Below are 57,671 nucleotides of genomic sequence, written 5' to 3' on the forward strand. Positions count from 1 at the left end.
CTTCCTTACTGATGGAACCGAAGGACATCGCACCTGTTTTGAAGCGGCGCATAATACTTTCAACGGATTCCACTTCCTCCAGCGGAACTGCTGGCCCTGCCGGTTTCAGTTTCAGCATGGAACGAATCGTCAGCAACTGATCATTCTCACCCTGTACCAGTTTGGCATACTTTTTGTACAGGTTGTAATCGCCAGTGCGAACGGCATGCTGTAACGTATGAATCGTTTGCGGGTTGAACAGATGTTCTTCCCCGTCATTACGCCACTGATATTCACCGCCAGAATCCAGCACTTTGTCATTGCCGTCTTTGTCCGTAAAGGCACGATTATGATGAGTCAGCACCTCTGCTGCCACTTCTTCCAGACCAATACCACCGATCCGGGATGGTGTCCAAGTAAAGTAACGATCAACGAAATCAGACTTCAGACCAACCGCTTCAAAAATTTGAGCGCCGCGATAGGACTGAATTGTCGAGATTCCCATTTTGGACAATATTTTAATAACGCCTTTGGTTGCGGCTTTAATGTAGTTTTTGACAGCTTTCTCATGCGAGATGCCGCGCAGCAGCCCTTGCTGAATCATGTCATCCAGTGTTTCGAATGCCAGATAAGGGTTCACGGCACTTACGCCGTAGCCCAGCAGCAATGCGTAGTGATGAATATCACGAGGCTCTGCCGATTCCAGCAAGATGCTGACCTTGGTTCTTGTACCCTGACGGATCAGGTGGTGATGCAAACCTGCGACTGCAAGCAGTGCAGGAATGGCTGCATTCTCCGCATCCACGCCGCGGTCAGACAAGATCAAGATGTTATGACCTTTGTCGATGACACGGTCCGCTGCTTCGAAGAGCAGATCCATCGCTTTGCGCAGTCCTTCCGCGCCTTCTTTGGCCGTGAAGAAAATCGGGATGGTCATCGAACGGAAGCCTGGACGGCGCACGTGACGAATTTTCGCGAAATCTTCATTGGACAATACCGGTGTATCCAGACGGATCTGGCGACAGCTCTCCGGTTCAGGATTGAGCAAGTTGCGCTCTGGACCAATCGTTGTAGCCGTAGACGTGACGATCTCTTCACGGATGGCATCAATTGGTGGATTGGTTACCTGTGCAAACATTTGTTTAAAGTAGTTATACAAACGCTGCGGACGATCCGACAGCACTGCCAGTGGTGCATCATAACCCATGGAACCTGTAGCTTCCATCCCTGTGGACGCCATTGGCTCCAGCACTTTGCGCAGTTCCTCAAATGTATACCCATAGGCCAGCTGAAGCTGGGTTACGTTATCGTGTTTTGGATCTGGAAGTTCCGGCGCTTCCGGCAATTCATTCAGATCCATCAAGTGCTCATCGAGCCACTCCTGATACGGATTCTCGGCTGCAATTAGAGCCTTTACTTCCTCATCCGAGATGATGCGTCCTTCTTTTGTATCCACGAGCAGCATGCGACCTGGACGCAGACGATCCTTGTACAGAATATCTTCTGGAGCAATATCCAGGACCCCGACTTCAGAGGACAAAATGATGCGATCGTCTTTCGTTACATAATAACGTGCCGGACGCAGACCGTTACGGTCCAGTGTTGCACCAATCTGCAGACCATCCGTAAAGGCCATTGCTGCCGGCCCGTCCCAAGGCTCCATCATCGTGCTGTGATATTCATAAAATGCTTTTTTGGCCGGATCCATTCCCTCATCCGTGCTCCACGGCTCAGGAACCATCATCATTGCCACGTGTGGCAAGGAACGTCCGCTCAAATACAAGAACTCCAGTGTGTTATCAAACATCGCCGTATCCGAACCGTCCGGGTTAATGATCGGCTTCACTTTGGAGATATCGTTGCCAAACACTTCGCTCTCAAACAGCGATTGACGTGCGTGCATCCAGTTCACGTTACCACGCATCGTATTGATCTCACCGTTGTGGATCATGAAGCGATACGGGTGGGCACGCTCCCAGCTTGGGAATGTATTGGTACTGAAACGGGAGTGTACTAATGCAATCGCCGATTCAACCAGGTCTTCCTGCAAATCGAGATAGAACTGTCCAACCTGCTCGGTAGTCAGCATGCCTTTGTAGACAATTTTACGACAGGACAAGCTTGGCAGGTAGAACGAACCGCCTTCTTTCTCATCAGCCGAATACCGGATCGCCAGCTCGGCACGTCTGCGAATCACATACAGCTTGCGCTCGAACGCGAGTTCATCGTTGATATCCGCAGATCTGCCAATGAACACCTGACGCACATAAGGCTTCGCAGCCAGGGCGGAACGACCCAGCATCTCATCAAAGGTCGGCACATCCCGGAAACCGAGGAATGTCTGTCCTTCTTCTTCAATGATTTTCTTCAAGCTCTCTTGATGAGCATGACGAATCTCAGGATCCTGAGAAAGGAACAGCATTCCCACGCCATACGCTCCCTGCTCTGGCAGCGCAAAGCCGAGGCGCTCTGCTTCCTGTGCAAAGTAACGATGTGGAATCTGAATCAAAATACCGGCTCCGTCACCGGAATTCGGCTCACTGCCCTGTCCCCCGCGGTGCTCCATATTGCTGAGCATGGTCAGTGCCTGACTAACGATATCGTGTGAAGGTACTCCTTTGATGTTGGCAACAAAACCCATTCCGCATGCATCTTTTTCGAACTGTGGGTCATACAAACCCTGTTTAGGAGGTAATCCGATGTGTCTCATGGAACGCAACCTTTCTATAATGAAGTATTTCGGAAAGATCAAGAACATAGGCAACAAGCAACAATGAAACGGGAGGAGCGGGCCTATAGGTTGAGAACCCTGCTGAATAATCGAGGTGACCGCAATCGGGTCATTGGATTTAGAGTACTTCTGCTGCTGGAGAAGAAGTCATTCTTTCGTAGTGCTTCCGGATGAGCCGGTAAAGAGCACATTATAATTACTCGCAGTCGCTGGCACGACCGCTGATATGGAGCGACGTTTTTTGATATAGTTCTATTATTTTAACACCGACCTAACATCAGCGCAATTTAAACTTTTTAATACCTCTGATAAGAAATGTTTTGCAGTACAGCTTTAGTGTAATGACGTTTAAATTCATCTCTTTTTCGAATAATTATACACATTTTAAGACAGAGTACAACTGATTTTATCTGCTGACAAAAGAAAAACATTCCATATGCAGCCTGTGTTTCTGCTTAATATCACCAAATTTCTATTCCGTTTTCGAGCAAAATGCAGCCCGAACATGCATTTGTATACAAAAAGAGCCTGCGGCCCATTTTGGGGTCACAAGCTCTTTGCACTTTTTGACTACTATGTTGCATAATTTTGATACTGGATACCAAACTTTATTTTTCCATCCAAGCCATTACTCTGCATGACTTCAGACTTATGCTGTCACAACTTGACCCGATTCGGCCGAATCAGTCATTTCAGCCTCTTTTTTCGGACGACGGCCACTCCAGAGGAAGTACGCCAACGTCAACAGAATGGATACCCCTGCATAGATAGCCAGAATTCCAGCCTGATGCCACATCACATCGAAGTTGCCACTGGACACGACTGCTTTGAAGCCCATAATGCTATGCGTCATCGGTAACCATGGGCTAAATGCCTGGAGCCAGGACGGAATCAGTTCTACCGGGAAGGTTCCTGCACTTGCCGCAAGCTGGAATACCAGCAGCAGAATGACCACATAGCGTCCAGGCAGATCAAGCCAGGTAACAAGCGCCTGAACAATCAACATGAACGTCAGCCCCGTAATAATCGTGAACAGATAGAACAGTCCTACACTGTGCGTTTCCAGACCAAGACCATACAGCATAAAGCTGGCAACGATAACCGATTGGAAAATGCTCATGGAACCAAATACGAGTGTACGGCTTACAAAACGGCTCCAGCCAGATGCACCCGGTACGGATGTATCACGCATTTTCAAAATAATGGTCGAGATAAGGGATCCGACAAACAATCCAATGGACAGGAAGAATGGCGTCAATCCTGTACCATAATTGGACACGGATTCTGCTTCATTCTCAGCTGAGTTAATCGGTTCAGCAAACATGTTGACCACGTCATCGGTTTTCTTCACTTCAGACGTTTTCTGAGCGGCATCATTCAGCTTGGTGGCCAGTTCACTTGAGCCGTCTTTAAGCTCAGTCAAACCATTAGCCAATTCGCCTGCACCATCACCAAGCTGTTTGGAACCGTCTGTCAGCGAACTCACACCACCGCTCAGCTTGCCAACGCCGGTTTGCAAGGCACTTGTGCCTGTGCCAAGTTGTTTGGCCCCATTCACCAGCTGAGTGCCGCCGCTTGCAGCTTCACCCAACTTGCCGCTAAACTGCTTCAGGCCGTCAGAGAGCTTCGCTCCGCCTTCGCTAAGCTGATTGGCTCCAGCGAGCAGCTGCTGCTGTCCATCAACCAGTTGGTCGGCTCCAGCGAGCAGCTGCTGTTGTCCGCCGTGAAGCTCTGTCGCACCTGCTGCAAGCTGCTGGTTGCCCTCGTGAAGCTGATTCGCACCTTGCGCCAGCTTTTGTTCGCTCTCGTGCAGCTGTGCGCTGCCTTCTGCCACAGCCTCACTGGCTGCCAGCAGCTTCTGAACATCCTCACTTGCAGCCAGCTCCGGATTAGATGCAGCCAGCTGTTTCAAACCGTCCGCCACACCTTGGGCACCGTCCGCAACTTTACTGCTTCCATCAACGGCAGACTGTAAGCCTGACGCCAGAGTTCCACTACCCTGCACTGCACTTTGCAAACCTTCTGACAGCTTCGCACTGCCTTGTTCGGATGATTGAAGACCTGCCTGCAGCTTGCTTGTGCCATCAAGTGATGATTGAAGACCAGCCTGCAGCTTGTCACTGCCATCCTTTAACTGGTCTGCTCCGCTTTGAAGCTGATCCGAGGCTGCAGCCTGCAGCTGCTGAAGACCGGAAACCAGACTGGTTGTGCCGCTTTCCAGCTGGGTGGCCCCGGTATGCAGTGCATCAACGCCATCGCTCAATGGAGATAGTCCATCCTGAAGCTCAAGTGTTCCGGATGCCAGTTTGGCCAAATTGTCTTTCAGCTTGACCGCACCATCATCCAGTTTGCCTGCCCCCGTATTCAGTTCGCCCGCACCATCGCCCGCTTCCGCCAGTCCGTCAGATACTTCGGAGAACTTGTCGAGCAGCGTTTCGGCATAGGCCTCCGTCACCTTGGCAGATACCTTCGCCTTAAGATCCTTGATTGCCGTCTTGCCGATCTGTGCACCTACGAAGCTGTAATTGCCGTTAGGTTCGTAGATCAGTTCAGCTGGCTGCGGTTGATCATCCAGCAGCGTGGTGGCCTGGGAAGAGAAATTTTCAGGAATGGTAATTTGCATATAATACTTGTCGTTCTGCATACCCTCTTTGGCCTGAGATGCATTAACGAATTCCCATTCAAAATCTTTATTTTTCTTCAGCTCATCCACCAGATCGTCGCCGACCTGCAAGGATTTGCCTTCAAGCTCTGCTCCCTTGTCGAGGTTGACGACAGCAACCGGCATCTGGTCAACATGACCATATGGGTCCCAATAGGCAGCCAGATAGATACCGCTATACAGGATCGGAATAAACATTACTGCAATGACGGGGATCAACACCTTCGGGTTTCTCACGGCCGATCCCACATCCTTGAAAAACACGGATAAAGATTTCATGTCTTTTTTCTCCCCTAACTCTCTGCTTCATGAGCAGGAACTAACTTAATGTAAACATGTGAATGAATTCAGCAATTTGCTGAAATACGAACTGACTACTTTCCTCAAGTGGTCAATTTAGAGTAAAAAACAAACCTGCCTCTCGGCAAGCCTCACTACCTTCACGCAAAAAAGACACTCCATATTCTCCCTATATTATAGTAGAGAAATTTGGAAACTACATGACGGCAGCAATTCCTTCCATTAAGAAAAGACGAAAGTAATTTTTGATTTCCTCTTTGCTGAGCGGTTCGTGCTGTTTATTCCAATCCGAGGTGAGCGCTATATACAGACGGATCATCATAAAGGCCACGACTTGCGGATCACAATCCCGAATCTCACCGCTGTCTCTGGCTTTCTCCAGCTCCTTGGACAAGAAGTCGGAAATGACCTTCTCCACCTTGTCCAGACCCTCCTTGGCCTGAAGTGTTCCAAAATCTTTAAGTTCCTGGGATAGCTTCACCAATAAATCATGATCACGTCGGAATTCCAGCAATGAATCCAGCACACGAAACAGGTTATCAAAAAAGGCACTTTCCTGACGCACTTCACGATGGGCAATATTTTTCATTTCCTGGATCACTTCCACCAGAATCTGATCAAACAGCTGCTCCTTGTTCGTAAAAAAAGTGTAAATTGTCCCTTTGCCTACATTCGCTATCTTGGCTACCTGATCCATCGTGGTAGCTTTGTATCCAAACATGGCGAACGACTGAGCTGCTGCATGAATGACCTGCTGCCTCCGGTCAATCGGAGCCATCATATCCCCTCCTTCACTGATCTTCTCTTATGAAATGACCAAAAATACAATTTGGTCACTTGGTCAAAACTTACATTATCACCTTCGTCAACAGATTGCAACCCTAACATTTCAAATTTGTGTTAATTTATTTTAACCGAAATGCAGTGGAAAGTGATTCATTCGTCGTCTATAGTGTATGATGGTTCCAATAATACGGATTAAACGAAGATGGACTGTCTCAGAACATCAACTTTCGTGTAAATATTTATGGAATGAACATGATTTTTCGTTTCGCTGTATATTCATGTATTGAAGGGTACGGCAGAACGGTGAACTTATCAAATTTAAACTTATGAATAAAGGTGAACTCATGCGAAAACCAAGAGTGCTCTTATTATCCGAAGGTTTCGGCACCGGTCACACCCAGGCCGCACATGCGCTGGCAAGCGGCATCAAAAAGGTCAGTCCACACGTCCATAGCCGCGTTATCGAGCTTGGCAAATTCCTAAATCCGACGGTGGCTCCGCTTATTTTTTCCGCCTATCGAAAAACATTATCCGTCCAGCCCAAACTGGTCAGCATGCTGTATCGGACACAATATAATAAATCATTAAACGGATTTACCAAACTCGCTTTGCATCGAATTTTCTATACTCAGACGGCCCAGGTCGTATCACAGTTGAAGCCGGATGCAGTAATCTGCACTCATCCGTTTCCGAATGCGGTCATTTCAAGACTGAAACGGCAAGGACTGAACATACCACTGTATACGGTCATTACGGATTACGATGTGCACGGTACATGGATCAATCCTGAAGTAAATCAGTATCTGGTCTCTACCCCACAGGTTAAGGCATTACTTGAAATTCGGGGAGTCGACCCCTCTCGAATTCAGGTTACGGGAATTCCCGTGCATCCTGATTTTTGGGAAGCAGGTGACAAAGTACGGCTGCGTCAGGAAATGGGGCTGAAGGATATGCCTACGGCACTGCTTATGGGCGGTGGATGGGGGCTTTCCTTTGATGAAGAACATATGAAACTATTAACCTCCTGGGCCGATCGGGTGCAGCTTGTATTTTGCCTTGGAAGCAACGAGAAGATGATCTCCAGGATGAAAGAGATGGCTTGCTTCCAGCATCCGAACATCCGCATTCTCGGGTACACCAGGGAAGTCAGCAAGCTGATGGACGTATCGGACGTGCTTATTACGAAACCGGGCGGCATGACTTGCACAGAGGCCCTGGCTAAAGGGCTGCCGATGTTGTTTATTCCACCGCTTCCAGGCCAGGAAGAAGAGAATTGCGAGTATTTTGTACAAGCCGGATACGGCCAGGTGATACATTCAGCAGACGTCATTACCACAAGGTTCACAGAGCTGTGCGACCGGACAAAAACACCGAAGGAAGCTGAAAGCCAGCTGAAAGTTGTACGCAAACCGTGGAACAAACCGTCCTATGATCCAACGTCTTGTGCACATGCTGTTCACGAATTATTGTGTCCGGCTATAGCCGAGTTCCCCTCCACGCCCAAGGAACGCTTTAAGGCCGGAATTCCTGCCACGACGCTGTCAGGTACCAGAATTCCATTCTAAGGCCTCTAAAGGCCCCTGGAGCTCTTCTGGGAGGGTGTTGTATATGGATAGACATGTCCTATGATTAACATCAACTCATTTGAAACGAAATGCATACAGAAAAGGTTCCCTTCTCATTTTGGAAGGGAACCTTCTTCAATTTCATTTAAAGTAAACGTATGTTTTACCAGAAAAAAGGGTAATTTAAAGGAAAGAGATCCATTTAAATACCGAAATAAAACTCTGTTTCAGGTGTTTTCAAAGGTTTGTTTAATGTAAATACATTAACTACCCTGCCTGTTTGCAGAATTTTCAGATCAATTACTTGTAAAAAGTATGATGACCGATCGTTTTCACTTTTTTCTTCGAATGGGCAACCGTCAGATCATCAGCAAGCGTCAATGACAAGAAATAATACGTATCATCAGCGACTTCCTTCTGTCCATTCAGTGCAGCATTCACTGCCTTCACGCTGTCCTTATTGGGAACTACACGCTTCAGACGTCCGTTGGCTACCGGGCTGAATTGAGACTTCTGATAGATTACCTTGTAAATAGTATCGGGAAAATTGGCTGACCGCAGCCGGTTTAAGACAACATTGGCAACTGCCACTTTGCCTTCGTACGGTTCACCTTCCGCCTCTGCCATGACAATTTTTTGCAGCAGAAGCAGCTCTTTATCGGACACACTGTATGACCAGGTTGCAAGTTTCGAGTCCTCCTGGTTCAAAAGCTCGGTCCGCGTAAAGTAAAGTTTTTGGGGGGGAGTTGTTACAGCAGCAGCCGCTTTGGCCTTCTCAATTTTGGCCAATTTCAGGGCAGCTTCTTTTTTGGCTTTGGCCGCAGCAGCAGCTCTGGCCTTATGCTTCGCCTTGGCTTCCTTCAATTCCTGTTCTTCCTGAGCAGCCGTAAGCCAGTCCTTTGCTGGCAATGAAGCCGTCCAGTTTGCCGTATGAATCGATGAATCAGCAGACAGACTTGTCCCGTCTGCCATCATTCGCCTGTCCCCAGCAGAAGAAGATGATGCGCTATTTTGCACAGAAGCCGCCAGATCGGTCATCTGTTTACTATCACTTGCCTCGTTCCATTTCCCAGTTGCCTGAACTACATTAACCCCCACTATACATACAAGCAGCACAGATAACATCGGTGCTACCCAACGATTCTTGCTTATAATATCCATTCGTAAGATTCCTCCTGTCGCAACAATTCCCTTAACTAAGTAACCCAAAAAAAAGAATTTGAATAACGATGGCTAATATTACATAGGGATAAACGTAATGTCAATGTGATTTTATGTCATAAAAACGAGTTTTAGGAAAATGAAAACGTATCCACAACCTCATACATTGGCGATTGTCCCAGCCTAGTCACATAAAGTACAAAGTCCTCCACAATCCATGATTTAGCACCCAAGGAATGTTCCGGAAGCACCCCATAAATACCTTTATCTTCATTTCCTGGGGCTAAACCCAGAAATTTGCGTGCAATTGTAATGTGCGGAGAGTACGGTCTCAGCTCCGCTTCATATCCAAGTGTCGATGTGGCCTCCACGATCCGTTTGTGAAGAAGATTCAAAGATTCCAGCTCGCCGTCTACCCCCCTCCACAACACCTTCGGAGCATCTTTCAGACCAAAAGTACCCCACCCGGAAGTTTGCAGTTCAAACGGCTGAATTCCAGTACTCGCCATGCGAAGCTCTTTCCGCAGATGCCCGATATCACTCACCAGTGTATCTCCCAGAAATTGCAGCGTGATATGATAATCCCGATGGTCTGTCCATTTGCGAAAATCGAGCCTGTTCTTCACCATTCCTGCATCAAGTTGAAGGGATTCCTGAATAGCTGCCGGAAGACGTATCGCCGTAAATAATCTTTCCCGCCGTGATGGTAGATCCGTATATGAATAGTTATTCATCATCGTATACACCTCTCTAAAGTTCGTTCTATTATTTCATAATCATATGTCCTGTTTCAAGTTGGGTAATTATAGATTGACACAAATGTCAGCACTTGCACATGAGGCTTCATTCCTGCCTTTCTGCAGCATCTTCTCAAATCTGCTACACTTATCTCACAACTCAATTGAATTCAGGAGGTTACACACTATGGGTAAAATTGTATGTTTTCCATCTTTATCTGCGGAACAGCAGCAGCGCATTTTAGACGCCGCACCCGGCTATACGCTGACCGTCAGCAAAGCCAAGGAGATTGACCCTACTGAGTTAACAGAAGCCGAAATTATTGTCGGCTGGTCTCCACTCGTCACAGAACATGCCCTGAAGAAGGACAGCCTCCTGAAGTGGGTACAGGTCTGGTCCGCAGGTGTGGATAACCTCCCCTTCTCGGATTTGGAACAAAAAAACATTCAGGTGACCAGTGCCAATGGCGTACATGCCATCCCGATCACTGAAATTATTGTAGGCATGATGTTATCGCACAGCCGCTGGCTGAGACAAGCCATGCTTCATCAACAGCAAGCCGAGTGGAAAAATCCCGACAAACCACTGCCGGAGCTGCACGGCAAAACGGCTGTCATTGTTGGTGTAGGAGAGATCGGCACCGAAGCTGCCCGTATTCTTAAGGCGTTTGGCATGAATGTCATCGGGGTCCGCCGGTCCGGCAAAGACGTTCCTAATGTCGATCACATGTACGATATGTCCGGACTGCATGAAGCTTTGGGCAAAGGTGATTATGTCATTAACATCTTGCCCCTCACAGACGAAACCCATCATTTGTATAATCAAACCGCATTCGAACATTTCAAGAAAGGCTCCTGCTTCGTCAATGTAGGACGAGGTCCAAGTGTAGACACTGAAGCGCTGATTCGTGCACTGGATAGCGGCCAGGTCGCCTATGCTGCGCTGGACGTTTTTGAAGAAGAACCCCTTCCTGCTGAGCATCCATTATGGCAAAAGGACAATGTGTTAATTACCCCCCATATCGCGGGAAGTACGGAGCAATATACGGATCGGGCACTTGATATTTTTGTGAAAAATCTGGAAGCTTACCTGGCGGGCAAAACACTGCCGCTCAACCTGGTCGACTATAGTCATAAATACTAATTCGCCCTCCATTTTCCATGCACAATTGTACAAATGCCTTATCATTATTTCTAAAAATGGATATAAAAAACCTCCACACCCGGAAATCATTTCTTCCGAGTTGGAGGTTTTCTTCTACTATATAACTATGTGCATAACCAAACGTGACGTATAAACGTTCCTTTACGCACAGCACAATACTGATCCACTTCCCACCCCGCTGCAAGCAAATGCTCTTCCACCCATTCCGTGGATACAACTACAGCCCGTTTTGCCAGCCTGCGCAGACTTGTCAGCATGATGCGCTGGTCTTCATCCGGGAGGACGGAACACAGATTGTAGGGCATATCCAAAATCGCTGCGTCGTAGGATCCGTCTAATTCATTCATGTCACCCAGTGTAAGGCAAGCCGGATCATAACCAAAGTGCGGCAGATTGATGCGCGCTCCCTGAATGGCCAGCGGATTCAGGTCGTTCCCTCTTGCCTCAATTCCCATGGAGAGTGCTTCAATGACTACCGTACCCATGCCGCAGCATGGATCGAGCAGCCGCTGGTTCAGAATGTTCGGTACGGCAATGTTAACGAGAGATCTGGCCAGCGCAACTCCGAAACCAGTGGAGTAATTTTGCGGCTTCTGCTGATGACGTTGCCACGATCGATCCGCTTCTGTCCACCGACCGAAGATCCATTTTCTACCTGTTCGAATTAGTCCAAAGGTCACTTTTGGGCGCTTCATCTGCGCTTTGCCCTTAATGCACATTCCCACTTCTCTTTCCAGCTGACGGGAATGTTCATAATCAGGCATATGGTCTCCTTCTTTCAGACATACCACCTTAAACGTCTCTTCCGGAAGCAATTCAATCTTCGCTGCAGTCGGAAGCAGATCCTTCACGGTCTCTGCTTCCGATATCACGTCCAGCCTTCCATGAATAAACGGGCTTCTGCCTGGTGGAATGCATATATTAGACCGGACATATGAGCGTAAATCCGAATTCATTTCCAGTCTGGAACCAATTAGTGTATGGAGCTCGAGCGAGCATAATTCACGCTCATTCTCATGACAGGCAAACGTATAGATGTAATCTTGGTTGATTAAACTCCTTGTGATGTCGGTCGAATAGATTTCAGTCAAAATTGCAGCCGTCCTTCATGTTTCTTCTATTATAAGAAGAAGGTTTATATTTTTAATTTTTCGATGGAAGTAAGCAGGTCATCCGACAATTCCTTCAATGATTGAATGCTGCCGCTAATCGTTTCCATGGAGCTTACCTGTTCTTCAGCTGAAGCCGAAACTTCCTCTACGCTTGCCGCAGTTTGTTCCGATACTGCCGAGATCTGTTGGCTGAAATCATTCATGCGTCCACTTGCATCCTGCATTCCTTCCAACCCAGCTGTCATCGTGCCAATCACGTGAACCATTTCCTCTACGGATTCATTAATATTCCGGAACAGATTACCCGAAGTTCGCACATGTTCTTGTCCCAGTTCAGTCTCCCGAACTCCTGTACGCAATTCAGCAACTACTCCCTGGGAATCCTGCTGGATATCTTCCGTAATCACTGTAATTTCCTCCACTGAAGTCTGCACCGCTTCCGATAACTTCCGAACCTCGGCTGCGACCACGGCGAATCCACGACCACTCTCTCCAGCGCGGGCTGCCTCAATGGAAGCATTCAATGCCAGCAGGTTGGTCTGCCTTGCGATGTCACGAATCACTTGGACCAGCTTGGAAATATCCTCGTTTTTACGGTTTAGCTGCTCCATCCGATCCATTGAAGCTGAGACAGCCCCGGAGATTTGCAGCATTTGCTGCACCGATTGCTCCATGGCCTTACGTCCATTCAATCCCTGCTCCAGCACACGTTCCGACATCGCACTAAGCTTGCTCCCTTGATTAGCATGCTGCTGAATGTGATCGTTCAATCCCTCAACCGTACGTGCTGATTCGACTGCCGTTACGGCCTGACTCTCTGCAGCCTTGGCCGACTCTTCCATCGTAATGGCAATTTGCTGACTTCCAATTTTGACTTCTTCCGAAGAAATGGCCAGCTCGTTGCTCTGGCGATTCACCGCTTCGGCAACTCGTCTGGCATTCAACACCATGGAAGTCAGATTCCCTTTCATCGTGTTCACCGCTTTAGCCAAGAGCCCTACTTCATCTTCGTGCTTGGTATGTATATCCTGCACATTGAGTTGGCCTTCTGCAATCAGCTTCACTGCACTAATAACCCGGAGCAGCGGTTTCACGACCTGGGAACGAATAATCGGAATCACGATCGCCGTGATCGCAATCATGATCAGCACCCCTACAATAATGATCATTCGACCATTCTGCACAGACCTGATGGTTTGTGCTGCCGAGAGATCCGACTGATTCTGATTGTACTCGACCAGATAATCCAGATCGACCTGCATGGCATCGAAGGAATCAGCCCCTTTTTCCGATACTTCCTTCGCCAGTTGGGATTGTCCTTGATCACTCAAATTGATCGCTTGGGTATTCAGCTTAAGATAAGCTGCCCACTTCGTCTTGAATGCATCCCAGTGCTCCTGTTCGTCTGTCGCCTTTTCCTGCTGATCGTATATTTTGATCGTCTGTGCCGTTTCGCGAATGTAATTGGTACGCTCTTCAGCGAGTTCAGCCTTGTCTCCATCCGGAGCATCAAAGTGCCGGTAACTCAATGACAAAATATGTTCGGTGGTATAGTTCAACCTATTGATTTGCTGAATCGAAGGCATCCAGTTCCCCGTAATCTCATTGGTGTTGGCTTCCATGGAGTTCAACCGGGTAACAATGGTGACACTAAGGAGAATTAAACAGAGGATTAACAAATAGAACGCGATGCTGATACGCAGACCGATACTCCTGATCTTGAATCTGCTGAACATGTGATTTCCCCCTTATACCGGATTCGGCCTACCTCCGAATTTTCGGTTCTTTAGTCTTGGTTTTACCCTTCTTTTGGCATCTTGCAAAATACTCTTTCATCATATCTCTATGGGTAAACTGACGTAAAGTATTATAACATTATTTTTTTAAGACATGCTTCGTTTTGTAAAATCTTGTGCCTCGTATACCGTTGAGGTCATAGGAATACTTCCGAAAGCATGCAGCGAGATAAAATGGAAAAGAGCTGCAGCATACGGAGAATACCGATCTGCAACCCTTCAACATGTTAAATTGTGAGGATTATCCTATGAAAACAGGAAAAGAGCCGCTTACTTCACCATGTTTTTACCAAACTCGGCAAGTAACCGATAAGACGCTAGTCTTCGCTCGTAATCAGGTCCGGCTGTAACCACCAGAAATTGCTTCGTCTCCAGTCGTTTGCTTACCTGCTCGAATTGTTCCCAGATCTGCGACGCTGTTCCTGCAAAATGTTTACGCGCTTCGTCCTCACCCTCGCCCTTCTCAATGTTGATCTGACCACCAGTCCCCGTACTAGAGTTAGATTCCTTCTCAGCAGCGGGCAGTGCTGGTGCATCTTGTCCACTCTGCTTGCGCCGATCTGCTATTTCGCGGCTCCAGTCCCGAGCTTCCTCCTCTGTCTCTGCACACATTGCACTGACCGCAGCCATCACTTGTGGTTCTTTTATTGTTTTACTGGGAATAAACCCATCCCGATACCGCTTCACCGCTTCCGTACCATCGGCGTCACTCATAAACTGACCAAATACATACCCCATGCCAAACCGTGCAGCAAACTCGGCACTCTTGACGTTGGTACCCAGCATCCACAGGGAAAGGGGAAGTTCAGGGATTGGGCGTGCCGTTACCCGATGCTCCTCATAGCTGTACCGATCCTCGAGCAATTCAGTAAGTGCCGCGAGTGATTCAGGCAATTTGGACACATGCTGCAAATAATTGCCGCTTAGCGCCATGGTGGCATGCGGCCCACCTCCAGGCGCGCGTCCCAGACCCAGCTCAATTCTGCCTGGGTACAGTGCAGCCAGCAGCCGAAACGACTCGGCCACCTTCAACGGACTGTAATGCGGCAGCAGCACCGCACCCGATCCCAGCTGAATGGTTGCTGTCCTCGCACCAATATGCGAGAGCAAAACTTCAGGCGATGCGGATGCAAGTTCCTCCATATCATGATGCTCGGACGTCCAGTACCGGGTATATCCCCAAGCTTCGGCATGTTGAGCCAAGGATACAGACTGCTGCAATGCCTCTTCCGCTGCAGCTCCATTCAACCTTGGCACAAGGTCGAGCACGCCCAGACTATACGGCTCACTTGAGCATATGCCGATGTTTGTATCCAAGCTCCTCACTCCTTATTTTAGTCCAGATCGTAGATGGAGCCTACCTTCAGACCATACAATTCATTGTATATTTTCTCGGCAAACGCATCCGTCATACCTGCAATATAATCAATCACCATGTGCTCCCATGTCCAGATTGGATGAGCCTTCGCCTGATCCTTCTCATAGCGCTGCAGCCAGTCGGATGGAATAATGGATTTGGACGTTTCCGGGTCAAGGAATGCATCCCATAGACGCTTGATCATCCATTCACTGCGTTTTTGCAGACGCTGCACGCGCAGATCACGAATCATGGTCACCCAGGCAAAGCTCTTGAGCACACTCACCGTGCGCAGCATATCAAGATCCTCTGCACCTTCGCGGACAAACGTCACCTTCTTCCAATCCCCGTCGTCAATTACGCCCAGGCTGCCCACAAAAAGGCTTACCCAGTATGCCTTGACCTCGCGGCGGGTACGGGAGTAATCATGCTCGCAGAACGGCATTTTCTCATTCCAGACACGCAGGAACGAAGCTAGCACTTCTTCTACCTTTTGCCCAATCGCCTCTCTCGTCCATCCATTCCAGAACAGATCCTCGAGTGTAGTAATCTTATCCACAATCAGGCGATGAATGTGCGGATCCTGCAGGAAATGCTCATGCACTTCGATCTTGCCTGCCTTAATGCCATCCTCCAGATCATGTGCGGAGTACGCAATATCGTCGCAGAGGTCCATGAGCTGTGCTTCAAGCGTCTTCTTGCCGGCCGGCATGTTCCAGCGATTACGAATCTCGTGGATGTATTGCCACTCATGATGGTACATGCCCTTCTTGCTCTCCGTACCTGGGTAAGGATATTTGTTGATTCCAAGCAGCACCGCATCGGACAAATTCAATCCATCGATGTCCTCTCGTTTCTCCAGGAACATGATGAGACGGAAGTTATGTGCGTTGCCTTCAAAATGCTCATATTTCCGCTTCAGCTCTGCACGAACCTCTGGCTCCTGTTGGGGTGACTTCGCACTGCGGTTCTTCTTCATGATTTTCTTGACCTCGGTGTTGATCAGGTCATCCAATATGCCGTCCAGTACTTCTTCCCCTTTATGTCCAAACGGCGGATGTCCGAAATCATGTGCAATTGCGGCACATTCCACCACTTCCGAATCAATAATAAGCCCTGGGCTGTCCGCCTGACTCCAGTCCACTTGCGGATAACGACGAAGCAGGCTTCTTGCCGCCTCTCGCGCAATCTGCGCAACCTCAAGGGAGTGGGTTAACCGTGTGCGATAATAGTCGCCTGTTCCAGCCCCAAACACCTGGGATTTGCCCTGCAACCGGCGGAAGGTCGGTGAATGAATCAGTCTGGAATAGTCCCGCTCATACGCTGCACGAGCTCCATCCAGTTTGGTAAGTTCAGGATATTGTCTATGTTCTCTCAAATCGTTCCATTGCATGTGATCACTCCTAGCCGACTGTCTCTATTTTGAGTGATTATACACAACATCCGTCGTTTCGAAAAGCAAAACCTGTCTGTGATTGTCATCTCTTCTCACATCAACTTGTGATGTACAGTCTTCTTCTTTTATTATACCCCGACAGACTATCATCCGTGCACCTAAATGAATAATGATATACATCAAAATACATCAAAATATGAAGCCATTCAGAGAATATAGAGATACATTCCGATAATTCAAAAAAGATAGGATAAAAGGTGCTAATGAGCATCGGTGGCCGTTCCGGTTACGGATCGTTCTTCCGATCGCTGTTGTCTCCAGGTTTTCTGAATTTCCCTTGGCAAGGGAAAAACCCGGAGACAAACGCGACCGCTCCGCTTCTTCAGAATCGATTCCGTCCCCTCCACTACTTCGCTGCTGACCGCTATGGATTTCAATAAAACAGGATATTCATAGAATCTAAAATATTACTAGGTTGCAAGAAACAAACTCATTCTAAATTCAAGTGCGGCACGTTCATGATCCTCTGTCTCCTATTTGTTTCTTTGGAGGGGGAGAAAATAAAAAACCGACAGGGACGGAATGCCCTGTCGGGTGCAGATGGTCAGCGCCTCGCTTGCTGGCCTATAATTTATGGGAATGCTGATAGCGTGAAACTGCTCGCTACTTACAAACCCTAAACTCGGTAATGCAATTACACCATCACTTTGCAGATGTCGTTGGTGAACTCTACCGGATCTTGGATCGGCAAGCCCTCGATCAGCAATGCCTGGTGGTACAGCAGGCTAGTGTACAGGCTCAATTTTTCCTTATCCTGTGCGTAAGCATCTTTCAGGGATTTGAAGACATCATGGTTGACGTTGATCTCCAGCACCTTATCTGCCTGTACATTCTCACTGTTCGGCATGGCTTTCAGAATTTTTTCCATCTCGATGGTCAATTCACCTTCGGTGGACAAACATACCGGATGGCTTCTGAGGCGTTTGGAAGCTTTGACGGCTTTTACTTTGCCTGCCAGCTGTGCTTGCATCGCTTCGAACAACTCTTTGTTATCGTTGTCTTCTGCTTCGTTTTTCTCTTTGTCCTCGCTGTCTTCGATACCCAGGTCACCGCTGGAGATGGATTTGAACTCTTTTTCCTTGTAGTTCATGATCATTTTGATCGCGAATTCATCGATGTCCTCCGTGAAGTACAGCACTTCATATCCTTTATCCAGTACACCCTCGATCTGAGGCAGCTTCTCAATCCGCTCAATGGACTCACCGGATGCGTAGTAGATGTACTTCTGATCTTCTGGCATTCTGGAGACGTACTCGTCCAGGCTGACCAGCTTCTTCTCTTTGGAAGAAGAGAATAACAGCAGATCCTGCAGTGTATCTTTGTTTACGCCATAGTCGCTGTATACTCCATATTTCAACTGACGTCCAAACGCTTGATAGAACTTCTCGTAGCTCTCGCGATCGTCCTTCAGCAGGCTTTGCAGTTGGCTCTTGATTTTGTTTTTGATATTTTTCGCGATCAGGCTCAGCTGACGGTCATGCTGCAGCATTTCACGGGAGATGTTCAGGGACAGGTCTTCCGAATCAACCATACCTTTGACGAATCCGAAGTAATCCGGAAGCAGATCGCCGCATTTGTCCATGATCAAGACACCGTTGGAGTACAATTCCAGACCTTTTTCGTACTCTTTGGTATAGTAATCAAACGGCGTGCTCTCTGGAATAAACAGAATGGCATTGTATACCACAGCGCCGTCCGCGCTGATGTGCAGGTGTTTGAGCGGTTTGTCAAAACCGTACCGTTTTTCCATATAGAAGTTGTTGTAATCTTCTTCGGTCAGCTCGCTTTTGTTTTTGCGCCAGATCGGCACCATGCTGTTCACGGTTTGCTCTTCCTTGTACTCCTCGAACTCGTTCTCCGTACCTTCCTTCGGACGCTGACTTGTCACATCCATCTTGATCGGGTAACGAATGAAGTCGGAATATTTCTTGATGATGGATCTCAGGCGATACTCTTCCAAGAACTCATCGTAGGAATCCTCTTCGGTATTCTGTTTAATCGTCAGGACAATTTCCGTACCTACGGAATCTTTCTCAGCTGGAGTGATTGTGTATCCATCCGCACCTTCGGACTCCCATTTCCAGGCTTCATTGCTGCCCAGCGTTTTACTTGTTACGGTCAGCTTGTCCGCCACCATGAACGCAGAGTAGAAACCAACCCCGAACTGTCCGATGATGTTATGGCCGTCTTTGGCCTCGTTTTCCTTTTTGAACGCCAGCGAGCCGCTCTTCGCGATAACCCCGAGATTGTTCTCCAGTTCTTCCTGGCTCATCCCGATTCCGGTATCAGTCAACGTGAGCGTACGGTTCTCTTTGTCGATGGTCAGCTTAATGTAGTAATCCTCTTTGTTGAAGACAAGCGTATCGTCGGTAAGGGCTTTGTAATATATTTTGTCAATGGCGTCACTGGAGTTGGAGATCAATTCTCTCAAAAAGATTTCTCTTTGGGTATAGATGGAGTTGATCATCATATCCAGCAAACGTTTGGATTCTGCCTGGAACTGTTTCTTGGCCATGAATGGGTGTTCTCCTTTCAATTTGGGATATAGAATGATTGAATTGCAGTTATAGAACAAACCATTTACCTTTACACGAAGCCACTTCGCTAATCAGAACCATTTTCCGATCGCTGTTATCCCCAGATTTTTTTGATTCCATGATTATAAATGAAAAATCCGGTGATAAAGGCGAACGCTCCGTTTCTCCAAATTGGTTCTGAACGCTTCGTTCCCGTGTAGTTTCCAAGTTCGTTCTATGAAACAAAATTAATCATTCCATATGTAGTCGCTGTAGTATAAGCATCATTTGTTAGCACTCAGGTGACCGGAGTGCTAAACCCTTTCTTTTATATAACATATGGCAAAATTGGGTGTCAATACGCCGGGCGTTATTTTAACAAAATGGGTGCTTAACACGTCGTTTATACACGCATATTTGATTTTAACGTAATCCATCTGCCAATACAAAAAGCCAGCTCGAATCCATGTTCGAACCGGCTTTTCTCTGATTGGTATAGCTGAAATGGTCAACTTGGCTAATAAGCTGATAAAAAAGTAGGTCAATGAAGGAATGGAACGCATTCCTTCATTTACTTCACCATTTTCGGATCAAGGGTATCACGCAAGCCATCCCCGAGCAGATTGAATCCGAGTACCGTCAGCATGATGGAAAGGCCGGGAAAGATAAGCGTCCACGGGGCTTTTTGCAAAAACTGACGCGAATCCGAGAGCATTTTACCCCATTCCGGGTCCGGCGGTTGCGCCCCCATCCCCAGAAATCCAAGTGCGGCCGCCTCAATAATGGCTGTCCCGATGCCCAGCGTTCCCTGCACAATTAGCGGGGTAAGGCTGTTCGGCAGGATATGGCGAAACAGAATACGCATATTATTCGCGCCCAGTGTGCGGGCAGATGTAATGAATTCCTCCTGTCTCAAGCTAAGTACACGCGAACGCACCAATCTCCCGTAGGTCGGAATGTTGACGATGGCTATGGCGAGTAATGCATTTTGCAGGGAGGGACCGAGGATTGCCACAATGGCAATCGCGAGCAAGATGCCTGGAAAGGCCAGCAGAATATCGAATAGACGCGAGATGAGCATGTCTGCCCATTTTCCATAAAACCCAGCAACCAGTCCAAGCAATGCTCCCGCAATAATGGAACCGATTACGGAGAAAAACCCCACCCACAAGGAGATACGCGCACCGTGAAGCACTCGGGAAAATACGTCGCGCCCCAGATCGTCGGTACCAAACCAGTGCTCTGCCGAAGGGGCCTGAAGCCGATCCGTCAGCACTTGTTCCTTGTAATCATAAGGAGAAATATATGGCGCAAGGAAGGCCAGCAGGATGAAAAACACAATAATGATCAGTCCGGCGAGCGCCAGCCGATTGCGGCGAAATGTTCTCCAGGCTTCCCGCCATGGACCGGATGCACGTGCCGATACCGCTTCTATGGATTGTCCAGTGTTGGTTGATAATTTGGCCATGCGGCGTCTCCCTTCTTTAGCTATGAATGAAAGATAAGAAGAATGATTCCAATAACACTTCGAACTACGATTGCTGAACCATCTTCCGATCGCTGTTATCCCCAGATTTTTTTGATTCAATGATTATAAATGGAAAATCCGGTGATAAAGGCGAACGCTTCGCTTCTACAGATTGATTCTGCACTCTTCGTATCGTGTAATTTCTGATATCTATCTTATTTGAAAATTCATTCATCAAAACAAATGATGGAGTTCCTACTTATAGCTAATTCGTGGATCAAACACAGCGTAGAGCAAGTCGACAATCAGGTTGATCAATACGAAAAAGAAGGCAACAATCAGAATGCCACTCTGAATGACCGGATAATCCCGCGAACTAATCGCTTCATATATATAGCGCCCCACACCAGGCCAAGCGAAGATTGTTTCAGTCAATACCGCGCCGCCGAGCAAAGAGCCGGTTTGGATGCCGATAACGGTCAGAACCGGAATAAAGGCATTTTTGAGCGCATGTCCATATACGACAAAAAACGGACCGAGTCCCTTCGCCTTTGCGGTGCGGATATAATCCGAACTCATGACCTCAAGCATGCTGGAGCGTGTCATCCGGGCAATAACGGCCATCGGAATTGTTCCAAGCGCAACACTTGGCAGGATGAGATGTTTGGTTACAGTCCAGAGCTGGTCCCAACGCCCGGCAATCATCGTATCCAGCACATAGAGACCGGTGATGGCATCGACGGGATCACGTGCGTTCATTCGTCCAATGGACGGCAGCCAGTGCAGCTTGTTGGCAAACAGCCACTGTTCCATCAGACCGAGCCAAAAGATTGGCATTGATACACCAACCAAAGCAATAACCATACAGCAGTAGTCGAACCAGGAGTTATGCTTCCATGCGCTGACGATCCCTGCATTAACACCAATAATGACGGCAAATAGCATACTCGCCATCGTCAGTTCGAGCGTCGCTGTCAGGTAAGGTACGATTTCCTGGGCAATAGGCACCTTGGTGCGAATGGATGTGCCCAAGTCTCCTTGGAGCAAATCGCCAAGATAAGCGAAGTACTGCTGGAACCATGGTTTATCAAGTCCTAGCTGGTCCCGAAGGGCTTGCTTGGACTGTTCGGTTGCCTTTTGCCCAAGTATCGTCTCCGCAGGGTCACCCGGGATTGCATGAATGATGGAAAAGACGATCAGGGTCATGCCGAGCAGTACGGGCAGCAGCACGAGTATGCGTTTGACAATATAGCTGTTCAATCTCTATTCACCTGCCTTTGACGTATCATGCAACATGCAATTATAAAAGCGCTGGTAGACAAGAATGCTTTAGATTGTTATGACCAGATGTGGATTCTGCCAAGCATTGCGTGTTCACCAGCGCCTTGAAAGATGAAACGAAAAATGATGATGATTTTAGATCACATATATCCGTTATTCAAAATAAGCATTTGCATAGGATTCGCTGCCGAGTGGGGACGGCACAAAACCTTTCAGGTTTGCTTTGCCTGCCAGAATAGGTGTCGTGTGCACAAGTGGAATCCACGGTGCATCTTCCTTGATAATCACTTGAGCCTGTTTGTACAGCTCGGCGCGTTTGTCCTGGTCGGTTTCTTTCTGAGCATCGGTCAGCAACACATGCAGCTCTTCATTTACATAAAAGCTGCGGTTGTTGCCCGGGATTGCGTCTTTATCCAGCAGCGTGTACAGGAAGTTATCCGGGTCGCCGTTATCTCCGGTCCAGCCGAGCATGTAGATGTCGTCCTTCTCTCCGGCTTTTGCATCATCAAGATATGTCGCCCACTCCGGCGATTCGATGTTGACGGTCACTCCGATTTTCTCAAAATCAGCTTGGATCGCTTCGGCCACCTTCTTGCCGTCAGGCATGTAAGGACGGGACACCGGCATGGCATAGAACGTCACCGGGTCTGGCAATCCGTCCGGGAAGCCGGCTTCGGCCAGTAATGCTTTTGCTTTTTCCAAATCATACGGATAATCCTCAATGGCGTCGTTGTAACCCCACAGGGTTGGCGGCATCGGGTTCACCGCAGGCTGAGCCTGTCCGGCAAAGAAAGCATCGATAATGCCCTGCTTGTTCACCGCGTGGTTGAGGGCTTGTCTTACTTTTACATCATCAAAGGGTTTCTTCTTGAAGTTAAAGCCGATATACGCCACGTTGAACGGTGGACGCTCGATCTTCTGCAGCTCACTGTTGCCTTCGAGAATGGACAGATCATCCGGGTTCAAATCCTCCATGACATCAATCTCGCCATTTTGCAGGGCATTGAAGCGTGCCGTGTTGTCCGGAATCGAACGAACAATGACTTTGTTCAGCTTCGGTAAGCCCTCTTTCCAGTAATTCGGATTTTTCTCCAGGGTGATGGAGTCGTTCCGCTTCCACTCTACGAATACAAATGGGCCTGTGCCCACGGGCTCGCTTTTGAAATTCTCTTTTTTCTCCTGAATCGCTGTTGGGCTGGCAATACCGAATGGGGTCATCGCGATATTTTGCAGGAAAGGCGCCTGCGGCTGGTTCAGTGTGAACTCAACGGTCGTCTCATCAATCGCCTTCACTTCCTTGATGACACGGCCGTCCTCTGGCCCAAACATGGAATCGTAATAGTCGAAGGAATCCCCTTCAAATTTATATTCACTCGCCGGATCACTCCAACGGTTGAAGTTAAACACAACAGCATCTGCATTAAAATCTGTTCCATCATGGAACTTCACACCGGACTTCAGCTTAAACGTGTACTTCAGGCCATCCGCCGAAATCTCCCAGCTCTCTGCCAGACCAGGAACAACCTCAGTCTCGCCTTCCTTATAATCCAGCAATGAGTCGAAGACCTGGTGCCCAATCTTCAGCGACTCCCCGTCTGTTACAATCGCAGGGTCCAATGCCACCGAATCCCCGCCGCGGCCCATGATCATCGTATCCTGAGCTGCCGTTTCTGTTGGGGGATCGGTACCTTCTGCCGGAGCAGGTGAATTGCCTGTTTCTTCATTGCTGGAGCAGCCTGACAACACCAAGACGGTGCTCAAAGCCAGAGTCACAAAACCGGACATCCATTTCTTTCTCATTCGCATACGTACAACACCCTTCCCTGTCTCATAATGTGTGTAATGCTGGCGTGAAAAAACTTCAATGATAGCCATTGGTTCGGTGCTTGCTTGTATCAATGAAAGGCTTTAGGTGCCTGTGATACCTGTAATTGTGATCGTATTAGGATAAGATGGATTAGCATTCGTTTTTTACGGTTTTGTGGACCCCGAGAGAATTTATGTGAATTCAAAAGATTTCCTTTTAGAAAAAAGGTTAGTTCGGCTCAGTTGCGCAGTATTTGAACTTAGGTCAATTAGCAACAGCATTCTACTATTTGGATGGAAGTGAAAAATGAGTTAGAAGACAAAGAAAACAAAGAGAATGTCGTTAGAAGATGGTACAAGAACATTGTTTGTTTGGGATATATTTTGTTCATATGCTCATAAAGCTTGGCATTTGCCATTGAGTAGGTTGGGCAGCATCTAACGCTCCGTTAAAAGCTAAAATGGATGTAGTACGTCGTATTTTCTTATGAAGGTAGTTGTATGAAGCTGCGTGTATGAGTGTGTATGTTCGAAAATGCAGGGATTGGACAACAGGGAGACATTACAATAACTTGTTATGTTAAGGCTCTGTCATGGTGAGGAGATTTATGTAAATAAACAGTGGTTGAAAACAATTTCGTGTAACTTACTTTACATCACATTCATCAATTAGACAAGAGTTTTGCGGACATAAGTCTTGAACTTTATTCACGCGTTAATTTTAATTACATAAAACACAAAAAAGGAACACCATTCGACATAAAAATGCCGATGTGTCCCCTCTTAATCCCGCTCTGGCAACTTCCATTATAGCTTTATTATATCTGTATTAACTCACTTCTTGAACAAACCTCTGCGATACATGACCGTAATAAAACGGTAAAAATCATAACTTGCCCCATTGTCGATGCTGAACAGCGGATTTTTGGTGTCATATGCCAGAGCCGCATCCACAGCTGCTTTGGCCCACACCGGAACTTCCATCTGCTGACGTGCCTGCAGTTTGTCTACCTGAGCCTTCAGCGCATCAAACGCTGCTTTCTCTTCGGCTGTCATCGGTTCGCCCCCTTTCGGTGGTTCGGTCGGTTTCACAGGCTCGGATGGTTCAGGCGGCTTCGGCGTGGCTGCTGCATATCTGGCCCGCAGCTCCGCTGCCGATCCCTCGAACTCATTCATGTCTACATTACCGCTAATTCCATTCACTTTGCCCGAATCCGTATACTGCCAGAACGTCCAACGTTTCCAGGCAGGCTGATCATCCGGCACACGTGTGCTGCTGTAACGCGCAACCCACAGATCATATGTGCCAAGTGAAGGTTCAAAATTGCCGGCAAATGAATTGCCCGTATATATAATTGGTTTTACACCCGTAAGACGCTGCAGTTCAGTTAAAAAGGCTTTAGCTACCGTGTTGATCTGGGCTTTGCTCAGATTGCCCGGGTTGTTCTCATAGTCCATGACCGGTGGCAGCTGCAGCGCCTTCGCGCCTCCAACCTTATTTAGCGTACTCGCATAATGCGCCGCTTCCGCCTTGGCCCCATCCGTGGATGTTGCACGAAAGAAGTGGTACGTTCCGACCAGCATACCTGCCGCCAGTGCGCCGCTTACATTTTTCTGAAAATTCGGATCAGTATACGTCTGCCCCTCGGTTGCCTTGATGAACACAAATGTCATGCCGCTTGCCTTCACTTTGGCCCAGTCGATATTGCCCTGGTAGCGGGAGACGTCAATACCCTGCGTGTTGCCTGAGCTTCTGGTTTGCATGTTTCTCACACCCTTTATGCGGCAATTGCCGTTTGTATATAGTTAATGCCAAGAGGCTGGGGGTTGCTTGTGTGCGTGTCCCTTGTTGTTGGTAAAAGGTAAGTCCCGATGACTAGGAGCTATGTCCCAATATTGCTGTCAGGCTACCCCATTCTATATCGTCTGTCGGTAGACTACTGGCTATCCATTAACTCACTAGATAAAAAATATCGAGTAGGTACGTGGCCGTTCCAGATACGGATCGTTCTTCCGATCGCTGTTGTCTCCAAATTTTTATATGATTCATTATTTAAAGGGTAAAATTCGGAGACAAAGGCGACCGCTATCGCTTCTTCAGAATCGATTCCGTCTCCTTCACTACTTGTAGCTAATGGCACATACTTTTGACTCAGTAGCGCTCTGTCTGTTGTCACAGAGTACATTGAAATGAATGTTGAGTCCTTACTTCGTATCATCCCTAATCTGTTCATCCACATCCTTATGATCTGATGGTGCAATAGATTCTCTGGAATGAGGAGTGTAGTTACCGGGAATCCCTCCGTCCCCTCCCTTGCCCTTAAGCACTTCAATGGCCTGCCGGATTGCAGGCGGAATCGGTGCTCCCAGTTTGCCCCCATTTTCAATAATAGATAACAGCTCATTCGCGATATAAAAAAAGGCGACCGCATCCCTGAACAAATGTCCGTCTCCCAGAACTCCGTCCACCAGATGAGCCACCGATACCATTGCAAATATAAATACCTTTCGCGCGATGCCGAACATCCCGACATTACTTTCGAGCTTGCCACTCGCCCCCGCTGCCGCGATGCCGGTTAGATAGTCAAGGATGACGAATACGAGCAGTACCCCGAGCACGCCTGACCAGCCACCGAAGAAGTAGGTGGCTGAGCTGCTTAGCAGGGCGATAAAGGATTTCCATATCGTATCCCATTTTTCCATGGTTTCACCTCCTTTGATTTTGTAAACATTCGTCAGAAGGCATAAAAATAGCGCTCCTTATTTGGAACGCTAGTTAAACGATATTTTCACTGCGTTCCGTTACTGCAGTTTCAAGAGCTTCGGCTACCTTCGTCCGACTCGTCGCAGGAACAGCATCAATATTGATTACTCCTTTTTCATCAATGCAACGTATACAGCCAACATAGTATCACCCCCTTTCATGAATACCACAGCACAATCGCAGCACCCAGACTAATTTATGCCTCATCAGGCATCATACCTAATAACATGGTGTGTAGCTCCATTAGGGCCATCTGGTTCATGGTATTTTCTTCTTCTGCTGCAGCCAGACGCTGCTTTAGCAAATCCAACTCTGAAGGTTCTTCAGGCTGCGGCTTGGTCAGCTCATCAATCTCTTCCTGGCTTAACCCTTCGATCCATAGTTCCGGAAACTCGGGACTTACATATTGAGGGGCCTCTTCCCTTCCTTCTTCAGGCAATTGAAGCCAGGCATCATATAGAGCTTGATACTCGGTTCGTACTGTCTCTTCCTCTCCGAGATATGCGTCCCATGCCTTCAGATCGAAATTCGGCCGAAACATGCCTGCAGGAACCGGCACGCCTACAATGTAGCCTGCAATCTCTGGTTCAGCCTCCTCCTCGTCTTCCGGTTCCTCAACTTGTTCTGGTGCTTCTGGATCGAATGCCGGAGGCTCAGGCTCGAAAAAAAAGGGGCGACACCGGAAAAGGCATCGTCCACCAACTCGTCCTCCAAATAGAGGCCGTCTGTATTTACTTTAGGTACGGCTTTCATTTGAATCCTCCTTTATTGTTAGACCAAGAATGAGATGCCTGATAAACTGAGCCAACCGTTATATCCTGAGCTGCAAACGACATTCCCATCGTTCCGCACATCTATTCTTCCATATCCTTGCGTGCTGCCGTCACTACTTTGACCGAGAAATACATTGGTCTTTGGCGGGATGTATTCTTTGGGCAACTTAAATATATATGCTCCACTACTAATTACTCCGCCCTTGATTAAGCCTTCAAGATGGACAAAACCCAAATTATCTTTATAAAAAGCAATAGGAGCATATGAACCGTCTCCATAATTTGTCCAGCCATTGAGCAACGTTGGATAAATCTTATTATAGGCAACGTCCTTCTCTGCCTTTTTCGACTCCACAACGCTAATACGTGCATTTGCTTGTTGAACGCCTTGTACCAAATCTGTAAGCAACGCCTTTTCGTTATCCGGGACCGATCCAACGAATGGAGCTAATGGAGATTTGTCCAACATCAAATACGTTACTGTGTACGCAGCTGACGGATCGAAAGACTCTTTTGTCGTATTAGCTCTTGATGTCCCATAAGAATCTACGGCATTATTGCTAATTGTCCATTTGTGATCTTGAACTCTGTTTCTATATATTGCGAGAATACTTCTTGCTTTGTTTTTGAGCAAAGAAGCAGGAACTTGCGTAAAGTTTATCTCTCTACGACCGCTAAGGTTCGGGTTACTATTTGCAGGAGTGGGACTGTACTCACGCAGCATAATCCCCGTCCCGACTTCGGCTTGGTTATTTCCCTCAATAAACGTCAATTGTCCTTCTGACGTGATTGGTTCAACAGTTGGTGTTGCAAGTTGATATACGAGTTGATATGGAACCCATGTATATGCCGTTCCCCCTGAAGGAGCTAATTGAGTAGGGATATTAGTTGTCCCGCCTAACATAGTCCCAGCATTAACAGCACCTGAGAAATTCGACGCACGATAAGACCAAGCTTTTGTACCAGTACCATTATATGGAGCTAATGATGTCGATTCATTTTGATACATAACCCATCCCATGAAATACGCCTTAATCTCATCGGCTGTCGGTGTGTATGAGTCTCCCCATCCGCTGTCTGCGTTGAAAATGGACAATAACCATCCAGATAAAGATGAGTAGTCATAAGAGTCCGCCATTGTCGCTGTATCAACTGTATTTAGCAATTTCCCGTCATACTTAGTTGTCCAAGATGTTCGGGCATTGCTTGATACATACGGAAGAGGCAACTGTCCTATTGGAATAAGTACACGTTTAAATCCTGTATAGTTATTAAGTAACGAATACGACAACGTGTCATTTAATAAGAACTTTGTCCACTTCTTAGCCTTGAAATATTGCCCATCCTTTTCGAACACTTCGTCAGCATTCGTCCCCGTTAATGGATCAGCGAATAAATCCGTTTGCAATGCGAGCATGGTGTCTTCACGCGGTTTGAACGGTTTTGGAGTTTTGCCAATAGTGAGCATCGGGTTTTTGAACGTGGCGTACTCGCCTTCAATGTTCGCTCTAAACAAAAAGTTAAGTTCCGTATTATTCCCACTGTTAAACGTATACGGAAGTTCAGTTCCCCAATATTTGGGCGGGTTAGGAACTTCTAAATTTAACGGGTATACGGAGGTGCTTACATTTGTAAATGTTTCTGCATTGAGTGTATAGTCGGTATTAGGGGTTACTCTGAATCTCAATACTGTGTACCCCGTATTTTCTTTGCCTAATGGGTTGATCCATTCATACGGCCCAGTTATATAATTGCTCACATTTACAAAGGATGATCCCATAAGTGGCGGTAACAAATTCTCTCCATATCGAATCGCATACGGATTTCGCACGGGTTGGACGCTATCGACGTAAGGATACTTAGCGATCAAGTCGGCATCAGGTGCAATATATTCGGCACTCTTTACCTTGAACAATCTTAATTCATTAATGTAAATAGTAGTAGCCGTCGCAGTGTCATTCCAAAAGTGAAGCCCCATCCCTCCTGTCGTTCCAAGATACCTAAACACTAATGTCTTCCACTCCGTGGTTACCTCTTGTCCTAAAACACTTCCCCGTGTGCCGAACAGCTCGGAGTGTAATAACGTCGATACATCTGCTTTTGCGTTCATAATGCCAATATAAAAAGCATCGTTTTCAAAAGTGAAATCGGTCACTCTAACAAGATCCTGCACTCCTCCTTTTCCGGTATTTGTAATTGTCAAAGTATTGTCCCCGTCAATCTTATTCCCAGCACTTACGGATATCGAGTGATTTCCATTAGATGCCATATTGGACAAGTCACCAAATCTACCTATACGCCCCAACAAATTCACCAACGTGCGGCCCTTCAATCCTTCCAACTTAAACGCCGAGGCACGTTCAGCATTAATAATCTGTAACCCTGGCTCCAGTGTCACAGATCTCCGCTTTTCCGTATCCAGCCGCTCCTGGATATTACTAACCTGTGCAGCCGTCTCTTCGGCCTTCTCCTCTACCTGCTCCGCAAAAGCATCAACTTTCTCCCAGTTCTGATCCAAATACTTGTCCAGATCAAAATAGGTCGTTGATGGCGAGCTGCGGTCAATCTTATTCAACCCAAGATTCGGTGTTTTCGGTTCATTCATTCTAAACTCCACCTCCTGAAAATTTATCCTGCCGGGTCTGTTCTATTTCATCCAACGTCATGTTCTCGACCTCAGCAATCGTCAAATACCGCAGGCGATATTCCACGGTCATATGTGCCGGTTTAATATCCTCAATCGCTGCCTTCAGATCGTCAAGGTTAGGCGGCAATCCCCATGTATCTATGAAGCGAATTCGGATCAGGTATTCCTCGGGTGAGACAGAAACCTCAATCCCGCCACTCTCATACGCCTGAGCCACATTTTTGAGCATCGAACCTGAGACTTTGCCGCTTCCTCGCATTTTGGAAATGATGACGGATCTCCGCTGTTCTTCCGGCTTGGCTGGATTCGTTGGAATTTGCAGATCCCGCTCATATCGCTCCAATGCCCAGGTTGCAGACTCCGGATAAAATTGGTCCAATACACCTTCCAAACCCGCCGCAAGCTTGTCCAGTTCTTCACCTTCGGTCTCCGTGAGCAACTGCATCTCCAGCACATTTTCATACAACGGGGGTAAAAGGGACATCAACACCTCAGCTTTACTCATGTGACCTTCACCGTCCCGAGAACGCCCACTGCACCGGGTGCAATCTCCAGATTGGACATGCCGCCATTCACCAACAAATCGCTATAATCGATTACAGGCGGGATATCCAGAATGACATTGGCAATTCGTGTCCAACGGACTAGCGGATCGGCAAATGCCAACTCTTTCAGATAGGCAGTGACACCCTCTTCAATCAGCGTTTTTACCCCCTCATACGTTGAGCCTGAAGCAAGTGCAACCTGCACCTCCACATCAATCGGTACTTCTTCTGCCCCCACCACCGTGACCACGGGGCCAATTGGAGCTGCTCCTTCGCCCATCCCATCCCGGGTTGGATCGATATAATCCTGTACTGCCTGAATCACCGCCTCGGCGGGTGCATGCATCTCATTGTTTAACAGCGCCACTTTTACCGTGCCCGGACCGTCCCACAGTGGAAAAGCTTTCGCTTTACCAACCCCCGAATTTTCCCGTGCCCATAGTTCATATTGATATTTATTGGCACTCGTTACCGGACGGGAGACTTTGTCCTGATATCGGTCATACAGAGCCTGATCTGTTTCCTCATCTTCACCTGGAACAAGCAGCTGGGTTAGTTCCGCTGTTGTCAGTCCGGCGATATAATCGATGGGCAGCAGCGCCCCTGTATATTCATTGCCTTCCGCTCCGGCAACCTCACATTGCAGCACATATTGCCCCGCTGCCATTCGTTCGACAGCCAGATACACCCGATCCCCTGTAGAAAAACGACTCCCCAATGGAATCTCAACCGGTTTCCCCCCGTTGTCCTTGAAGCTGCCGATCCAGCGTGCCTGGGTTGCCGCTTTCCGGGTAATGCCAGACCAGGCCACCGCTCGGTCCAAATACTCCCCGGAAGCTGTGTCCGCAAATTTCAGATTGGCGTTAATATCCAACTCAATGTACATCTGAGCCATTTCCACAGCGGCTGGCGCGAGCGCGTCATAGATAATGCTGCCTTCACGTTTATCCACTCCATCCGGTACTTTGTCCAGCATTCGCTCTAAAATGACCTCAAACGTCTGCTCTTCAACCATTCATGTTCACCTCCGTTTCTCCCCTGAAAGAGCCAAAATTGGTTTCCACGGTAAAAGACACCCGCACCCCATCCGCCTCATGAACAAAATCAAACTCCGTTACATCCGAAATGCGATCATCCGGAAGCAAAGCCTCCACAATCCAGCGCTCCAGTTCGGATTCCACCATGGATCTTCCGGCCACTCCCTCCCAGGACCATTCCATGCCGTAATCTGATGAGTAGATTAGATGCTCATAGCGGCGAGTGGACAATACCTTATACACGGCTTGTTTCACCGCCTCTTTACCGTCAAGCTGCAACCTTCCGATCCTCTGCCCAGAAGGCTGCAGTACATACGTCAGGCTTGGAACAACAGCCGGTTGTTGCTGTTCTTCTGCACTCATTTGTGCACCTTGTGGAATCATGTCTTCACCAACCGATCCAGCACAACGAAGCTGTCCCCACCTTGCACCCGGAGCAGCAGTACGTGGTCACCCACAGTCCAATTCTTTCTTGCTGCGGATTCCAGCATCACCAGAAAAGGCTCAGCCAATGTCAGCCGTTGTTCAACGGTAATCTCGAAGGGCTCTGTACTCGCCACTGTTCCGTACATGACCTGAACAGGGGCTTTGGCATCTACGGCGGCCACCGCCGCCTTTTTAATCACGTCCAGCATCATTTATCGTTACACCACCTTCAAATCCAGTGACATCGTGTGCACGCCCCCCTGTACCTTATGCGTACATTCGTCTACCAGAAAATATTGATTAATCTTCAGTTCCTCAATCTGAATATTGACATAACTGCCTGTCCTGACTTTGAAATCGCCCAGCGCATCCACTTTCAATGACCGAGTCTCGCGGTTACGCAACGTCATCAGGGTTTTCAGCATGGCATCGATCTGGCCTTCATTCAGGCCATCGTCCGCTTTTTGGTACAAAAAAAGCAGCCCCCATTGACGGATGCTGCCTGAGTCCTGATGGACGAACGTTTCTCTTTTTCCCGTATCCTTGTTGTCCCGATACAGCTTGATCTTGTTAAACGTCTGGTCGTCAATCGACCGGGTATAGCTGTAATCCGTAAGCAGACTGTTATCCCCAATAACAAAGCCGTAAGGCATCTCTTCCACATCCCGAAGCACAAGCTTGCCGAAGTCGTCGTAAAAGATATAGTTTTTACCGCCATAAATCAGCGTCCTGTCCAGTGCCTCACAGATCATGTCGATCAGCTTCTTGTTATCAAATAACATACGCGGAATGACGTATTTAGGCTGAATCAGATCCCCGATCTTCAATTGAAAGTCTGTTGCAATTCGTCTGATCACATCCGCAGCAGTTGCGTTAACGAACTGGTACGTCTGGTTCGCGGTCAGATAGCGAGTCTGGTCGTAGGCTTTGATTTTGACACTTTCGTCCTTGCCGCTGTCCACCGAGAAGATATACCCGAAAAATATCCCCACTTCGTTACTGACATACTTTACGACGTATCCATTCTCATATATGAACTTCGAATTCTGGAATAAGCTCCCCTTGATCAACGTGAATTCCAGAGTGGACGGCTTACCAATGCGGGAGGTTTTGTAGGTAATTTCGCCGGCAATCTCACTAATATCCCAGATGTTGCCCAGCTTATCATCCAGCCATAATTGCTCCTTCAACTTGCCCTGCTTGTTATCCAAACTGATCTGCTGCTGCATGTTCCCTCTCCTTTCACGGTAGCTTGATCACCAGGCCAATGGGGAGCTTCTTCAGTTGTGCATCCTTGATGCCGTTCAGCTTCTGCAGCTCTTTCCAGCGCGATCCATCTCCCAGATGGGCTTTGGCAACAGACCACAAAGAATCTCCGGCTTTGAGTGTGACGGTCTTGGCCTGGATTTTTTCATTGGGCCGGGAGGCTTTGGTTTTTGTTTTCGAGGCAGCAGTATCCTTATTGTCCTTGAGTGGCACTACTTTTTTGGCGGCATAGAAAATGAACTGCTTCAGCTTGATATCATACTGGATATCCCCCACCGTACCCGCTGTCTCCTTCCAGTCGAAGCTCTCAATGGAAACTGCCATGTTAATCGTGTACCTTGCACTGGAAAAGAAAAGTCTGACGGGTCTGCCCGTCTGCATCCAACGGATGATCTTTTTCACATATTCATACGGATCACGGTAATATTCCTTCTGTACTGCCGGATGACTTGCATCGTAATTCAGATGATACGGACTGTAGTCCGCGGGAAATATCCCGCTGAAACTGACCTCGCGCAGCTTCGGCGACTTAATCACGTTAATTTCACCCAAAGCGCTCACGTTAAACGTACTACCGTCTCCCGAATCCGAAAACTCAATGCTCTCTGGTGTCACCGGGAAAAACATGTATTCAGAGCGGTTATTAAAGCTTAGTTGAATATAATATTCCACTTATCCATACACCCCCTGGGCACTGGAGACGATCTGACTGTTCAGTCCATCGGTGATTTTGCTGATGATGCTGTCCACGTCATGTCCGCTGTTGATATCTCCGGTGGTGACCTGAACAGTTGGTGTCAAACTGACAAATCGCTGAATAGCCTGCATCTCTGCAAGCTCACGCATCAGTTTCAGATCTTCACTTGTTACATCCACCGTGCCATCCACGTCACCAATTTTATCGACCTGTCCGATATTGTTGATTTTGTTAATGTTACTCATATTGTTATTAGGGACCATTGCCGGAGCGGGTGCAGTTGGAATGGTTGGCATGGAAGGGGTTTTGGGTGTAAAGCCGCCAAAATTACCAGGTAAACTTGTTTCTTTGGAATCTGCTTTTGAACCCGTTGAAAAACCCGAAAGTAACTTCTCCGCCATCTCCGGTCCTTTTCCATACGCATCAGGATTGTACTGTCCATCCATTCTCATTGAATGGAATACATTTTGATCACTTTGCGGCTCCCATGACTCTAGCGTATCCATCCATTCCTTGGCAGTATTACTGCCAATTTTGATATCCGATGAGGACATCACCGTCAAGTTCATACCAAAAGTTTTATTGATAAAGGAGACAACACTCCCTATTGCACCTACAGCTTTATTAAGAAAATCCTCTATACCTAACATCACATTATAGAAGATCTGCAAAATGAACATGCCCAAATCATAGAATAGCTTTTGGATTGCATAGACAGGATCATTGAATAAATTAGCTATAAAATCTCCTAATATAGCAAAGAGGTTCCATATTGTTGCAACAACCACCCTGACTCTTTCAGCTAACATCATAAATGTACCAATAATCGCTCCCAATATCTCCGTACCTGATATCCCCATCAGATTCAGAATGCCAATAATTGCTGCAATTGCCGCTATTGCCAGAAGGATAGGCCAATTAAGCAGCAACCACGCAGCCACGAGACTGTAAACTTGCGCAATAACAAGAGCCAGAACAACTATAGCGAGAGCCATTAGTATAGGCTGTATAATATCCCAGTTTTGTTGTATCACACCTGCTAAAAATAATATCCCATCTACCAACATCGTCAGTGCATTTGCTGCTATCGTAAAAGCGTTGCTAATCCAATCAATAATGACGGTAAACTCTCCATTCGCAAATGCTTCGTTTAAACGATCCAGTAAAGGAGTTAAGGCAACAAGTGCCGCCTGCCCAACCTGACCCAGTACCCCATTGAACTGATTCACGAGTGCATTCCACTTCTGCAGTGGTGAGTCTAACATGGTATCAAAAGCCTGCTGGGTATAGCCTTGTTTTTGCAGAATAACATCAAGTTTTTGGATAAACCCATCCAAATCCGATGCTTCAATATTTTTCTGTAAGCCAGCTCCATTCAGCACTTCAGCAGGAAGGTTGAAGGACTTGGCAAGTTCACCGTTATTTCCGTTCATCGCAGCTACTAGTGCACTGGATGCATCCGAAACACTTTTCCCATCTGGAGAAAGCATGCTTAATCGTTTAGTCATATCTCTTAGTTGATCAACTTGATCCGTATTCTGGGCGTACGGGATGAATGATAATGCTCCCTTCAGAGCGTCAGTGACATTTTGTCCACTCCTAAAAGCTTCTGCCCGATACCGATTAAATATCGTCTCTCCTTGAGCATCATCACCAGTAGCAGCCATATAACGTTGCTTCAAATCCTCTTCCTGCGCCGCTGGAACAAGGACGGTTTGCCCTGCTGACTTGATCATACCGATCCAAGCTTTCACCCTCTGAGCACCTTCCGCAAATGAGGCATTTACTTTAGCCTGTTCTTCTGAGACACCTCGCAGTAGGTTACCTGCAAGCTGAATTCTGCTCAGATTTCCAGGATTAAAAACCGAGTTGATCACTACAGGCAGATTCTGAAATTGCTGAACCATTTTGTTTGACATCAGATATAATCTTGCAAACATGGCATACATTCATTTCTCCCTCCTTTCCCCTTTATTTCTTCCTTGCACGGTTTTTGGACCGCTCTTTCTTCTCTTCCTCCACCCGGATGGAGATCATGGCATATATAGCCGCACGTTCACGTATAGAGAATGCCATCAGCTCATGTGGGAGGATGTTCAATTCATGGAGAGCGTAATAAGCCAGATTGGCTTCCGAATCGCCCTCTTTAATTAGTTTTTTACGTCATCCACCAGTTCGTTCATGTCCTGATTGAAGCCGTTCAGCTTCTGGACCTGTTCGCCGAGTGCGGCAAATTCCCCAGGCAGCAGCATTTTCCGCAAAAGCGATTCCGCCCCCATCACGCCATATGAACGCTGAAGCTCTGCATTTTTTAAATCAGGATAGACCACGCTGGCGCTCATCAGGCGAGCCATATAATCATTCGCATCAATGTCGGGTGTGTAAACACCGTTCTTGCCCTTGATTTTACGAGTAGCAGCTTTTCGACATTCCTGGTTCTCGTCTTCGGTCATGCTGCGCAGTTTCCAGGCAACCGGTTCACCCTTCTCATCCTTGAAACGGGGAGATACGATAAACTCCTCTGTTGTATCCGCCGCTGCATTTTGCGCAAAAAACATACTTAATCCACTCATTGTCCATTCCTCCTCTAAAGTTAGGCTCCCCGCCGCAAGAAGCGGCGAAGAGCATGTGTAATGTACTGTTAATGTAATGCCCCTCTTCAAACGAAGAGAGATTGCAAACAAATTTGGACACGCCAAATAGCCCGTAACACAGGCAAGTTGAACAGGTTTCTTTTATAAACCTGATGCTAAAGTTGGACTCGTTATATATCTATGGCTAATATATTTGTCACTTCAAAAATCACTTCGGCAGATTAAACGATACAGGCATATCGACATCTTCAAAGGTAAAGCTCACTTCTTCCTCCAAAGCCTCGGCCTCGGTATCCAGGGATGCCATGATCACACTGTCGAGGTTGACGCCTTTAAGAGTCACGGTCTGTTTACCAATGGTAGACGAAGGATCTTCGTTGGTCACTTCAATGTCGAAATAGGTGTCCACACCATTTTGCATGTACTGGAGCATCAGCTCACGGAAACGGGATGTTGTATAAAAGATTGTCATAGAACCCGAGCCGGACCAACCGGTTGCTTTGTGCTGAACACCGCGACGACCCAGTGTTTTGACCTCCGCTTTTTGTTTCTCCACCGTTGCTTCCAGCGTCTTCACGTAGAACATCTCTTCCGTCTGTCCATTAATCGTTGCATATGCGCGGCCTTCCTGGCCGGAAATCGTATCGCTTGCTTTCAAAAATGCCATCTTAAACCACCTTCACTTTCATATATACTTTTTCAACGGAATCCACAGGTTGGACCTGAACCTCAATCACGATACTGTCCGTTTCATTTCCCGCAGTCACAGTGATATCTGTGTTGGAATCAAAGTTTTGAATGGCCCCGATGTCCTGCAGCTGCTTCAGGTAGGTAACACATTGGGAGCGAAACAGGCTGCGCCCATCTTCGTTGTTGTTCACTTTGCCGATGTAATAGGACTCAAAGATTCGTTTCATGTCATTGGCAATGCCATCGAGTACACGGACAACACGGTTTTTGGCAAAATGACGTGCTTTATCCGGTGTTACCGAACGGAACGTGTTCACATCTTGCTCTACAACTGCCCGGTTACTGCTTGCTGTAAAGACAAACTCACCATTACGCAAGGCTGCTTCTGTCTCGCTGTGTGTCAATCGACCATTCACATCTACAGCGTCGTCATAGGCACGGAAGGTCAGGGATTCATTCAGATTGGCCCCGGCTGTTGCTCCGGCTGTCCAAGGTACCGTTTGTTTGGGGGACAGGACGGTACCGTCTGCGAGCACAACGCCATTTTTAACGCTAATTACACCTTCGTGATCCGCAGCAGGATAATCTGCCAGCACTAATTGGACCTTCTTGCCCTCAGTATCGCGCAAACGCCTGATGTATGCAGAGTACACAGATTTGAGGGTAGCATCGTCGGAGATCAGTCCCACGGTGTTAAAATCCAGTACTTCCAGCTTGGATAGGAAATTGGTATGCTCCTGGTTCGTTGCCGTGCCGTCCAATCCACCTGTTAGTGGAAGTGAAGCTGTTGTTGTGAGGGCACCTTCGCCAGTGAAAGTAACATATGAGTTGGATTCCAGCTCTTCAATGGTTGAGACGGTTTGTTTATCCACTTCTTTAGTTGAAAGCAGCGTTGTAACATCGAACCGGTTCGGCTGATTGATATTCGCTGAGACCACAATCGCCAGATCATTCCCTCTCACGCCGCCGTGTTGGGCAGTAACCGTTAGTTCTCCCAGCGCGGCCTTGGCCTGTGTCCCTGCGTTCAAACGATATAGGAGCAATGTTTGTGCCCGTTTCAATGCCTCTCGAATCAGCAGCAGTTGAGGTGCTGTCCAATCATAGCCCAATTTGGCTTGTACATCTTCACCGGCCTGGATGGTCAGCATTGTACCTGCTTGTCCCCATGACAATGGAAGCGCCAAAGCCACCGTTCCCCGCTCCCCTACCGTACCTGGTAACGAGCCCTCTGATGCAAAATTCATATATACGCCAGGGCGTACCTTATTTTGAGTTGTCCATGTTCCTCCAGCCATTATTGTGCCTCCCCATTCATAAATTGTTTGATATGTTGCTGTGCTTCTTCTACTGTGTATGTCACATTCTCCCGCAGTACAGCTGCCAGAATGTCTTTCTCTATCCGGCTCAACTGCCGGGATTCAGCGAACTGAACTTTGCTGTATTTATGGTTAGTTTTCTGGTTGCTTTCCGGAGCATTAATTTCCGGCTCTTTCTTCGTAAACATCGCTAGTACGCCTCCCATTCCTTTCATGGTTATCCCCCATTTGGTTGTTATTCGTTAGCTGCTTTAAGTGTGGTGGGTCGCTGTTCCAGATGCTGCATGGTCGTAGCAGACTCTGACACTTTGGTCGTTCGCATGGTGTAGTACACCAGCATTCGCGGTGTGTTGTTCTCTGTCTCCCATCGCAGTTCCGTTGCTCGGTAGGGTGTTCCCTCTACATTGATCGTTTCCAATGCTTCAAAAAGTTCGTCTGGCAGGGTTGCCGGGATATTCTCTACATCTAGCCAGCGGATTTCAAAAGCATGAGATTGCACGAAGCGATCGCTGCGTTCCCTTGTGAGTTGAGCAGATAGCATGCGGTAGGCGATACCTTTTGAATCTGGGTCGGGACTTGCTGTGCCAGTTGCTGGGTGGATTGGGATGTTAGAGAAATGCTCTGTGAGCATGTTTGCGATGGCTGTGGTTAGTTGATTTGTGGTCATGGTTCACCTCCTTTTCATTTTCATATTACACACCTATTACATTCCAACTGACGGAAATATATTTTGCATTGTAGTGTTGTAAGTCGCTTACCCGAATCTTCAGGTTTTTACTAGAGATATCCCATGAGGCAGAGACGGAGTAATTAAATCTTGCTCCCGACCCTCCCCACAAACCAGTAGCAGATATGTTTCCGGAACTAAATGTACCTCGAGTTGAATCGTAAATTAAGCAAGCGCCACCACTAATGCTACCTGAGTCATAACTCCCACTATTTGTATAGCTTGCGCTTACACTAATATAAACAACTCTGGGTACAAATCCTGTTATATTAAGGTTTGTTACTTCCCTGCTGTATCCAACGGTATCATTCACTTCTACCGAACCGCTACCAGTGAGTATTTGTATATTAGAACTAATGCTATTAATTTTTGACGATAATTGATTGAAAGTATCGCTGCCTGTTGCTGCTACTCCCTTGCCAGTGATGGCGGCTGCGATTGCTGTTTTCCCATCACTGACAGATTGAAAAAGATCGATACTCCAGGCACCCCAAGTTCCATTATTGCAAATGCGCATATAGAACGTAGGAGAAGTGATTGAATCTAATCTAGATGCACGTTGAACGATGTATCCAACATTATCAGAATGAACCATAACCTCAATGTAATACCACTGAGTTGATATATTTCCTAAAGGTCCGTTTATCGGACCAAGACAGTTAAACATACCATTGTAGTTCAAGTTGTTGAGGTCGAATCCGTTAATAAGTCTTTGAACTCTACCATTATCACCGGATAGTTTATGTTTCTGCCATGTCTTCGAATCAACATAAGATTCAGCATCATTCAGCGCCGCCACCCTCGCATCCCTAACTGCCTTCTCCGTCGCAGCCACCGTCTCAGACGTGCCATCCGTCTTACTAGACAACTGTACCTTCCCCTTCTGCGTCAAAGACGCAGAAGGGATATCCATCTGGCTCACCGCTTCACGAAGCGTATCCAAATCGGCCTGTGTCGCGACACCTGCATCTATCTTTTCAAAAATCCCATTAATACTCTCCCGGGTTACGTTCTCGTTGCCCAAGGGAAGAGGTAACTTCAGTCGATCCGTTTCTTGTGGCATTACGCCCACACCTCCAGTTCATTCCACGTCAGGGACGCGGCGTCCAGTTCATCCCAGGTCATCTGTTTGTTGTCCAGATCGTCCCAGATCAGATAGCGATACTCATACTCCACGGCCATGTGGGCCGGTTTCAGTTCATCAATTGCACGTTTGAGATCATCAATATTGGGGGGAATGCCCATCGTATCTACAAAGCTCACCGTAAAGCTCCACGCCTCCGGTTGAAACGTCACATCCACCTTGCCTCCGGCGTACGCCTCAGCCACATTCGCAACAAGTCTTCCGGAAAATGTCCCGGCACCGCGCAGCTTCGACTCCACCACGGCACGTCGTTGCTCCACGGGTTTGAGGCGATCCGTCTCAAGGCCAAGCTCCTGCTCCCAGAAGTCCAGTCCCCACGTCGCCGTACGGACAAAAAACTGATCCAATGTCTCATCCAGTGCCTGATACAGCAGATCCATCTCAGTACCTTTGGACTGCATATCGGACTGCATGACACGGGAAGTTTCATAGTAACTTGGCAAATACGAGAACAGCTCTTTCCCCTTCGGGCTTGTAACCCTAGAAACCATAACTCCTAGCAAACTACTCATGGACATCCACCGCCCCTAGCACCGCCACCTGACTCGCTGTCATCTCGATATTCTGGTCGCTCACTCCGTTTACGGTCAGCTCCGAATAGTCGATAATCGGCGGAATGTCGAGCAAAATTGCTGCAATACGGGTGTAGCGCACAAGTGGATCGGCAAAAGCGAGCTGCTTCAGGTACGCGGTCACCCCGCGTTCGATCAATGCTCGGACATCCGACAAGGTTGCATCACTCGCCAGCGTCAGCTTCACCTCAATGTTCATGGGCACTTCCTCGGCAGGCATGACCGACACCACCGGACCTGCCGGGGCAACGCCTTCACCTTGACCATCCTGCGTCGGGTCCACGTACTTCTGCACGGCCGCCACCAGATCGCTGCCCGCAGCACGTTTGTCCGTATCCAGCAGATACAGTCCTACCGTGCCCGGCCCCTTCCATAACGGAATTACACGTGTTGCGCCAACACCAGGCACTTCACTGGCCCATTGCACATACTGTGCCTTGTTGCCGCTTGTCCCCTGGTTGCGGACTTTGGCATAAAAGCGTTCCAGCAGCGCCGTATCCGCCTCGATGTCCGCACCGCCTTTGATAACGTCCGTGTTCACCACAGACGCCACGCCACTTACCGGTGTAGACAGCACGGTCACGGTGCCAGCCGGCACATTGCTTTCTTTTCCGGCAACGAGCGCTCGTACACCAACTACTCCGAATCCATCTTCTCCAAGCTCTATACTCCCAACGGTCTCGTATTCCAGCGAAGCTTCCCCGGATACTTCATCCGCGAGCGTAGCTACAACTGTACCCGCCGGCACCGCTTTCCCCGGTGTACCCGTGAACTTCACCGTGCCTTGTGCCGCCACAGCTGCCCGCCGGGTAATACCATGCTCTCCAGCCCGCAGATCCAGCTCTTCCGAACGAAAATTCGGGTCACTGCTCGCAGCCGTACTGGCAAACCCTCGCCGAAGCAGCTCCTGCGCCCATAGCGCCGCCTCAGACAGCATAAACGCAACCGGAGCCTCCGCATCCCACAGAAACGATCCCTCCGATTTATCCAGATCCGCGGGCAAACGATCCAGCATGCGCTGCATTATCTGTTCCTCCGTCTGGTCCTCCAAATAACGCGGAATCTCAGCCATCCCGTCAGATCACCTCACTTTCCAGAATAAACATCTCTTCTTGTACACTCGCCACCCGGCATGAGAACATGCACTGCTCTAGATTCCAATCGAACGTGAACTGGTCTACCGAATCTGTGCGTGGATCAGCCAGCAGCGTCTCCGTTACCATTCGGGTAATCTCACTTTCCATCACACCCCGGCTGTCACCCTGACCCACCAGTTCTTCCAGCTCCGAGCCATAGTTCCGGGAGTAAATCACATGTCTGTACCGCGGCGTCTTCACCGCCTTGATGCACCACTGCACCCAGGCTTCCTGCGGACCTGCCGCAGCCACTTTGCCACTTGGGGTCAGCACAAAATCCCCCGCATCGTAATCGAATCGCCAGCTTCGTCCAAAGCGTACCTCTTCCGAAGCCGCACCCGACAGGTCCTCTTCATCTCCCCAGACCACACCCGTTTCCGGGAACAAACTAGGCATTCGCACTCACCACCTTACACAGCACCACAATGTCGTTACCGCCATTTACCCGCATCGCCAGCACACGGTCCCCAGCCTTCAAGCCTTTCCCCAGAGACCATACCGCTTCTTCCACTTCCTCTTCTTGTAAAAGAAACCTTCCCGTGCCCGTCGTTCCGCCGTTCCGCCACATCAGGTATCCCGGAGATCGCGCCAACAGCCTCGCGCTCCGGCAACCCAAGCGTGCCCGGCAGTTCGGCCACGAGATAGTCCTGCACTTCGTGCTTGAAATCATCCAGCTTCACGCCGGACGACGTCATTGTCCCCAGCACCGCGCCCATGCCGCTCACGGCCTGACGGGTATGCGTACTCATCGCGCCCCGCATGACCTCGGCAAAATGCCCATACGGATCTTCCTTATTCAAGGTAATACCTCCTTTTCACCAGCTCCGCCGTGCCCAGCTCCAGCGTCATCGTCCCAGGCCCGGCCGATAGGTCTCGGCTGACTGACATGACGATCAGCTTCAGGCCTTTAAGCAGTACCGCATCACCGGCGCGAATCGTGTTCACATCTGGCGCGGAGACGGTAAAGGTCTCCTGGATGCCTGTCAGCCGACTCTTCGCAAGCTTCTTGGCAGCCCCCGCCGTTTTGACCTGATCGTCCTCGATCAGCTTTTGCAAGGTGCCCAGTTCCTCCACACCATCCTGCTCAATCGCCAGCACTTTCGATGGAACTTCCTTGCCGCTGCTGGATTCCGATGCAGCCATGACTTTAACTTTGGTGACTGCCCCTTCCAGCGTACGCATCTGGGACAGATCGATTAGCCGATCCAGCTCGTACACCTTCACATTGCTGCCTACCTTGAACAGCTGCAGCCCGCCAGGCGTCATTCGGGGATGATACATGTCTCCGCCAGACTTGGCGGTTTCCTTCAGATCCGCAAACATCATCGAAAAGATCGTCTGCGATCGATACACCGCTTTGCCCAGCTTTGTTTTGGTGTCTGGCAGTGTTCCGTATGGAATCTTCCACTCTTTGGCGTACGTTTTGAGCCGCTGCGTGGCGGTTTGGTCTTTGGGCAGAAGAAACTCGTCTTCCGATTTTTCCAGATAGATCATCCGGTCGTACACCGTGAGAGACAGCCGCTTGGTGCCACTGTTCGAGCTTTCCACCTCCCAGATGACCGCAGGATGCAGCAGATGAACCATGGATTTTTCGCCAAAAGGAACCCCACTGATTCGCACCGCCATCCCCGGTGATATTGCAGGCAACCCGGAAGATGCCGACACTGCCAGCCGGATGTTCGCCTGATAGGCAATCTGATCGAGCGAATCCTTCAGCGTAATCGTCTCCACCAGCTTGGTAAGGTCATATTTGTCGTCCACAATAACCTTGTAGGTCATGGCATCACCAGCTTTTGTCCGGACTTGATCCGGTTCGGATTACTGCCAATGGTTTTCACATTGAGCTTGTAGATCTCGTTCCATTTGGAACTGCTGCCCAGCTCAAGCTTTGCAATTTTGGACAGAGAATCGCCAGATTTGACGGTGTACGTCTTACTGCTCTTTTTCAGATCGGTACGAGAACCCGACTTGCTCGCAGATGTTGCTGTACCGACCTTCTCCACTTTGGAATCCCGCCAGGTGCGCAGTGTAATGTCAAAATAAATGTCCTCACTCTCGCCGCCCCGAAAGGTCGTATTGTGCGAGATCAGATACACCGGCACGTTGACCCCTGTGTTGGAAATGATGAAACGAAGTGGTTTTTTGGATACGAGAAACGTATTCAGTATATTCATCGCCACCCGCGGATCAGGTACAGGCTCGTACATGCAGTAGGACGCGTCATATTCTTTTGGAAAAAAAGAAGAGAAGGTGATCTCCTTCACCTTCTCTCCCTGTGCAAAATCAAATTCGCCATACTCCAGCATATTGATCGTTTCGTACCCTTTGGACCTTGATATCGTGAGCTCTTCCGGCTTCACCGGGAATCGGAACGATGTCGTCCCGTCCTTCAGGGTGAATTCCATTTGGATTCCTTCCACGTTGTCTTTAATTACACTCATAACAGGCCTCCTTTCTGCTTAGGCCATAATGGTTTTACGGTTTTCCATCGCACGGCGGAACTCTCCCGAAATTCGCTGTCCAACTTGATGCGAGAGCGCATCGTAGTCGATGGCATTTTCACGGACAGTCACCTGCACAGCCCCTTGAGGCACGTTGACGGCGATCTGGTTGGTCGTTTCGGTTTTAAAATCCTTAAGGTAACCTGCCAGACTGCTCATCTGGTCTTCTGAAATTTGTACCGTCATCGTAGACGATTTGCCATTCGACTGAGAACCGTTACCGAGCGCCATTGCTTGGGACTGCATCACACTAGTTCCCATAAGAGCGGCAGTCGTGGATTGACTGCCCATGCTGTTCGTATAAGCCATAGGCCCGGTTATGGTGAGCGCAGATGGAATATAAGCCGGGGGCATCGAGGGACCACCAGTGGGTACTGGAGTTGGGTTAGCAACGGTTGTAGCTGAGACGGTTTTTTCTTCTTTTTTGGAACCAAAACCGAAGAAATCGGATATACCACTTACCATGCTCTTCGTTTTTTCAGAAACAAAATCGGCTGCAGTCGACAACGCTTTACCTGCACCTTCCGTAGCGTTGGACATAAAGTTTCCAATATCTTTGGCCTTGTCCCCGATCCAGCCTCCCGCGGAACTGCCGGCCCATCCACCTAATGCACCCCCAATATACGTGCCGATCCCAGGTAAAATAAAACTGCCAATGGCGCTACCAATCGCGGTACCAGCAGTTCCACCGATCATGGATCCGACTGCTCTGCCTCGTTCCTCAGGAGGTGCAGTGGCAACATTCGCTACATCGGCAAGCATGCTAATGGGTCCAAGAAGTTTACCCGCTCCCTTTGCGAGGCCCCCGCTCAGTTTGCTGAACAAACCATTGCCCGGAGACATATTGGACATTGGCGAACCTGAGGGAGCATTTGCGCTAAATCCGAACCGATTCGGATTCAGTTTTTGATCAAAGTCCACTTTCAGCTTCTTCTGTTCAGCGTCAGAGATGTTGGTTATGATTTTTTTCGCAGGATCAGAAGCAGGCGTTTTTGCAGTTCCAGTCGCACGTTCTTGGTAGGACTTGGAACCACTCTTGTAAGGACCTTTTTTTCCTCCCTCTGTTGCGGCTACAGTTTTAGCACTCCCACCACTTGCACTTTTGGTTTTGCCACCTTTAGCTCCGCCTTTTGAAAGCCTTCCTACCAAACTTCCGCCGGAGCAGCAGCAACATTGTGAAGTACTGCTTGAACTTGATTTCCCTTTGGATTTTTCATAGAAGAACTTAACACCTTTCCCAAACTTTCCGAGTAAGTCTGTTGCATTATTTAATGGATCAAGAAAATCATTACTTTTTTGTGCCATTTCCCGTATCCAACTAATTTCTTCTTCCTTCGGCGCGTTCTTTATCGTATTATTATTGCTCCCAATGTTCAGAGACAGCGAAGGCCCGCTCGATGCCGGACTCAGCTTCCCCATCGCCACTTCAACCTTTTGCTTCACCTCCACCGACACCGTTCCCGAAGCCTTCACCATCTGGTTTCGGAAACTATTCAGTTTCGCCAGTGCACGGTCCAATGCCGGACTTAATTGATCATCCAAACCGATCTTCGGTGTGATTCGCAGCCTGCTTAACCGAACAGCCGTACTATAGATGCTTTCCAGCCTGCGTCCGGTTGTTCTCAGTTCATTGTTCACTTTGATCAGACTCTGATATCGAACTCTGCCCAGACGCTCGGTCGAACGCTGAATCTGATCCAGATAACGGACGGTCGTACGCATCTCCGCGTTGGATTTGGATAAACCAACAATCATTTCTGCCATTCCTTTCACCTCCTGTCCAAACTAATTATCGATTCATCTGCGAAGTCAGCGCTGCCATCTCCTCTTCCGAGAACGCAATCAACAGCGAGCGTTCGCCTCGTGGTAGAGCCCAAAACTCTCCGGGACGAAGATGGTGACGAACCCACATGTGATACAGGAACGTAGTCATCCCGCCGGAGTGAATCAGTTTTTTAGGTCTTCAATCTCCACACCGAAGCCGGATAGCTCCAACACCTTGTCGCCTACAGCATCCAGTTCACCCGCAAGCAGCATGCGGCGAACCGCCTGTTCTCCACCGGACAGCTTCATACGGCCTGTGATACGGTTATCTCCCCATCCGGACAGTTCCAGACCGCGGACATTCATTTTCACCGTGGCTTCGGAGATCAGCAGTGCGTTAAAGGTTTCGGTATCTACCTTCTCCTCGGTACGTCCTTTTGTCGTTTTACGGATAGTACAGCGTTCGCGAATCTGATCCACTTTGGAGGACGTCAGTCCACGCAGGGTCAACAGCAGATCCAGGCGCTGAATGCGCACATTTTCTTCCGGCAAACGTTCTGCTGCTTCAAACAGCTGATCCAGAATCTGTTCTTCAGACATGTTTTCATTCATACTCATAGGGTGCAGTCTCCTTCTCATTTCACAATTGGATAACTCATCTCAACAATTAGGGACAACAAATAGACCGAGATTCCTCAGCCTGCATGTGTGCCCCTATTTTGTTAAGTCAACTTGCTCATCTGCTCGATCAGACAAATTTCATTATGGATTCAGTCCAGATCTTAGTTGGCAACAATCGGATTCAACAGTTCAAATCCTTCAAACGTAAAACCTGTTTCCTCCGGTACTTCCTCACCCGCTGTCCAGTTTGCGAGCTGAATTTTGTCCACCATGCAGCCTTTCAGCAGAACACTCTCATGTCCATACGACTCTGGATCGTCCAGTTTCGAGATGATTTGGAACTTGGTAAACCCGCGCTGGATCATGTCCGAAGTAACCTTATAACCTGTCATTGTGCCTGTTCCTTTTTTCGCACCATTTTTGTGAACTTTCCAGTCATTGCCGACCAGATTCAGCTCACGTTTTTCAATTTCCACACTGGCTTCCAGCTTGTTAATATTCGTCTGCCACACCCCATCCATATGCAGCTGACCATGGGTACCGAGAATAACTCTTGATGCATCCAACATGTACAATTCCTCCTTGGGATCTTTTCAAATGAAAAAACGAATTCAACTCATAACTAACTAAGGAAAGCTCTCGCCCTGCTCTTCTACACTACTTATTGCACGTAAAATGTACCAAACAACTGCTCCATCACATCGGTCAGCTTCACATTCCACTGCAGGAATACCTGATCTGCCTCCGGTTTCAGGATCGGGGCTGCGCCATAATAGGCTGGGTCGAGAATGACATCATATCCCTCAGCCTCAATCACATTGCTCTGTGCAAGCAGCGCAAGATAGGCCTTCATTGCACCGATCAGCGCCTGGCGACCCTCCTCGGTATTGTTTACTTTCCCGATATACGTATCTTCTGCAGAACGCTGCAAGTCTGTGTTAATCGCATCCATCACACGAATGGAACGGATTTTTTTCCACGCATTATTTTGCCCGGCAGCAGGGGTCACGAGTGTGTTTACACCGCGAAGCGCCTTCACCTGGCGGCCATCATGGAAGAAAATAAATACGCCATTCTGTACTGCCTGCTCCTGTTCTGCACGAGTCCAGCGACGAGTGACGTCATCGAACGGAGTAGGTGCATATGTTGTGGATTCATTCAGACGTTGTCCAGCGATGAGACCCGCGACATAAGCGGATGTTTCCGCTGAACTGTAGTACGCATCCCCTAGACGCACACCGGTACCCACATTGATCACACCTTCGTGATTCAAAGTCAGTGAACGTGTAGCAGCCTTCTGAGCAGCAGCTGCAGACGTATCATCTGCAATGGAACCGCCAAATACAGCCATAACCGGTTTACCTTCACTGCGTACACGTTTCACCCAAGCCGCGAAGCTTGCCAGCATAGGCACATCTGCCGAATGATCCAATGCCAATACATCGAATTGCTCGCCTTCCAGCGCACCCTGCACAGCAATATACTCCGCGTTGGTCAGGTCATCATTACCGCTGGCACCACCTTTGAAAGCCGCACCCGACACGGTGGCAACCACACCCGTACCATCGCCAATCGCTTGAGCCGTTACCCACTCATTGCGCTCATCCTCATTGATCTGTTTGGCTAGAGATGCTGCCGAGATATCCGCGGTCAGGAGTGCATACAGCATCCGATTCCCTTCAAAAAGACGCACTTCATGCTTCGTGTTATCAATTACACCCGGCTGAATGGTGACATAGAATCCGTTCGCACGATCTCCCGGATACTTGGCATCCAGCTGCAGTACGTCCGCATCGCTGCTGTCCTTCAACGTTAGACTGGCTGCTTTTGCCGTGGCACCTGCTACCCGATAGGCCAGCAGCTTTTTCGGACCACCCAGCAGAGCGAGCTTCAAGGAAGTATAGGCTGTCCCATTATCCAGCGTATGTGCGGAGAAAATACGTTCAATCGCCGCTTCGCTTCCGACTTCTACGAAGGTTCCCACCGGCCCCCAGTTCGCCTTGATCGGAACGACAACCGTTCCCCGATTGCCAGCCTGAATGGCTGAAGATGCTGCCGCCTGAAAATTCATATATAAGCCCGGAAGGACCGGACGATTCGTTTGCTCCCATGTTCCGCCTGCCATTATACCTTCACCTTCGCTTTCATAAATTGGTTGATTCGTACTTGCGTTTCCTCAATGGAAAACGTCTGCTGCGCTGCTTCGTACAGCGCACCATGCAGCACCTCTGCCTTAACGGCAAAGAGGGCTTCCGCATGATTCATCAGTTCCGCCCGCGTATATTGCGGGTCAGCCTGTTTGCTTTTTTTCGCGGTGCTTGCCATTGCCATTCACCTCATCTTTAAGTTACGGATGCTTTTCCAACCTCGGGACAGTTCCTTGCCATTCCTGACTATTCGATTCCCTTACTGTGATGAATCTCGCGGATCAATGGCACATCCGTCCCCGGACGACGAATTCGCTGCTGCAGCGTCAGACGAATCTGCCCGTTCAGGTAGGCATCTGCCTGCATATCAGCTGAAGCTTCCTCCACCGTCAGGTACCGGGTATTCTCTGTTTTCGCCAGAGCAATACGGGGCTGTACAGCCAGTTGTTCGACCAGACGTGTAACGGTATGACGGGTGACGCCTTCACCTGCAGCAACAACATGTCCCGTAAACTGCTTTCGTATCTCCAGCGCCGAAGTGCCGGCTGCAGCTGAGCTGTAACCCGTCAATCTCCACAGCACGGAAGGTGTCTCATAACCTCCGGGCCAGACGTCAGCATACACGGACCATTCGGAACCAAGCGCTGACTGTGTCCAGTCCTGAAGCGCAGCCATCCAGGAATCCGGTGTACCTGGAGCAGTATGGTCATTGGTGGATTCAGGAATATACATCCCGAACCGCAGACTTCGCGTCATCATGCCTGATCCGGTGTCCACCCGGTCGCAGTCGGATGAACCGAAATAGATGCAGGTAAACGCTGCACCATTCTCATCCTCCAGCCGCACCTGATGAAGTCCTTTTACCAGCTCCGCAGACCACGTTTCCAGCTGTTCTGCTCCTCCATCTTCCGGGCGAACGTACGGAGAGATTTTAATAATTCGTCGGTACCCTGCCCAAGCAGACTTTGGTACTTCTTCAGCAAAGGCGACGACCGCACAAGGCCCTGTCAGAACCTCACCCTGTGCAGGCACATCCAGCACCCGGCCATCCCATGCCGGAACGAGTGCTGCAAGCTTTTGCTTCAGCGTCTGTCTCACAGCCACACTCATTTGGTTTGTCCCTGTAACTGTAATGTTTGTTTCACTTTGGATAGACACATTCATCTCGCCCCCTTCAGCTGCACGTTTGTCATCTGCTCGCATGATGCAGCGGCCATGCGGCAGCCCATGACTCCCCCTTGATCTCAGTGACTGAGTAAATGATAAATACCGAGATCAATGCCGGACACGATTCACCGCATCAAAAAGACCGGCCTCTTGGCCGGTCTGTACATAAGCGTATGAGCTTTCGGTGTGTGTCCGTTTGCGATTGATCCGATAATACAATCTTACACCCTTTTCTCCCTAGCGCGGACGGTGAATCGGTTGACTTCAGTGTGGTTTAAGGCGTATCTTGGGCGGAAAAAAGACGAGTCCACGTTTCTCACAATATCAGATGAACTGAAACATTTACACGAGAACGGAGGGTGCAGAATCAGTCTGGAGAAGCAGAGCGGTCGCGTTTATCACCGGATTTTTCCCTTTAGAGAAGGGAATCACCAAAAGCCGGGGATAACAGTGATCGTAAGATGGTTCTGCAATCGTAGTGGTCTAGTGTAAAGTTTATAGGTCACATTATTTCAACGTAACTTGCGGACTCAACGTAATTTCAAATGCACGTCCCCAGATGAAATCCGGATTGGCATAGTCGAGTGCAGCACTGCAATATTTCGCATACAACACATCACAGTCGCGGATTTGCTTGATCGCCACATTACCTTGGGCAAAGGCTGTTTTGCTTGCGAGACCCGCGGTGTACGTCTGCATTAGATCCCGAAGCAGTGTTTGCAGGTGAGCATAATCTTCCTCGGAATTGAACAGCACCATATTCTGGTCCGCAAGGGTAGCCACATTGGTATAGAGCGCATGAGCTCTGGAGTACGTGCGGATATCCGCGATCGCTACAGCTTTATAGTAGTAGTCTTTCAGGAACCGTTTGAACAGCAATGATCCATGCGCATCAACAGCTTCGTGAAGAGCAGAAGCGCGTTTTTCTGTGGTGACAAAAGCATATCGGGATTGTCCCATGCCTACCGCAAGGCCAATCTTGTTCCCCGGTGTATTCCAGGCGCTGTAACCCAGTACCCGGCCGGTGTACGGACTGTTCAGCAGGGCTTCCGCTACATCCACATTCGCTGGTCCTTTTCCGACAAAATCAATCAGCACCGCCGGCAATCCTTGCTCACTAATGCTCGTCAGCCGTTCAACCGCGGCTTGGACCTGATCCAGCGCCGTAATCGCAATAATCTCGATATCCACACCTGGTTTTGGTCCCGGCTTTCCTGAGGGCCCGTTGGTCATGCGATCCACTTCCGAGGACATGTCAAGCGAAGTGGTTCCCTCAGCATCTCCTGGGTAAGCCGCATCCGCTACCAGCACCCCGCCTACAATATCAATATGGCGAGCTACATTCTCGTGAACGTCCATATACTCATAGGTATTAATAATTGTGGAGCCGTGAGGGCCATAATAATTTACAGCGTAACGTGTTTTTGCGCCGCCTCGCAGCAGCTGATTCGCCATCCGCGCGACAAGGGCATGACCGAGACCGTCCGCATCCGGAAGGATGATGGCCCGTTCGGGATTTTGTCCGTCAGTTCCCCCCAGCCATTCTTTAATTCGTGCTTCAACATAGTTAATCTCGTTAATCTGAACCCCCTGTGTATTCGCATCGTCGACACCTACAGCAAGGAAATCAATGTATCCTTTGCGGGCCAACTGATCCAGAATGTACAGGTTTGTTTTGAACTTGTGCTGTCTGGTGTTGTAGTACTGCTCTTTGTTGAAGAAAGTCGTTTCACCATACTCCACACCATCTGGCGACAGGTTGTAGCCGTTAATAATGTCCTCAAACTCGGTATAAGCCTGACGCGGCTGCTGCATGAGTGCACGGGACTCGTTGTAGGCGTCAAGCGCAAGGCCGTCTGCAAATGAAGTGGTCGCCAGACGCATTACCGTATCCATGACATATACCGGTTTGCGTGGATATTTCTCCTTGATGACTTGAATCACATTGAGCAGACGCGTCGTTTCTTCATCGTAGTTCGGGTAGGCGTCTCCTCCGTCTTCCCGAAGCTGACGACTGCCAATCAAACCGCCGTAGGCCAGCATATCAGACGAGATAATGAATCCATCGACTTGAGCAGCATGCTGCAGAATAAACGTATAAATGTTGGTCGGGATACCATACGTAGGTGCAGATGTGCCGAGCAGTGTTGTGCCTTCTGTCGTTTTTTCCGAATCGAGACGGTTTTGAATATCACCCAGGTTCGGCGTAACGATATGGATGCCTGCTGCCTTCCCTTGAACAATGACGTCATCCAAGTTAGCCGGGCGGTCATCCAGTGGAACATACAATACGGTTTTCATATCATGTAACCTCCTGTTTATTAAATTCTGTCTTACATAAGTACCCGATTAGAGCAAGCTCACCATCACCGCATCAAAAAACCGGCCCCCAGGCCGGCTGTACATTAGCGTATGTGCTATCGGCTGTGTCCCTTGCTGCTAATCCGATAATACAATCTTACACCCTTTTTCCTGCTCTGCTGACGGTGAAAGGTACGGTTTCCGTCTGATTGTGGTCGCCCTCCGGGAGGTAAAAAGTCGGTTCCAGGTAATCTCTGTTACGATCATCAAACATTATGCTTATATTGTACGTTTAGTACATATAAACAAGACCGTATAAAGGGTGGATATCATGAAAACATCGGATTGGTTCTATTTGTGGATAGCTATACCCTGTTATATGGCAGGGCCCATAATGTACACCATGACTATGTACATTCTCTATCAGGAAACGAACGTATGGACTGTCCCCCTTCTTGGATGGACTGCTGCAACATTTTCGTCCGTTGTTATACTGTTTTATCTGCTTACAGTTATCCTCTTACGTTTGCTGAAGATCTATTTCTTTTGGCTGCAAACACTGCTCTATATGCTCCTATCCCTCATCCCCGTGTATATGACTACTGTTCTTATGGGTTCAGGTACTTCCGGGCTGCCAGGACTTTCTTTTCCATTTACACCTGAAGGCATCCCATTATTAGTGTTCTGGGAGAGTATCGCAGTTATGAGTTCCTGGGGTGTCTGGGCTGCTCACAATCCTTCCATTAAACGTCTCTTCTTACTCTTCTCCGGTGTCATTCTTATCCTGTTTATCCTAGAGTTCTAGCCTCGTTAAAACCAAAAAAGAGCACCAGCCATTTCAGGCAGTGCTCTTCATCATTTATATGTTTGCTATCGTTCACTATGCATCCTTTAATGCCATGAGCGAGCGTCTTAACATTTTATACTTAAGCAATAATATACCGGAAATTCTCCCAGCTCTCCGGGAATGAATTGCCGTTTCTTGTATGATGATAGAAGCTGAACGGAAATTTGAACACATGGCCTGCGTTCCAATCGCGGGATCTTCGGTCGGTGAGCCAGTATTCCAGCTCGTGCGGCAGAGCCGTCGAACGTTCGGCAGGAACGAGCGGCAGCACGTCAACCGGAGATTGCAATGTCCACTGTCCATCTTCACTTACCGCTTCCCGGCTCAATCGAAGGGCCTTTATCATCGTCAGGAACGGTGGAATTCCTTTGTGGAACAGTGCCGGATAACCCAGCTCATGCAAGATATTGAGTGCATGGCCGTAGGTCAGCATATGACCGATCAGATCATGATGGGACTCGGCCTGATAGATCGCCGGGAAAGCCCCCAGCTCATCCAGAATCAACCGGGACAGCTGCTCCGGTCCTTCAATACGAGGAAATTCATCCGTATCATCTATCTTCAGACTGCGGATTTCCTTAACCGTTGTGTTCAGCCACGATCTGCCCGGTATGGTCTTCTCAAATGAATCGATCAGCTCCACCATCCGTTCAATATCCTGCTCTGTGCCCCAGCCATCCAGCTCGCGAATGGCTTTCAGCGTAAGGGCGCCATAGATTGCTTGGTGTCCAACCCAGTGAAGTTCTCCAATCGTACGATCCAGCGCTTCTGTGATCCGCGCCTCGGCTTCTTCCCGTTCGAGTATTTCACCACGGGCAGATTGTGGCTCCTGATCTACTCCGTGTTTGCGAAGCATGGCTTTCGCCTCTGCGGTAACGCTGCCCGCCGCAAGGGAAGACAGACGATTTTCCCGAACCCAGAAATAAGCGGCTATTGCTCCTGCTCCATAGTGGGCATGCCAGAGGTCACCTGTACGCTCCCGACTCGAAACGATGACCCTCAGACCCTCTTCCAACAAACGTCGATCCATAACGTCATCACTCCTTCACCGAATTTAAATTTATTACACCATGTTTACATTGTGCTTACTTCTATAAAATGAATCAAATCGTGCATATATGCCCGTTTCGCTTCCCAGATTCAATCATTTACCCAAACTGTAGTCTGCCGACACCTTGTACGACAACTTCGAGCGGGAATCGTTGTGCTTTTTGCTCCGAGAAGAACCAGATCCGTTCCTTTTTCACCACAATAAACAGACCATTCACGTCTCCGACCGGGGCAAAGGTTTCACTTATCGCTCCCCATTGGTTTAAGCCCATTTGCCCCAATTCTCCCACCGTGGACAATACGTCCTCTGATACAAGCCCCACCTCGCACACTTGCAGCAGATCCTCCGCCGAGAAAGGACGTTCACTCTTATGATGGGTGTTGTGATGAGCAATCAGCTCCAGAATGTTACCAGCAGGATCCTCGAAATAGAGCGAATGGGAATTCCAGTTCTCTGAAAAGGTTTCATCCTCTCCATCCTGCGTATTGAGCTCTACCCGTGCCGCTGCCCAGGCTTTGGCCTCCTGAAAACGATTCTTAGGAATCATCCAGGCAAAGTGATAGAAGGGCACGTGCTCCGTCTCGTTGTGTACAAATTTCATTTTTGTGCATCCGATCTGCAATGTGAATGAAGAATCGGAGTCATCGGCCACCTTCAGTCCGAGCGTATCCCTATAGAAATGTTTAATCTCAGCCAAACGAGATGTGTGCAGCTTCACTTCTTCAAATAGCATCTGACTGCCTCCTCTCGATCACGCCCGTCCGTGCATCTTCTCCCATGTACTCCATGGCACCATACCCAGCTCCGGCTTCGCTTCATCCGGAAGCATGGATATGAATTCAAGAGAATGACCATCCGGGTCCGTGAAATATACCGATACAGCCGGCATCCAGCCGAATACATACAGCTCACCGATATCATCATCAAGGAAGTTGTGCGTCGTAATCCCTTTACCCTCAAGATATGTGACAGCATGCTTCATGTCTTCCAGCGATACGTGAAAGGCAAAATGCTGACGCTGCACCAGCTCCGGTTCTTTTTCCCACAGCCCCAGCATCGAATTCCCCGCTCCACCAATCCAGTAAAATGAGTTACCGCGATCCTTCTGCCCGTAAGCATGTGGCAAACCGAGAATCTTTTCATAAAAGTGATGTGACCTCTCCAGATTCGTTACATTCAAATGTGTTTCAAATATGCCTTTAATCATGTTCATTACCTCTTTCTCAGCTTTCGGATGATTTCCGTGCAGATGTTAATGTCTGGGCCAGGCTCAGGAACGAACCAATCACTCGCTGAATCCGGTCCTCAATGTCCTGGCTGCCTTCATATTCCTCATATCCGTCAAAGGTTGCTTCAAACCGCCTGCGCTGCGCACCCCCAATGGAGATCCATTCCTGTGCATTAATCCCGTGCAGATTGCGAACGATAGCCTGCAGCTGCAAAAGAGAACTAACCCCCACCGCTCCTCCCGCTGAGCTGATCGACAAGACCGGTTTGCCGCTAAAGTGAGCCTGGCTCAGATGATCCAGCGCATTTTTGAGCACCCCGCTGATGCTGCCGTGATACTCTGGCGTTGATAAAATAATGGCGTCCGCCGCGAGCATGCGCGAGTTCAGCTCTGCCAGGTTGTGATCCTCTGCCTGCTTCTCATCCGGTGCGTAGAATGGAACGGGTGTCTGATACAGATCAAACAGGCTCGCCTCATGACCCTCGTTGCGCATGACTTCGACCGCATATTCCCCTAAACGTGTACTGGTTGCATTCTTTCGGTTGCTTCCTGCCAATACGATGATCTTCATCTATGTCACGCTCCTGCCTGTTTTTGGTTGGTATTCCATGATCAACCTTCATCTCTTCTGTCTCTATCTTACCTTGCTTCTTCTTCCATATCGTCAGCAGATAGACTTAACTTGCAACACAAAAAAACTCAACCTTTCGGTTGAGTTTCTACGACTTTAGGCTGAGAAGGGGCTCGAATCAATCAGACCCAGCCGTTCTTCACGGCATGGATTGCTGCTTGCGTACGATCGGCCAATCCCAATTTATCCAGCAGATGACTGACATGTGTTTTTACCGTTTTCTCTGTTATTACGAGCTGAACCGCAATCTCCTTGTTGCTGAGTCCCCGTGCAATAAGGGCCAATACCTCTTGCTCTCGGCGGGTCAGCGCATCCAGACTCGGCGAAGTTTCATCGCTTTGTAAAGGTAAAGGCTGCTTAAGCTTCTCATAATTCTGAACTTTCCCGTATGCTGCTGAATCTGTGCGTACAGTATCCTGCGCTTCTAATGGTATGTCAGATGAAGCCATCACATGCATTAACTGGCCGGCCGCGGCAGGATGAAGCTGGGCCTGTCCTGCATGCACATTCCTTATCGCAACAGCAAGATCCTCGGGTTCAATATCCTTCATCAGATACCCTTTGACCCCAGCCCGCACGGCAGGAATAACGTGATCCTGATCCGAAAACGACGTAAGTACAATAACGCGAATTCCAGGCAAAATCGTACGCAGGCGTCTGGCGGTTTCGATCCCGTCCAGCACAGGCATATGCAGATCCATGAGCACCACATCGGGCTGCAGCTTCTCTGCCTGTTCAATCGCCTCCTGCCCATTGGATGCTTCCCCCACCACTTTCATATCCGTCTGTGTGGACAAAAACACGTGAAGTCCACGTCTTACCATAGCATGATCATCTGCCAACAAAATCGTAATCGGCATGTTGTCTCCCCCTGACATTAACCCAATTCGGACGGGAGTGGAATAACTACCGTTACCGATGTTCCCGTACGGGATGAACTTATAAGCTCCAGCTTGCCTCCCAGCGACTGCGCCCGCTCTTTCATTATGGACAGACCCAGTGAACGGGCAGGCAGGGGTTGCTTTCTTTTGGCTCCCCCTTTTCCCCGATCCTTAATAATGAACACGGCTTCGGTATCCCCTAGCTGGAGAGTGATATCTGCTGCTGTAACTTCCGCATGTTTACGTACATTATTCAGGGCTTCCTGTCCAATTCGCCATAACCCCTCTTCTATACTGCGAGGCAGGCTGCGCATGCCGGT

At 48.6% G+C, this 57,671-nt stretch carries 53 protein-coding genes and 1 pseudogene (2 of these 54 cut by a window edge); 5 read left to right on the plus strand and 49 right to left on the minus strand.

Translation table 11 applies throughout. The features are described 5' to 3' along the window. Positions 1-2,689, minus strand: partial view of a glutamate synthase large subunit gene (gene gltB, locus ABIC22_RS03670; RefSeq protein ID WP_354478338.1) — the 5' portion only. 1,910 nt of this gene lie to the left of the window's left edge; only the first 2,689 of its 4,599 coding nucleotides appear in the window; the start codon lies at positions 2,687-2,689; its stop codon lies off the left edge, out of view. Between gltB and ABIC22_RS03675 the strand changes: the two genes are divergently transcribed. Continuing rightward, positions 2,681-2,884, plus strand: coding sequence for a hypothetical protein (locus ABIC22_RS03675; protein ID WP_127538119.1), 204 nt, complete (start codon positions 2,681-2,683; stop codon positions 2,882-2,884). The two genes, gltB and ABIC22_RS03675, sit on opposite strands and share 9 nt — an antisense overlap. A gap of 475 nt (positions 2,885-3,359) precedes the next feature. Here the strand turns inward: ABIC22_RS03675 and ABIC22_RS03680 are convergent, their stop codons facing one another. After that, complete coding sequence (locus ABIC22_RS03680; RefSeq protein WP_354478341.1) at positions 3,360-5,651, minus strand: YhgE/Pip family protein; 2,292 nt, start codon at positions 5,649-5,651, stop codon at positions 3,360-3,362. A gap of 217 nt (positions 5,652-5,868) precedes the next feature. Continuing rightward, the gene (locus tag ABIC22_RS03685; RefSeq protein WP_095288977.1) at positions 5,869-6,450 is read right to left on the minus strand and encodes a TetR/AcrR family transcriptional regulator; all 582 of its coding nucleotides are present in this window, start codon (positions 6,448-6,450) and stop codon (positions 5,869-5,871) included. A 352-nt stretch (positions 6,451-6,802) separates the two neighbouring features. On the opposite strand from ABIC22_RS03685, the gene ABIC22_RS03690 reads away from it, so the two are divergent. Next, positions 6,803-8,023: an MGDG synthase family glycosyltransferase gene (locus tag ABIC22_RS03690; RefSeq protein ID WP_354478344.1), complete on the plus strand. Its 1,221-nt coding sequence runs from the start codon at positions 6,803-6,805 to the stop codon at positions 8,021-8,023. A gap of 300 nt (positions 8,024-8,323) precedes the next feature. On the opposite strand, the gene ABIC22_RS03695 is transcribed toward ABIC22_RS03690, so the two are convergent. Both ABIC22_RS03695 and thpR read right to left on the minus strand, forming a co-directional pair. Next, positions 8,324-9,184: a cell wall hydrolase gene (locus ABIC22_RS03695; protein WP_354478347.1), complete on the minus strand. Its 861-nt coding sequence runs from the start codon at positions 9,182-9,184 to the stop codon at positions 8,324-8,326. 131 nt (positions 9,185-9,315) lie between these two features. Further along, the gene (gene thpR, locus ABIC22_RS03700; protein ID WP_354478349.1) at positions 9,316-9,921 is read right to left on the minus strand and encodes an RNA 2',3'-cyclic phosphodiesterase; all 606 of its coding nucleotides are present in this window, start codon (positions 9,919-9,921) and stop codon (positions 9,316-9,318) included. A gap of 187 nt (positions 9,922-10,108) precedes the next feature. Between thpR and ABIC22_RS03705 the strand changes: the two genes are divergently transcribed. Beyond that, positions 10,109-11,065, plus strand: coding sequence for a D-2-hydroxyacid dehydrogenase (locus ABIC22_RS03705; RefSeq protein ID WP_354478352.1), 957 nt, complete (start codon positions 10,109-10,111; stop codon positions 11,063-11,065). 125 nt (positions 11,066-11,190) lie between these two features. Here ABIC22_RS03705 and ABIC22_RS03710 read toward each other — a convergent pair whose 3' ends face one another. The 4 genes from ABIC22_RS03710 to ABIC22_RS03725 all read right to left on the minus strand — a co-directional run bounded on the left by ABIC22_RS03710 (position 11,191) and on the right by ABIC22_RS03725 (position 16,744). Next, positions 11,191-12,153, minus strand: coding sequence for an RNA methyltransferase (locus ABIC22_RS03710; protein WP_483312577.1), 963 nt, complete (start codon positions 12,151-12,153; stop codon positions 11,191-11,193). Positions 12,154-12,221: 68 nt separating this feature from the next. Further along, complete coding sequence (locus ABIC22_RS03715) at positions 12,222-13,934, minus strand: methyl-accepting chemotaxis protein (RefSeq protein ID WP_354478357.1); 1,713 nt, start codon at positions 13,932-13,934, stop codon at positions 12,222-12,224. A gap of 330 nt (positions 13,935-14,264) precedes the next feature. Continuing rightward, the gene (locus tag ABIC22_RS03720) at positions 14,265-15,311 is read right to left on the minus strand and encodes an MsnO8 family LLM class oxidoreductase (protein ID WP_354478359.1); all 1,047 of its coding nucleotides are present in this window, start codon (positions 15,309-15,311) and stop codon (positions 14,265-14,267) included. Positions 15,312-15,328: 17 nt separating this feature from the next. Beyond that, positions 15,329-16,744 carry a deoxyguanosinetriphosphate triphosphohydrolase family protein gene (locus tag ABIC22_RS03725; protein WP_095288971.1) on the minus strand — a complete coding sequence of 472 codons (1,416 nt, stop codon included), beginning with the start codon at positions 16,742-16,744 and terminating at the stop codon, positions 15,329-15,331. A 266-nt stretch (positions 16,745-17,010) separates the two neighbouring features. On the opposite strand from ABIC22_RS03725, the gene ABIC22_RS03730 reads away from it, so the two are divergent. Continuing rightward, positions 17,011-17,187: a hypothetical protein gene (locus ABIC22_RS03730; protein WP_354478363.1), complete on the plus strand. Its 177-nt coding sequence runs from the start codon at positions 17,011-17,013 to the stop codon at positions 17,185-17,187. A gap of 254 nt (positions 17,188-17,441) precedes the next feature. Here ABIC22_RS03730 and htpG read toward each other — a convergent pair whose 3' ends face one another. From htpG to ABIC22_RS03900, 34 genes and pseudogenes are all read right to left on the minus strand, one after another. Next, positions 17,442-19,322 carry a molecular chaperone HtpG gene (htpG, locus tag ABIC22_RS03735; protein ID WP_193723092.1) on the minus strand — a complete coding sequence of 627 codons (1,881 nt, stop codon included), beginning with the start codon at positions 19,320-19,322 and terminating at the stop codon, positions 17,442-17,444. 572 nt (positions 19,323-19,894) lie between these two features. Next, positions 19,895-20,791, minus strand: a complete 897-nt coding sequence (nikC, locus tag ABIC22_RS03740) for a nickel transporter permease (RefSeq protein WP_095360723.1) — start codon at positions 20,789-20,791, stop codon at positions 19,895-19,897. Positions 20,792-21,046: 255 nt separating this feature from the next. Then, positions 21,047-22,051, minus strand: coding sequence for an ABC transporter permease (locus tag ABIC22_RS03745; RefSeq protein WP_095360724.1), 1,005 nt, complete (start codon positions 22,049-22,051; stop codon positions 21,047-21,049). A 174-nt stretch (positions 22,052-22,225) separates the two neighbouring features. Beyond that, a complete protein-coding gene (locus ABIC22_RS03750) occupies positions 22,226-23,872 on the minus strand; it encodes an ABC transporter substrate-binding protein (protein ID WP_336781520.1) in 1,647 nt (548 codons plus the stop codon). An 840-nt stretch (positions 23,873-24,712) separates the two neighbouring features. Beyond that, entirely contained in the window at positions 24,713-25,642 is a 930-nt protein-coding gene (locus tag ABIC22_RS03755; RefSeq protein WP_354478367.1) for a glycoside hydrolase family 25 protein, read from the minus strand. A 441-nt stretch (positions 25,643-26,083) separates the two neighbouring features. Continuing rightward, positions 26,084-26,581, minus strand: coding sequence for a phage holin family protein (locus ABIC22_RS03760; protein ID WP_354478370.1), 498 nt, complete (start codon positions 26,579-26,581; stop codon positions 26,084-26,086). Positions 26,582-26,838: 257 nt separating this feature from the next. Beyond that, entirely contained in the window at positions 26,839-27,201 is a 363-nt protein-coding gene (locus tag ABIC22_RS03765) for a hypothetical protein (protein WP_354478373.1), read from the minus strand. Positions 27,202-27,413: 212 nt separating this feature from the next. Beyond that, positions 27,414-30,020 carry a hypothetical protein gene (locus tag ABIC22_RS03770; protein ID WP_354478376.1) on the minus strand — a complete coding sequence of 869 codons (2,607 nt, stop codon included), beginning with the start codon at positions 30,018-30,020 and terminating at the stop codon, positions 27,414-27,416. 1 nt (position 30,021) lies between these two features. Next, complete coding sequence (locus ABIC22_RS03775) at positions 30,022-30,567, minus strand: putative phage tail protein (RefSeq protein ID WP_354478379.1); 546 nt, start codon at positions 30,565-30,567, stop codon at positions 30,022-30,024. Beyond that, positions 30,564-31,622, minus strand: coding sequence for a baseplate J/gp47 family protein (locus ABIC22_RS03780; RefSeq protein WP_354478382.1), 1,059 nt, complete (start codon positions 31,620-31,622; stop codon positions 30,564-30,566). The genes ABIC22_RS03775 and ABIC22_RS03780 overlap by 4 nt, the downstream gene beginning before the upstream one ends. Continuing rightward, complete coding sequence (locus ABIC22_RS03785) at positions 31,615-32,028, minus strand: DUF2634 domain-containing protein (RefSeq protein ID WP_354478385.1); 414 nt, start codon at positions 32,026-32,028, stop codon at positions 31,615-31,617. The genes ABIC22_RS03780 and ABIC22_RS03785 overlap by 8 nt, the downstream gene beginning before the upstream one ends. Then, positions 32,025-32,282 (minus strand): DUF2577 family protein, encoded by a 258-nt coding sequence (locus ABIC22_RS03790; protein WP_354478387.1) that lies wholly within the window; start codon positions 32,280-32,282, stop codon positions 32,025-32,027. Before ABIC22_RS03790 ends, ABIC22_RS03785 begins: the two co-directional genes overlap by 4 nt. Before the next feature lie 6 nt (positions 32,283-32,288). Then, positions 32,289-33,299 carry an XkdQ/YqbQ family protein gene (locus tag ABIC22_RS03795; RefSeq protein ID WP_354478390.1) on the minus strand — a complete coding sequence of 337 codons (1,011 nt, stop codon included), beginning with the start codon at positions 33,297-33,299 and terminating at the stop codon, positions 32,289-32,291. 13 nt (positions 33,300-33,312) lie between these two features. After that, positions 33,313-34,008 (minus strand): LysM peptidoglycan-binding domain-containing protein, encoded by a 696-nt coding sequence (locus ABIC22_RS03800; protein ID WP_354478393.1) that lies wholly within the window; start codon positions 34,006-34,008, stop codon positions 33,313-33,315. Then, the gene (locus tag ABIC22_RS03805) at positions 34,009-35,982 is read right to left on the minus strand and encodes a phage tail family protein (RefSeq protein ID WP_354478396.1); all 1,974 of its coding nucleotides are present in this window, start codon (positions 35,980-35,982) and stop codon (positions 34,009-34,011) included. A gap of 201 nt (positions 35,983-36,183) precedes the next feature. Next, positions 36,184-36,606, minus strand: coding sequence for a phage tail assembly chaperone (locus ABIC22_RS03810; RefSeq protein WP_127538100.1), 423 nt, complete (start codon positions 36,604-36,606; stop codon positions 36,184-36,186). 229 nt (positions 36,607-36,835) lie between these two features. Further along, entirely contained in the window at positions 36,836-37,294 is a 459-nt protein-coding gene (locus ABIC22_RS03815) for a phage tail tube protein (protein ID WP_017690162.1), read from the minus strand. A 1-nt stretch (position 37,295) separates the two neighbouring features. Beyond that, complete coding sequence (locus ABIC22_RS03820) at positions 37,296-38,612, minus strand: phage tail sheath family protein (RefSeq protein ID WP_354478401.1); 1,317 nt, start codon at positions 38,610-38,612, stop codon at positions 37,296-37,298. Then, positions 38,612-38,848, minus strand: coding sequence for a YqzN/YkzM domain-containing protein (locus ABIC22_RS03825; protein WP_354478404.1), 237 nt, complete (start codon positions 38,846-38,848; stop codon positions 38,612-38,614). Before ABIC22_RS03825 ends, ABIC22_RS03820 begins: the two co-directional genes overlap by 1 nt. Before the next feature lie 20 nt (positions 38,849-38,868). Continuing rightward, positions 38,869-39,300, minus strand: coding sequence for a phage tail terminator family protein (locus ABIC22_RS03830; RefSeq protein WP_354478406.1), 432 nt, complete (start codon positions 39,298-39,300; stop codon positions 38,869-38,871). A gap of 25 nt (positions 39,301-39,325) precedes the next feature. Continuing rightward, positions 39,326-40,423 carry a pyocin knob domain-containing protein gene (locus tag ABIC22_RS03835; protein ID WP_354478409.1) on the minus strand — a complete coding sequence of 366 codons (1,098 nt, stop codon included), beginning with the start codon at positions 40,421-40,423 and terminating at the stop codon, positions 39,326-39,328. Further along, positions 40,423-41,016 (minus strand): YmfQ family protein, encoded by a 594-nt coding sequence (locus tag ABIC22_RS03840; RefSeq protein WP_483312526.1) that lies wholly within the window; start codon positions 41,014-41,016, stop codon positions 40,423-40,425. The genes ABIC22_RS03835 and ABIC22_RS03840 overlap by 1 nt, the downstream gene beginning before the upstream one ends. Then, entirely contained in the window at positions 41,009-42,148 is a 1,140-nt protein-coding gene (locus ABIC22_RS03845; protein WP_354478414.1) for a baseplate J/gp47 family protein, read from the minus strand. Before ABIC22_RS03845 ends, ABIC22_RS03840 begins: the two co-directional genes overlap by 8 nt. A gap of 4 nt (positions 42,149-42,152) precedes the next feature. After that, the gene (locus ABIC22_RS03850) at positions 42,153-42,608 is read right to left on the minus strand and encodes a DUF2634 domain-containing protein (RefSeq protein WP_221807191.1); all 456 of its coding nucleotides are present in this window, start codon (positions 42,606-42,608) and stop codon (positions 42,153-42,155) included. Further along, a pseudogene (locus ABIC22_RS03855) lies at positions 42,601-43,012 on the minus strand (hypothetical protein). Before ABIC22_RS03855 ends, ABIC22_RS03850 begins: the two are co-directional and overlap by 8 nt. Then, positions 43,005-43,991: an XkdQ/YqbQ family protein gene (locus ABIC22_RS03860; RefSeq protein ID WP_354478420.1), complete on the minus strand. Its 987-nt coding sequence runs from the start codon at positions 43,989-43,991 to the stop codon at positions 43,005-43,007. Before ABIC22_RS03860 ends, ABIC22_RS03855 begins: the two are co-directional and overlap by 8 nt. Further along, positions 43,988-44,617, minus strand: coding sequence for a LysM peptidoglycan-binding domain-containing protein (locus ABIC22_RS03865; RefSeq protein ID WP_354485836.1), 630 nt, complete (start codon positions 44,615-44,617; stop codon positions 43,988-43,990). The genes ABIC22_RS03860 and ABIC22_RS03865 overlap by 4 nt, the downstream gene beginning before the upstream one ends. Before the next feature lie 54 nt (positions 44,618-44,671). Beyond that, positions 44,672-46,477, minus strand: a complete 1,806-nt coding sequence (locus tag ABIC22_RS03870) for a hypothetical protein (RefSeq protein WP_354478422.1) — start codon at positions 46,475-46,477, stop codon at positions 44,672-44,674. Positions 46,478-46,660: 183 nt separating this feature from the next. Then, positions 46,661-47,095, minus strand: a complete 435-nt coding sequence (locus ABIC22_RS03875; RefSeq protein WP_095288941.1) for a phage tail assembly chaperone — start codon at positions 47,093-47,095, stop codon at positions 46,661-46,663. A 164-nt stretch (positions 47,096-47,259) separates the two neighbouring features. After that, positions 47,260-47,667 (minus strand): phage tail tube protein, encoded by a 408-nt coding sequence (locus ABIC22_RS03880; protein WP_095288940.1) that lies wholly within the window; start codon positions 47,665-47,667, stop codon positions 47,260-47,262. A 92-nt stretch (positions 47,668-47,759) separates the two neighbouring features. Continuing rightward, on the minus strand, positions 47,760-49,223 hold the full coding sequence (locus tag ABIC22_RS03885) for a phage tail sheath family protein (RefSeq protein ID WP_354478425.1): 1,464 nt from the start codon (positions 49,221-49,223) through the stop codon (positions 47,760-47,762). Next, positions 49,223-49,423 (minus strand): YqzN/YkzM domain-containing protein, encoded by a 201-nt coding sequence (locus tag ABIC22_RS03890; protein ID WP_354478428.1) that lies wholly within the window; start codon positions 49,421-49,423, stop codon positions 49,223-49,225. The genes ABIC22_RS03885 and ABIC22_RS03890 overlap by 1 nt, the downstream gene beginning before the upstream one ends. 68 nt (positions 49,424-49,491) lie before the next feature. Further along, complete coding sequence (locus ABIC22_RS03895) at positions 49,492-50,403, minus strand: hypothetical protein (RefSeq protein WP_354478430.1); 912 nt, start codon at positions 50,401-50,403, stop codon at positions 49,492-49,494. Between the two features lie 516 nt (positions 50,404-50,919). Further along, positions 50,920-52,713, minus strand: a complete 1,794-nt coding sequence (locus ABIC22_RS03900; protein WP_354478433.1) for a DUF4127 family protein — start codon at positions 52,711-52,713, stop codon at positions 50,920-50,922. Between the two features lie 394 nt (positions 52,714-53,107). Between ABIC22_RS03900 and ABIC22_RS03905 the strand changes: the two genes are divergently transcribed. After that, positions 53,108-53,518, plus strand: coding sequence for a hypothetical protein (locus tag ABIC22_RS03905; RefSeq protein ID WP_354478436.1), 411 nt, complete (start codon positions 53,108-53,110; stop codon positions 53,516-53,518). Positions 53,519-53,639: 121 nt separating this feature from the next. Here ABIC22_RS03905 and ABIC22_RS03910 read toward each other — a convergent pair whose 3' ends face one another. The 6 genes from ABIC22_RS03910 to ABIC22_RS03935 form a co-directional block, all read right to left on the minus strand. Beyond that, the gene (locus ABIC22_RS03910; RefSeq protein WP_354478438.1) at positions 53,640-54,590 is read right to left on the minus strand and encodes a hypothetical protein; all 951 of its coding nucleotides are present in this window, start codon (positions 54,588-54,590) and stop codon (positions 53,640-53,642) included. Positions 54,591-54,708: 118 nt separating this feature from the next. Continuing rightward, a complete protein-coding gene (locus ABIC22_RS03915; protein ID WP_354478440.1) occupies positions 54,709-55,344 on the minus strand; it encodes a VOC family protein in 636 nt (211 codons plus the stop codon). A gap of 18 nt (positions 55,345-55,362) precedes the next feature. Next, positions 55,363-55,818, minus strand: coding sequence for a VOC family protein (locus tag ABIC22_RS03920; protein WP_354478443.1), 456 nt, complete (start codon positions 55,816-55,818; stop codon positions 55,363-55,365). A gap of 16 nt (positions 55,819-55,834) precedes the next feature. After that, positions 55,835-56,410 carry an NADPH-dependent FMN reductase gene (locus ABIC22_RS03925; protein ID WP_354478446.1) on the minus strand — a complete coding sequence of 192 codons (576 nt, stop codon included), beginning with the start codon at positions 56,408-56,410 and terminating at the stop codon, positions 55,835-55,837. A gap of 182 nt (positions 56,411-56,592) precedes the next feature. Then, positions 56,593-57,330 (minus strand): response regulator, encoded by a 738-nt coding sequence (locus tag ABIC22_RS03930; RefSeq protein WP_354478449.1) that lies wholly within the window; start codon positions 57,328-57,330, stop codon positions 56,593-56,595. Between the two features lie 17 nt (positions 57,331-57,347). Further along, positions 57,348-57,671, minus strand: the final stretch of a protein-coding gene (locus ABIC22_RS03935; RefSeq protein WP_354478451.1) for a GAF domain-containing sensor histidine kinase. Its footprint extends 1,344 nt past the window's final position; 324 of the gene's 1,668 nt are visible here — the last part of the coding sequence; the start codon falls outside the window, past its right edge — the gene reads right to left on this strand; it ends in the stop codon at positions 57,348-57,350.

Source organism: Paenibacillus sp. PvP094 (assembly GCF_040546835.1).
Taxonomy (GTDB): domain Bacteria; phylum Bacillota; class Bacilli; order Paenibacillales; family Paenibacillaceae; genus Paenibacillus; species Paenibacillus illinoisensis.

What these genes read in the sequence shown, in the direction of transcription:
- ABIC22_RS03680 (WP_354478341.1), bottom strand. Translation starts at nt 5,651, where the DNA reads ATGAAATCTTTATCCGTGTTTTTCAAGGATGTGGGATCGGCCGTGAGA.
- ABIC22_RS03685 (WP_095288977.1), bottom strand. Translation starts at nt 6,450, where the DNA reads ATGGCTCCGATTGACCGGAGGCAGCAGGTCATTCATGCAGCAGCTCAG.
- ABIC22_RS03690 (WP_354478344.1), top strand. Translation starts at nt 6,803, where the DNA reads ATGCGAAAACCAAGAGTGCTCTTATTATCCGAAGGTTTCGGCACCGGT.
- ABIC22_RS03695 (WP_354478347.1), bottom strand. Translation starts at nt 9,184, where the DNA reads ATGGATATTATAAGCAAGAATCGTTGGGTAGCACCGATGTTATCTGTG.
- thpR (WP_354478349.1), bottom strand. Translation starts at nt 9,921, where the DNA reads ATGATGAATAACTATTCATATACGGATCTACCATCACGGCGGGAAAGA.
- ABIC22_RS03705 (WP_354478352.1), top strand. Translation starts at nt 10,109, where the DNA reads ATGGGTAAAATTGTATGTTTTCCATCTTTATCTGCGGAACAGCAGCAG.
- ABIC22_RS03715 (WP_354478357.1), bottom strand. Translation starts at nt 13,934, where the DNA reads ATGTTCAGCAGATTCAAGATCAGGAGTATCGGTCTGCGTATCAGCATC.
- ABIC22_RS03725 (WP_095288971.1), bottom strand. Translation starts at nt 16,744, where the DNA reads ATGCAATGGAACGATTTGAGAGAACATAGACAATATCCTGAACTTACC.
- ABIC22_RS03730 (WP_354478363.1), top strand. Translation starts at nt 17,011, where the DNA reads ATGAGCATCGGTGGCCGTTCCGGTTACGGATCGTTCTTCCGATCGCTG.
- htpG (WP_193723092.1), bottom strand. Translation starts at nt 19,322, where the DNA reads ATGGCCAAGAAACAGTTCCAGGCAGAATCCAAACGTTTGCTGGATATG.
- nikC (WP_095360723.1), bottom strand. Translation starts at nt 20,791, where the DNA reads ATGGCCAAATTATCAACCAACACTGGACAATCCATAGAAGCGGTATCG.
- ABIC22_RS03750 (WP_336781520.1), bottom strand. Translation starts at nt 23,872, where the DNA reads ATGAGAAAGAAATGGATGTCCGGTTTTGTGACTCTGGCTTTGAGCACC.
- ABIC22_RS03755 (WP_354478367.1), bottom strand. Translation starts at nt 25,642, where the DNA reads ATGCAAACCAGAAGCTCAGGCAACACGCAGGGTATTGACGTCTCCCGC.
- ABIC22_RS03760 (WP_354478370.1), bottom strand. Translation starts at nt 26,581, where the DNA reads ATGGAAAAATGGGATACGATATGGAAATCCTTTATCGCCCTGCTAAGC.
- ABIC22_RS03770 (WP_354478376.1), bottom strand. Translation starts at nt 30,020, where the DNA reads ATGAATGAACCGAAAACACCGAATCTTGGGTTGAATAAGATTGACCGC.
- ABIC22_RS03775 (WP_354478379.1), bottom strand. Translation starts at nt 30,567, where the DNA reads ATGAGTAAAGCTGAGGTGTTGATGTCCCTTTTACCCCCGTTGTATGAA.
- ABIC22_RS03780 (WP_354478382.1), bottom strand. Translation starts at nt 31,622, where the DNA reads ATGGTTGAAGAGCAGACGTTTGAGGTCATTTTAGAGCGAATGCTGGAC.
- ABIC22_RS03785 (WP_354478385.1), bottom strand. Translation starts at nt 32,028, where the DNA reads ATGATTCCACAAGGTGCACAAATGAGTGCAGAAGAACAGCAACAACCG.
- ABIC22_RS03790 (WP_354478387.1), bottom strand. Translation starts at nt 32,282, where the DNA reads ATGATGCTGGACGTGATTAAAAAGGCGGCGGTGGCCGCCGTAGATGCC.
- ABIC22_RS03795 (WP_354478390.1), bottom strand. Translation starts at nt 33,299, where the DNA reads ATGCAGCAGCAGATCAGTTTGGATAACAAGCAGGGCAAGTTGAAGGAG.
- ABIC22_RS03805 (WP_354478396.1), bottom strand. Translation starts at nt 35,982, where the DNA reads ATGTATGCCATGTTTGCAAGATTATATCTGATGTCAAACAAAATGGTT.
- ABIC22_RS03810 (WP_127538100.1), bottom strand. Translation starts at nt 36,606, where the DNA reads ATGAGTGGATTAAGTATGTTTTTTGCGCAAAATGCAGCGGCGGATACA.
- ABIC22_RS03815 (WP_017690162.1), bottom strand. Translation starts at nt 37,294, where the DNA reads ATGGCATTTTTGAAAGCAAGCGATACGATTTCCGGCCAGGAAGGCCGC.
- ABIC22_RS03820 (WP_354478401.1), bottom strand. Translation starts at nt 38,612, where the DNA reads ATGGCTGGAGGAACATGGACAACTCAAAATAAGGTACGCCCTGGCGTA.
- ABIC22_RS03825 (WP_354478404.1), bottom strand. Translation starts at nt 38,848, where the DNA reads ATGAAAGGAATGGGAGGCGTACTAGCGATGTTTACGAAGAAAGAGCCG.
- ABIC22_RS03830 (WP_354478406.1), bottom strand. Translation starts at nt 39,300, where the DNA reads ATGACCACAAATCAACTAACCACAGCCATCGCAAACATGCTCACAGAG.
- ABIC22_RS03835 (WP_354478409.1), bottom strand. Translation starts at nt 40,423, where the DNA reads ATGCCACAAGAAACGGATCGACTGAAGTTACCTCTTCCCTTGGGCAAC.
- ABIC22_RS03840 (WP_483312526.1), bottom strand. Translation starts at nt 41,016, where the DNA reads ATGAGTAGTTTGCTAGGAGTTATGGTTTCTAGGGTTACAAGCCCGAAG.
- ABIC22_RS03845 (WP_354478414.1), bottom strand. Translation starts at nt 42,148, where the DNA reads ATGGCTGAGATTCCGCGTTATTTGGAGGACCAGACGGAGGAACAGATA.
- ABIC22_RS03850 (WP_221807191.1), bottom strand. Translation starts at nt 42,608, where the DNA reads ATGCCTAGTTTGTTCCCGGAAACGGGTGTGGTCTGGGGAGATGAAGAG.
- ABIC22_RS03860 (WP_354478420.1), bottom strand. Translation starts at nt 43,991, where the DNA reads ATGACCTACAAGGTTATTGTGGACGACAAATATGACCTTACCAAGCTG.
- ABIC22_RS03865 (WP_354485836.1), bottom strand. Translation starts at nt 44,617, where the DNA reads ATGGAATTCACCCTGAAGGACGGGACGACATCGTTCCGATTCCCGGTG.
- ABIC22_RS03870 (WP_354478422.1), bottom strand. Translation starts at nt 46,477, where the DNA reads ATGGCAGAAATGATTGTTGGTTTATCCAAATCCAACGCGGAGATGCGT.
- ABIC22_RS03875 (WP_095288941.1), bottom strand. Translation starts at nt 47,095, where the DNA reads ATGAGTATGAATGAAAACATGTCTGAAGAACAGATTCTGGATCAGCTG.
- ABIC22_RS03880 (WP_095288940.1), bottom strand. Translation starts at nt 47,667, where the DNA reads ATGTTGGATGCATCAAGAGTTATTCTCGGTACCCATGGTCAGCTGCAT.
- ABIC22_RS03885 (WP_354478425.1), bottom strand. Translation starts at nt 49,223, where the DNA reads ATGGCAGGCGGAACATGGGAGCAAACGAATCGTCCGGTCCTTCCGGGC.
- ABIC22_RS03890 (WP_354478428.1), bottom strand. Translation starts at nt 49,423, where the DNA reads ATGGCAAGCACCGCGAAAAAAAGCAAACAGGCTGACCCGCAATATACG.
- ABIC22_RS03900 (WP_354478433.1), bottom strand. Translation starts at nt 52,713, where the DNA reads ATGAAAACCGTATTGTATGTTCCACTGGATGACCGCCCGGCTAACTTG.
- ABIC22_RS03905 (WP_354478436.1), top strand. Translation starts at nt 53,108, where the DNA reads ATGTACACCATGACTATGTACATTCTCTATCAGGAAACGAACGTATGG.
- ABIC22_RS03910 (WP_354478438.1), bottom strand. Translation starts at nt 54,590, where the DNA reads ATGGATCGACGTTTGTTGGAAGAGGGTCTGAGGGTCATCGTTTCGAGT.
- ABIC22_RS03915 (WP_354478440.1), bottom strand. Translation starts at nt 55,344, where the DNA reads ATGCTATTTGAAGAAGTGAAGCTGCACACATCTCGTTTGGCTGAGATT.
- ABIC22_RS03920 (WP_354478443.1), bottom strand. Translation starts at nt 55,818, where the DNA reads ATGATTAAAGGCATATTTGAAACACATTTGAATGTAACGAATCTGGAG.
- ABIC22_RS03925 (WP_354478446.1), bottom strand. Translation starts at nt 56,410, where the DNA reads ATGAAGATCATCGTATTGGCAGGAAGCAACCGAAAGAATGCAACCAGT.
- ABIC22_RS03930 (WP_354478449.1), bottom strand. Translation starts at nt 57,330, where the DNA reads ATGCCGATTACGATTTTGTTGGCAGATGATCATGCTATGGTAAGACGT.